Here is a 55,544-nt window from a genome sequence, read left to right on the forward strand (position 1 = left end):
GTGTAGCGCTTTCCCCGCAGACGGATTTTCTGCTGATCGCCGAAACTGGCCGTGCGCGGGTGCACAAGCTCTGGCTAACTGGGCCGAGTGCTGGGCAGCGCGAGGTGTTGATGGAAAACCTGCCGGGATACCCCGATAACCTAACGGCGCAGGGCGACGGCACTTATTGGATGGCCTTCGCCAGCCCGCGGGTGCCGAGTGAAGCTTTGATGCCCTATCCCTTTTTGCGCAAGGTGATTTGGCGGCTGGGTCCTTTGGTGCGACCGGCCCCGATTCATCGCGGCATGATCGTCCAATTCGACGGGGATGGCACAATCCTGCAAACCTTGCAGGACCCCGGCGGGCGGCTGGGCATCACCACGGCGGGTCAGGTCGTTGGTGACCTGTTCTATGTCATGACGCTGGATTCGCCGTGGTATGGCCGAATGCCCGTCGCTGATTTGCCCTGACGTCGTGGTGGCACTGTCCTCATCTTGCTGGCATGGTTGACGCAACACTGATTTCCGGAGGGACCAATGTCTCGCGTTTCCATCGAATACAAAGACCATATCGCCCATGTCACGCTAACCCGTGGCGACAAGATGAACGCGCTGGACGAAGCCATGATCAAGGCGATCCTGTCTGCCGGGCAAGAGGTGGCGGTTTCCGACGCCCGCGCCGTGGTGCTGTCGGGTGAGGGTAAAAGCTTCTGCGCCGGTCTCGACATGGCCAGTTTCGCCAGCATGGCCCACAAGGACCCAACCGAATGGCTGATGAACCGCAGCCATGACGACGCCAACGAAATGCAGGAGCTTGCCTTGATCTGGCGCCGTGTCCCCGTTCCAGTCATCTGTGCCATTCAGGGTGTGGCCTATGGTGGTGGTCTGCAAATCGCACTGGGCGCGGATATCCGCATTGCCCACCCCGAGGCGAAATTGGCGGTGATGGAGATGAAATGGGGTATCATTCCCGACATGGGCGGCATGGTTCTGCTGCCCGAGCTTGTGCGCTCGGACGTGCTGCGCTTGCTGACGTATACTGCACGTCCAATAGGCGCGCCGCAGGCGGCTGATTGGGGGCTGGTCACGAAACTCTCGGACGATCCTCTGACCGAGGCGCTGGCTCTGGCTGAAGACATCGCAGGCCAAAGCCCTTCAGCCATCCGTGCCGCCAAGCGCCTGATCGACGTGGCCGAAACCCGTACGCGAGCCGACGTTCTGCTGGCCGAATCTGCCGAACAGGTGGAGCTGATCGGCAAACCCGATCAGATGGAGGTTGTCATGGCGCAGATGCAGGGCCGTAAGCCCAAGTTCAAGTAGTCACCACATGAATCCCGATGGGCATCGCGGACCTGCGTGTCAGGCAGTGGGGTGTAGGCTTTGCGCATCTGATCCAGCGTTACTTGAAACGAATTCTCTGGGTTGGACTTAGGTCTGTGCTTTCTTGATCCGGCGTTCCACCAGAGTTCCCAATGATCCAAATTTAAGCCGGTTTTGCTTTGGCTGTGGCCTCTGGGCAAAGCGGCTATCGCAGCCGGTTAGTCACCAGATAGGCAATGCCACCAGCCAGCAAACCCCAGACCGCGGCCCCCAGCCCGAAGACTGTGATACCGGACGCAGTGATAGCAAAAGTCAGGATCGCCGCCTCACGCTCGGCCACAACCTCCAGCGCAGCGTGGATCGCATTTGCCAGCACGCCGATCAGTGCGACCCCGGCCAGCGTCCCCATCAGCAACGGATCGGCATGGGCGGCAAATCCGGTGATGGCCACGGCAAAAATACCAAACAGGCAATAGAATACGCCACCCATGATGGCCGACCAATAGCGCAGCGCAGGATCGGGATGACTATCCTGATTTGAACACATCGCGGCAGTGATGGCGGCAAGGCAGGTGGCGGGGGCTCCGAACGGGGCGGACAGCAGGCTGGCCCCTCCGACGGCCGAGAACAATTTGCCCGGCACGGGCGCAAAGCCAAAGCTGCGCATCACCGCGATGCCGGGGATGTTCTGTGTCGCCATAGTGACGATGAACAGCGGCATTCCGATCCCTATGGCCGAGGCCAGCGAGAATGTAGGCATGGCCCAGATCGGTGCCGCAACCAGACGCTCGGGCATGATCGTTGTATCCCCGGCGTTCAGGATGACTACAACGGCTGCTGCGATCACTGCCGCGGGAACCGCAAAAAGCCGGTTGAACCGCCCCGCGATGAACCATGTCAGGATTACGGGTAGCGCCTGCGACGGAATCTCGACGGCCGCTTTGAACGGGAGGATACATAGCGGCATCAGAACCCCGGCAAGCATTGCCTGCGCTAACGTGGTCGGGATTGCAGCTGCCAACCTTCCCAGCGGCTTCCACAACCCAGCCACAATAGTCAAAGCGCCAGCGCACAGGAACGCACCGATAGCTCCTGAGAATCCCTCGACAGGTGTAGCGGATACAGCCAACAGCGCGACACCCGGCGTGGACCAGGCGACACTGATCGGCAACTTGTAGCGCAAGCTCAGCACGATGGCGGCCAGCCCCATGGCGATGGCGGCGGTCATCAGGCCCGATGCGGCCTCCTCCGGTGACGCACCCATCGCATCCAGCCCCTGCAGTACAATGGGGAATGAGCTGAAAAAGCCGACGATGGCCACAACCAATCCGGTTGAGATGGTCTGCATTGGTGGAAATGCGCGTGTCATCCTGCCCTCAGCGTTATCAACCCGCACTTGCTAGCAATCGTAAGCGGAGGTGAACAGGGCGAAATCCGGGCCGGGGAACGAAAACCCCGCCAACGCGGGCGTGGCGGGGTCTGGTATCTAGAACGGCTTGGAGTAGACGAAGATCAGGCGATTTCGGCCAGACGTGCTAGCGCCTCGTTCAGTTTCACCTCTTCCTCTTCACGGGCGGCGAGGTTGGCTTTGGCTTCGGCAACAACCTCTTCCGGGGCCGAGGCCACAAATTTCGGATTGTTCAGACGACCGCGCAAACCACCCAGTTCCTTGGCAAGTTTGCCCTTTGCCTTTTCCAGTCGTTCCTTTTCGGCGCCGATATCGATGATATCTGCCAGCGGCAAACCGAACGTCGCACCCGGCGCGGCAATCGAGATCGTTCCCTTGGGAAATGCATCCACTTTGGTCAGGCTGTCGATCCGCGCCAGCCGCTTGATCAGCGCCTCGTTACGGTCCCATGCAGCTTGGCCATGCGCGTCAATCTCTGTCACCAGCATCGGTACATAAAGGCCCGCCGGAACCCGCATCTGCGCACGAGCTGAGCGCGTGTTCTCGATCACCGAGATCACCCAGTTCATTTCGCGGTCCGCCTCTGGGTCGACCAGTTCGGTGCCGTAAGTCGGCCAGTCGGCGTGCACGACCATCTTGGCGCGCGTGCCTGTCAGGCCCCACAGTTCCTCGGTAACGAAGGGCATGATTGGGTGCAGCAAGACCATGCACTGGTCCAGAACCCAGCGCATGGTGGCGCGGGTCTCGGCCTGTGCCTCGGCGTCGTCACCCTGCAGCAGGGGTTTGGACAGTTCCACATACCAGTCGCAGACCTTACCCCAGACAAAGGCGTAAAGCCCGTTCGCCGCATCGTTGAAGCGATAGCTTTCCAACGCCGCGTCGACCTCTTCCCGCACGCGGGCAGTTTCGCCTATGATCCAACGGTTTACGGCGGCCTTGGGTTTCAGATCGGCGACGTCTTGTTGCGGTACGGCGTCGGTGAAGACCTCGTTCATCTCGGCAAAGCGAACAGCGTTCCAAAGTTTTGTACCAAAGTTGCGATAGCCGGTGATGCGTTCGCGAGACAGTTTCAACACGCCGCCAATCGCCGCCATCGAGGCATTGGTAAAGCGCAGCGCGTCGGCGCCGAATTCGTCCACGATCTCCAGCGGGTCGATGACGTTGCCGGTGGTCTTGGACATCTTCTTGCCCTTCTCGTCGCGGACGAGCTGGTGCAGGTAGACGGTGTGGAACGGGATCTGATCGACCACCGCCAGTTGCATCATCATCATCCGGGCGACCCAGAAGAACAGGATGTCAAAGCCGGTGATCAGAACGTCCGTGGGGAAGTAGCGTTCCAGCTCCTCGGTCTGCTCGGGCCAGCCCAGCGTGCCGATGGGCCAGAGGCCGGAGGAAAACCAGGTGTCGAGAACGTCGGGGTCACGCCAAACCGGATAAACCAGCTTCGTCGGGTCTTGTTCAACTGCATACTGAGCAAGGCTTTCGGCGAATTGATGGATCGCTTCTTGCTTATCGGCAACTTCGATTACAGTTGCGTGGCTTAGCGGGCTGGGAATGTTTGCATTATCGTCCAGGAATTTTTCAGTCACTGCCTCCAGACTCGACGCGCATTCCATGACATTGCCACGATGCAACATACCACCTTCGTTCAGCAAACGACCCAATTCGACCAGATCAAGGTTGCCGTCGTTTTCGTCATCTTTGAAGTTTTCGGCCGACAGGTCGAGACCATACCAAACCGGAATCTGATGCCCCCACCACAACTGGCGCGAGATGCACCAGGGCTCGATGTTTTCCAGCCAGTGGTAATAGGTCTTCTCGCCCGATTCCGGGATGATCTTGACCGTGCCGTCCTTGACCGCGTCCAGCGCGGGGCCGACGACTTTTTCGGCATCCACGAACCACTGGTCGGTGAACATCGGCTCGATCACAACTTTCGAGCGGTCGCCAAAGGGCTGCATGATCGGTTTGCTCTCGACCAGCGGGACGAGTGCAGCCGGGTCGTCGTCCTCACCCAGCTTTGTGCCCAGAACCGGATTGTCGGCGCGGGTCATTACGGCCAGGCCGTCGGCGGCGATCTCTTCGACCACCTTAGCGCGCGCTTCGAACCGGTCCAGTCCCCGCAGGTGATCGGGGATCAGGTTGATTGCGTCGATCTCATTCTCGGTGAACTCCTTGCCGCGCGCGTATTCCTGCGCCTTGCCGGCCTCTTCGGCATAGGGCGCGCCATCGGCTCGCATTGCGCCACGCGTGTCCATCAGACGGTACATCGGAATACCGCCACGCTTGGCGACCATGTTGTCGTTGAAATCATGCGCGCCGGTGATCTTCACCGCGCCCGAGCCGAAATCGGGATCGGGATAGTCATCAGTAATGATCGGAATCTGGCGACGATGCTCTTTCGGTCCAACGGGAATTTCACAGAGTTTGCCGATGATTGGCGCGTAGCGCTCATCTGACGGATGAACCGCAACCGCGCCATCGCCCAGCATGGTTTCAGGCCTTGTCGTGGCGATTGAGATATAGTCGCGCTGTTCCTCAAGCACGATATTCCCGTCCTCATCCTTTTCGACATACGTATAGGTCTCACCACCCGCCAGCGGGTACTTGAAGTGCCACATATGGCCCGCGACTTCGATATTCTCGACCTCAAGATCCGAGATTGCGGTCTCAAAATGCGGGTCCCAGTTGACCAGACGCTTGCCGCGATAGATCAGGCCCTTTTCGTACATTTCTACGAAGACCTTGATGACGGCATCGTGGAAATTTGCAGAATTCTCATGCCCTGTGCGCGGGTCACCCGGTGCACCTGCCATGGTAAACGCGTTGCGCGACCAATCGCAGCTGGCGCCAAGACGCTTGAGCTGTTCAATGATCGTGCCGCCGTATTCACCCTTCCATTCCCAGACTTTCTCGAGGAACTTCTCGCGCCCGAGTTCACGCCGCCCTTCGTTGCCCTGCGCCGCCAGCATCTTTTCAACCTGCATCTGCGTGGCGATGCCTGCGTGGTCCTGACCGGGTTGCCAAAGCGTGTCGAAGCCGCGCATCCGGTGCCAGCGGGTCAGGATATCCTGCAGCGTGTTATTGAACGCGTGTCCCACATGCAGCGCCCCCGTCACGTTGGGCGGCGGGATCATGATGGTAAAGCTTTCATCGCGCGATCTGTTCGCGCCCGCCTTGAAGGCTCCGACCTGTTCCCAAGCCTCGTAAATGCGGGCCTCGGCCTCGGCCGCGTTGAATGTCTTTTCCATCGCCATTGGATGCGTCCTGCGTCAACAAATTCGGGTTAGCGCTTGCAATATCGAAAGGATAGCAAAAGGGAAAGGGCCAAGCGCCGGGGCTATGGACAATGATGCATCGCAGCCTAATGTCGCCTAGAGGCACAGACAGGAGTGCGCGGTGGAAAAGTTTGGCAAAAGCCAGCCCGTCAAACGGACCGAGGACCAGCGGTTTCTGACCGGGCAGGGGCATTTTATGGACGATGTCCTACCGCACGGGGCTTTGCATGCGGTATTCGTGCGATCCCAGGTGGCGCATGGGGTGATTGGGGCGCTGGTTCTGGATGACGCGCGCGCGGCCGAAGGGGTGCGGCTGATCATGACGCTGGACGACCTGAAGGCCGCCGGGATCGACACGTGTATGAATGCGGCCATCCTGAATAACCGAGACGGTTCGAAAGCCGTTGCGCCGGACCGGCATATGCTGGCCGCGGATCGCATACGGTTTGTCGGAGAACCCGTCGCTGTAGTCATTGCCGACACCGCCTTACAGGCCCGCGATGCGGCCGAGCTGATCTGGGTCGAAACCTCAGACTTGCCCGTAAAACTGGACGTGTGTGCGGGCGGAGAAACGCTGCACGCGGAAACTCCGGATAATCGGGCATTTGACTGGGCGCTGGGCGATGAGGCGGCAACTATTGCTGCGTTTCAGCAGGCGGCTCATACCGTTGCACTGAATGTGGAAGACAATCGAGTGATCATCACGTCGATTGAACCGCGGGGCTGTCAGGCGCATTGGGTTGATGGGCGGTTGCACTTTTCCTATGGCGGGCAGGGGGTTTGGGCCATGCGTGGTCAGCTGGCGCAAAAGTTGCGACTCAACCCCGAAGATATCCGCGTCACGACCCCGGATGTCGGTGGCGGGTTCGGCATGAAGGTCATGCCCTATCCCGAATATTTCTGCGTGGCCGTTGCTGCGATGAAGTTGGGTCAGCCTGTTCACTGGATGTCTGACCGGTCCGAGGCGATGTTGTCCGATCACCATGGCCGCGATCTGTCGTCGCTGGCCGAGCTGGCCTTTGACAGCGATCACCGGATCACCGCCTATCGGGTGCACAGCAAGGTAAATCTCGGGGCCTATAACAGCCATTTCGGCCAGGCGATACAAACCAATCTTTTCAGCAAAGTGTTGATGGGCGCCTATGATGTACAAACCACCTATCTGCGGGTCGAGGGGTTCTTTACCAATACAACGCAGGTTGACGCCTATCGCGGCGCAGGGCGACCCGAGGCCATATATGTCCTTGAACGCGCTATCGACCGCGCGGCCCGAGAACTGGGCGTGGATCCCTGGGAGTTGAGGCGCAAGAATTTCATCCGGCCTGAGGCATTTCCTTACAAGACCGCGACCGGCGAAACGTATGATGTCGGCGATTTCGACATGGTTCTGTCCCAAAGCCAAAGACAGTCCAGCGGATTTGCCGCCCGCAAGATCGCCGATGCTGAACGCGGTTTGTTCCGGGGGCAGGGGAATTGTTACTATATCGAAAGTATTTTGGGCGACCCTTCCGAGAACGCAAAGATCGAGTTCGTTGAGGATGGCACCTTGAAACTTTTTGTCGGAACCCAATCCAACGGGCAGGGGCACGAAACGGTCTATGCTCAGTTCCTGTCTGACCAAACCGGGGTTCCCCTGGATTGCATCACCGTAGTTCAAGGTGACAGCGACCAGCTTCCGAATGGTGGGGGAACCGGGGGATCGCGATCAGTTACGGTGCAAAGTACAGCGACGCTTGCCACGATCGACGTCATGGTTGCCGCATTCACGCCCTATCTCGCAGATAAGATGGGGGTGGAGGAAAGCGACGTGCGCTTTGATTTTGAAACCTTCCGCGCGCCGGGATCAAACCTGACGCCCACTTTGACCGAGGCCGCGGATATGGCCCGTGCCGACGGGCGCGTTGATTTGTTGCAGCATCAGGCAAGCATCACGCTGGACGACCGTAGCTATCCCAACGGGGCACATGTTGCCGAAATCGTGATTGACCCTTGTACCGGCGAAACATGGGTAGACCGCTATACTGTGGTCGATGATTTCGGTAATCTTATCAATCCGATGCTGGCCGAGGGGCAAGTTCATGGTGGTGTCGCACAAGGCATCGGTCAGGCGCTGTCCGAACATGTTGTCCATGATGCGCAGGGGCAACTGCTCACGGCATCGTTGATGGATTACGCCTTGCCCCGCGCAGCCGAGATACCCATGATTAAGTTTACCTCGGCGCCGGTACCGTCAACCTCTAACCCTTTGGGAATGAAAGGATGCGGAGAGGCCGGCACCGTGGGCGCGCTGGCTGCAGTGGCAAATGCGGTTCAGGATGCGCTCTGGGATCACGGGGTGCGGCAGGCCGATATGCCTTTTACGCCGCACAAAGTATGGGAACTGCTGAACGATGCAACTGTCGCGGCTGAGTAGAAAGGTACTGGGGTGGCTTGGACGGCCGCTGCGTTCCGAGCATTCGGCCGAAACGCGCCATCGTGAACCTGTCAGCCATGTCATCATTCTAGACGGCACCATGTCGACGCTTGAGCCCGGATATGAAACTCATGCGGGGCAGGCGCTGCGGCTGTGCTGCGAGATGGGAAGCAAGGTATCCGTCTTCTATGAGGCCGGCGTGCAATGGGAAAGCTGGAAGTCCTCGTTGGATGTGATGATGGGGCGGGGGATCAATCGCCAGATACGCCGGGCCTATGGCTATCTGGCCTCGCGGTATAAGCCCGGCGACCGTATCTATTTCATCGGCTACTCACGTGGGGCCTACGGTGTGCGCAGCCTTGCGGGTGTGATCGACATGATTGGTCTGCTCAAGGCCGAGCATGCGACCGTTAGGAATATCAAACAGGCCTACCGCCACTATGAATGCAATGCCAATGGTAGCGCCGCCGCTGCGTTTCGCCGGCAGTTCTGCCATGAAGATGTTGCAATCGAAATGATCGGCGTGTGGGATACAGTAAAAGCACTGGGCTTGCGTCTTCCGCTGCTTTGGCGTTGGGCCGAGGATCGCCACGCCTTCCACAACCATCAGCTTGGTCCCGCTACGCGCCACGGCTACCACGCAATGGCGCTGGATGAAACGCGCGAGGTATTCGAGCCGGTCCTGTGGAAATGTACCCCCGATTTTAAAGGCCATATCGAGCAAGTCTGGTTCCGAGGCACCCATGGCGATGTGGGTGGCCAGTTGAACGGGTTTGAAGAAGCCCGCCCCCTTAGCAACATCTCGCTGGTTTGGATGCTGGACAAGGCAGAGCTGCACGGCCTGCCATTGCCGGAGGGATGGAGAGACCGCTTTGTGATCGACCCTCATGCGCGTTCGGTCGGCACATGGCGCGGTTGGGGTAAGATTTTCCTACTGCGCAAGCACCGCAAAGTAGGCCGCGACCGATCCGAGCGGCTGCATGTCTCGGTTTCGCCAAACGAACTGCCCGGTTGGGTGCCGATGTTGGATTTGCCATCGCATCCAGCGCAGTAATTCGGTTCCAGCTGCGAACAAAAACCACTGGGAACATTTACTGGTTAGTGAGACCCTAGTACTCATATATTGAAACAAGTATCGGATCATCATACTCACGCCGAACACAAAGGCGAATTGACATATGGCAGACCCATATTTTTCCGAACTCAAGTACCTTGGAGGCCCACCACAGGACTTTATCGAGGTCGCTGTTGACGCGGGTGCAGATGTTTCTGGGCTTGTTGTTACGATCTACAACTCTGACGGATCTATCCGCAGCACTAACACGCTTGATGGGATCACCCCGACGACAGTCGCAGGCCGGGACGTCTATGTAATTGATTCAGCCAGTTCCGCCACCTTTACCGGGCTCGGTAAAACGAATGGTATCTCTTTATCCGACGGGTCAACGGTTTATCAGTTCAGCTCTTTCAGCGATCCCCCCAGCCCCGGCCCGATAACGGCGACAGCTGGCCCCGCCAATGGGATGAGCTCGACGGTTATCGGCGAGGCCGGGGCGGGAGATTCACTTATTTCCACCGACGATGGTGGAACCTATTCGGTGAACACCACTCCGACACCGGGCACCATACCGTGCCTTACGGCAGGAACGTTGATTGCGACCGATCAGGGCCCTGTCCTGATCGAGAGTTTGAAGCAAGGTGATCGTGCCTTGACGGATCATGGTTGCACGCAGCCTTTGTCACAAATCATTCGGCGACATGTCAGTGTACGGGATTTGCGCCGCAATCCCAAGCTTTACCCAGTACGCATTTGCGCTGGCGCGCTAGGGCAGGGCCTGCCCAGACGCGACCTGCTCGTGTCCCGTCAGCACCGGATGCTGATATCCTCGGCGATCGTTAAGCGCATGTTTGAGTGCCCCGAGGTTCTGGTCTCAGCTATAAAGTTGGTCGAGCTTCCGGGGATATACGTCGACGACAGAATTACAGAAGTTACTTATTTCCACCTGGTGTTTTCTGAACATGAGGTAATTTATGCAGATGGCGCCCCGACCGAGAGCCTTTTGCTTGGCGATGAAGCACTGAAATCTCTACCGGCAGCAGCCATGGAAGAGCTTTTTTCGCTGTTCCCCGATCTTGTCGAAACCCCGATGCAAAAGACCAACTACAAAATCCCAGAGGGGGGGCGGCAAAAGCGATTGATCGCTCGGCATGCACGGAACCGGCGGCCGCTTTTGGCAGATTACGACTCTTCTTCGATTCCAGTGTGATCGCTCTTAGATGACGCAGAGCCAAAACAGGTGTATTGCCTGCATTCCGGCCTGCTGCGGGCACCGCGCTCTTTTGCTAGGTGCCTGCCTTCGTCAAAGCCTTACCGCCGCCGGTCGCGACGTGAGCTCATAGGCTGGAACGCCACACCCACATGCGCTTCGCAATAAGGTTTGCCTGCCTCAACGGGCAGACCGCAAAACCAGAAATCCTCGGTCGCGGGGTCGCCGACGGGCCATTTGCAGGTCTTCTCGGTCAGTTCCATCAGCGTCAGCTTTTTGGCTTTCTTCTCAACCTCGTTGACCTTGGCCAGCGCCTCGGGGCTGATCTCGTTCGCTGAAGGTTGCGGCGGCAGCGGTTGACCGGCCGGGATGATCTGACGGCGGGCCGGAACAGCGGGCTTGGCCTCGGCTGCCGGCGCTGCGGCTGGACGTGCCGGTTCCGTCTTGGGCGTGGGTTTGGGCTTGGCCTCGGCCTTGGGCGCGGGCGCTGGTTTTTCCTTTGGCTCAGCCTTGGCGGGGGTCGCGCCGGTTGCGCGATTCGACAGGCCCAGCCGGTGGACTTTGCCGATAACCGCATTGCGGGTCACACCGCCCAGTTCCTTGGCGATCTGGCTGGCCGACTGGCCCTCGCCCCACATCTTTTTAAGCAGCTCTACACGCTCGTCAGTCCAGGACATCATTTGCCTTTCAAAAGCGGAAAGCGGCCCCGGATTCGGGCCGCCTTGGGAATTCGTCTCAGCCCCCTATTTTAAACACTGCGGTCCGAGTTACAAGCGGTCTTCGAATCAGGTAGAGGGCAGATCATGCAGAATCTCATGGATCAGGAGGCACGCCGCTTTGGTGCGGTGAACTGGATGGGTCTCTATACGCTGGCCCGGCGGGAAACTTTGCGGTTTATGGCGGTGTGGACGCAGACACTTTTGGCACCGCTGGTGACTGCGGGGCTGTTTCTGCTGATCTTCAACATCGCTATCGGGCCCAGCCGGTCTGATGTGATGGGCGTGCCATTTTTGACCTTTCTGGCGCCGGGCATCATGATGATGACGGTGATCCAGAATGCGTTTGCCAATACTTCGTCCTCGATGGTGATCTCGAAAGTACAGGGCAACATCGTCGATACCCTTATGCCGCCGCTTTCGCCGTTAGAGATTCTGCTGGGATACCTTGCGGGCGGCATTGCCCGTGGCTTTCTGATCGCTGTTGTCGTTGCAACCGCGCTGGCGCTGGTGCTGGGTATTGTCCCGCAGAACCCACTGATCGCCATGATCTTTGTAGTGCTGGGAGGGGCCTTTATGGGCGCGCTGGGCCTTTTTGCCGGGATATTCGCCAATAAGTTCGACCAGATGGCTGCGATTACCAACTTCATCGTCACGCCTTTGGCGTTTCTTTCTGGAACCTTTTACTCGGTCGAGGCATTGCCGCCGGTTTTGTACCGGCTAAGCCACGCCAACCCGGTTTTCTATCTGATCGACGGGCTGCGCTATGGTATGATTGGGGTTTCGGACAGCTCGCCCTACCTTGGGATGTTGATCTGCACGGCTGCAACACTGGTGGTCGGTGCACTGACCTGGCAGATGCTGCGAACGGGCTATCGGCTCAAGGCCTGACGGTGCCGCGCCTCGCGCCACACAAGAATCAGCCCTCCGGCCAAGATGATGGCAGATCCAATTAGGCTGACCGCGTCGGGGACCACATCGAATATCGCAAAATCATATAGCGCAGCGAACAGCAGTGTCGCATAGCTTATCGGCGCTACGAAAGACGCATCTGCCCGCGCCATGCCGTTAACGAAACAGGCCTGTGCGCAAGCCATCAATGCGCCGATCCCCGCAAGGGCTGCCCATTGCGCTGGGTTGGGCATCTGAAACACGAAACTCACCGCGACTGATGCGATGGTCAGGCCCATCGCGTTGTTCACCAATAGAATTTGGATCGGGCTCTCTCGCCCTGACAGCTTTTTGATAAAGATCAGCTCCATCCCGATGACGACCGCCGCCGCCAGCGCCAGTAACGCCGCAGGTTGGAAGCTCGCAGGTGTCGGGCGCAGCAGAACCATTGCCCCGATCAGGGCCACCACCGCCGCCAGCCAGCGCCAGGGACCGACGCCTTCTTTCAGCAAGGGAATGGCCAGAACCATCGCAAAGACCGGGTTCAAGAACGAAATCGCCGTCGCATCCGCCATCGGTATGAACGCGACCGATGCAAACATCAGCGTGATTCCCAGCCAGCCAAAGCTTGTCCTACCGATATGCAGCCCCCAATGGGGCCGCCGCAGTTTAGGGCGCATGATGCCCACTGCCGAAACGATGACCAGGAAGGCGAATAGAAACCGCCCGTGGCTGATCTGCATTGGATGCAAAGGAGCACCTAGCGTATCTGTCCCCAAAGCTTTGGCCAGCAGGGTGGTTGCCGCAAGGAATGCACTGGCGACAAAAATCAACAGTGCCGCAAGGGGCGGGTTATGCGCTTTGGGAACGAACATGCGTAAGCGGTGATGTACGGGTGGACGAAAGGCAAGGGGTAAAACGGTCAGGGCTGTCCCGACGGTGTAGCAAGAGCCTGTTTGGCCTGTCGCAAGCTGTCCAGAAAACGATTTGCGCGCTCGATCCGCGCCTCAACCTCTTCGATCCGTTCCTGAAGAAATGCTACGCCGTCAAAGCTTTCGGGATCAGCCGCACCAAGTTGCCCCAGCAGGGTTGCAAGTTGCGCGATACTGATCCCCGCCGCCTGTGCATCGCCGATCTGTTCCAGCGTGATCAGCGTGTCATCCGGATAGTCGCGATAGCTGTTTGTCGCTTCTGGCCCGGGGCGCGAGGCAATCAATCCGTGCCGCTCGTAAAACCGCAATGTGTCGCGGGGCAGCCCGCTTCGGCGGGACAGTTCTCCGATACGCATATGTAAAACCATTGACTATACTCTATGGTTTTGATCTTATGGCTCGTGGTCAAAGCCTGCAAGGGGAAAGATGATGGGATTCAAATGTCAAAGCTGCGGCATGCCTCTTAGCAAGGATACCGAAGGGGGCGGCAGCGAAGCGGACGGAACCCGCAGCACGCGGTATTGTTCACTCTGTTATGCGGACGGTGCGTTTCGACATCCCGATGCCTCGTTCGAGGAATTTCAGTCCCATTGTCTGGATGCGCTGGTGAACAAGGGCATGCCCCGTATTCTGGCCTGGGCTTTTACGCGCGGCATGGGCAAGCTGGACCGGTGGAGCGACGCCTGAAAACCAGCCCTTCTGACCAAAGAAACAAAACGCTTTTCATCACAAAGCATCGCCGCTATACGGCACCCATGATCAAACACGCTGATATCCTGCGACTTCGACGCCGACGCTTTGCCGCGTAACCGGCCCGTTTGATCCTTTTGCGCCGCCCAAATCGGCGCATCTCCCACCAAATCAGTTGACGAACATGGCTCTCGTGTATCACTCACGGGGCTCAACATATCGAAAAGGATGATCCGATGATCCCGTCCGTTCTGCCGACCTATAATCGTGCGCCCCTGACCTTTGTGAAGGGCGAAGGCGCTTGGCTGACCGAAGCGGATGGCCGACGTTTTCTGGATATGGGCGCGGGGATTGCGGTGAATGCACTGGGCCATGCGCATCCGGAGCTGGTGAACGCGCTGACGGAACAGGCCCACGCGCTGTGGCATGTGTCGAACCTTTATAATATCCCTCAGCAGCAGGCGCTGGCTGATAAGCTGGTTGAACATACCTTTGCCGACTCGGTGTTCTTTACCAATTCAGGCACGGAAGCCTGCGAGCTGGCTGTGAAAATGGCACGCAAATATTTCTACGATAAAGATCAGCCCGATCGGGTCGACATCATTACCTTTGACGGTTCGTTTCACGGTCGGTCCTCGGCAGGCATTGCCGCTGCGGGGTCCGAGAAGATGACCAAAGGCTTTGGCCCGCTGCTGCCCGGCTTTGTACACCTGACATTTGGTGATCTTGACGGAGTCACCAATGCGATCTCGGACAAGACCGCGGCGATCTTGATCGAACCCATTCAGGGCGAGGGCGGTATTCGCCCCGTCCCTGATGCCGAGCTCAAAGCGCTGCGTCAGATCTGCGACGACAATGGCCTGTTGCTGATCCTCGACGAGGTCCAATGCGGCGTTGGGCGTACCGGTAAACTTTTTGCCCATGAATGGGCGGGCATCACGCCTGACATCATGATGGTCGCCAAGGGCATCGGTGGAGGGTTCCCTCTGGGTGCGGTGCTGGCCACCGAAGACGCGGCCAGCGGCATGACGGCAGGTACGCACGGGTCGACCTATGGCGGCAACCCTCTCGGTTGCGCGGTGGGCTGCGCGGTGATCGACCAGGTTGCAACCCACGCCTTTCTGGACGGGGTCAATCGCAAGGCGGGCATGTTGCGCCAGAAGCTCGAAGGATTGATTGCAAATCATCCGGAGGTGTTCGAAGAGGTGCGCGGCGCAGGGCTCATGCTGGGTCTGAAATGCAAGGCGACCAACTTGGACGTGGTGAATGCGGGATATGATAACGGCCTCATCACCGTTCCCGCCGCTGACAATGTGATCCGCCTATTGCCGCCTTTGACCCTGACAGAGGACGACATTGCACAGGCGGTTATTCGTCTGGAGAAAACGGCCGCGCAGGTCGAAAGCAATCTGGCGTCTGCCTGAGCCCACCCGATTAGAAAAGCGAAACGACATGAAGCACTTCCTCGACATTCACAAAACCAATGCCGCCGCTTTGCGGGGCATGATCGACCAGGCTGCTGCCATGAAGCAGGCGCGTCTGGGGCAGCCAAAGGCGGCACCGGATGACGAATTGGCACTCAAAGACCGCATGGTCGCCCTGATCTTTGAAAAACCGTCAACCCGGACGCGCGTGTCTTTTGATGTGGGCGTGCGCCAGATGGGTGGTCAGACGATGGTCCTTTCGGGCAAGGACATGCAGTTGGGCCACGGCGAAACCATCGCAGACACCGCCCGCGTGCTGTCGCGCTATGTCGATATGATCATGATCCGGACATTTGACGAAACCATCCTAACCGAAATGGCGGAATACTCGGACGTGCCGGTGATCAACGGCCTGACCGATCGCACCCATCCTTGTCAAATCATGGCCGATGTTCTGACGTTCGAAGAGCACCGTGGCCCGATCGCCGGGAAGAAAGTCGTTTGGACTGGCGATGGTAACAATGTGTGTGCCTCGTTCCTTCACGCGGCGGGCCAGTTCGGGTTTGATCTGACTTTTACGGGCCCGGCGCAATTCGACCCCGAAGAGGATTTCATGGGTTTTGCCCGTCAAAAAGGGTCCAAGATTGTTGTGGAACGGGACCCCTACAAGGCTGTAGATGGGGCCGATCTGGTTGTCGCCGATACCTGGGTTTCGATGCACGACTCTCAATCCGCGAAAGAACGGCGCCACAACCTGCTGCGTCCTTATCAGGTAAACGCCGAATTGATGGCCCATGCCAAACCCGATGCGCTGTTCATGCATTGCCTTCCTGCGCACCGCGAAGAAGAAGCGACATCCGATGTCATGGATGGGCCGAACTCGGTCATTTTTGACGAGGCCGAAAACCGACTGCACGCCCAGAAGGCCGTTATGCGTTGGTGCCTGGGTGTCTGAACACATGAAAATGGCAAGAGAGAGCCGCGTGCTCTCTCATGATTTCCGGAGTGCACAATGCCCCATATAGTCCTCGAATTCTCTCAGGGCCTTGAAGAGAAACATGATTTCCATGCGGTCTGCGAGAAGTTGTTTGCGGTGCTTTCTGAACATGCTGAGTTTGATGCACCGGCCCTTAAGATCCGTGCCAATCCGGTCACCTATTTTCGGATCGGGACCGAACCGCAGACCTTTGTCCATGCGACGCTTTTATTGATGCAGGGCCGGGATGAGGCCACGCGAGCTGAACTGAACGCTACCGTTTTGGATGTTCTGACTGTTGCCATGCCCGAGGTTGGCAGCATCACGGTGCAAGAGGTCGAACTGAACCGTGCGTCTTATGCCAAACGCCTGGCGTGATTGTGTTTGGCAATTTGTTTATCTGAAGCACGGCGACTGACACCTTCTTTAGTCGTAAGCAACATTCCTTTGCAGGGCAGCAAAAATGCCCTGCATTCCCTGTCAAACAGGTGATCGGGTAGCGAGCTGTTTGGATGGTTCTTTTCTCAGGTGGAATTTCTGTTAGAATTGTTATGTAATAACATTAATGATATGTCATAACGGACAAAATTCCACCGGAGTTGTGCAATTATTGAGGTTTCTTTCAGGTGCAGCGGCCTGCATCTTGCAGGGGCGAACCGTTGCCTGCCGAAAAAGGGAGAAACTGGAATGAGCTGGAACCCGTCTCACAACCCCGATCGTTTGACTGAGAACCCGTCTTTAGAGGCACTGATCATTCCTCGCGCACGTGATCTGGGTGGGTTCGAGGTGCGCCGCGCGCTACCCTCGGTCAAACGACAGCTTGTTGGCCCGTTCATTTTCTTTGACCAGGTCGGCCCTGCAGAATTCATCACAGAAGGCGGTATAGACGTTCGGCCACACCCTCATATCGGGTTGGGCACGGTCACCTACCTGTATAAAGGGGAATTTGAGCATCGTGATAGTTTGGGCACCCATCAGATGATCTATCCCGGTGAGGTCAACTGGATGATTGCAGGACGCGGCGTAACCCATTCTGAACGCACCAGCAAGGAAACGCGCAGCAAAAGACACAGTCTTTTTGGCATTCAGACCTGGATCGCGCTCCCAGAGGAACAGGAAGATATTGCACCGGACTTCGAACATCATAAACAATCTGCGCTACCCCATATTCAGGATGCTGGGGTCAGCGCTCGTCTAATCCTTGGCTCGGCTTATGGTGAAAGCAGCCCGGTCACGACACTGTCTGAAACCTTCTATCTGGACGTGCAGCTTGCCCCTGGGGCCTCTTTTCCTTTGCCTGATGATCAAGAAGACCGCGGTGTTTATGTGACGGAAGGAACGGTTGAGATCGCCGGGGATCAGTTCACCCAAGGTCGTATGATGGTGTTTCGGCCAAGGGATCGCCTTTCCGTTCAGGCAGGGCCGCAAGGTGCGCGGCTAATGTTGCTTGGAGGTGCGACGTTGAACGAGGATCGTTATATCTGGTGGAACTTCGTGTCGTCCTCAAAGGAAAAGATAGAAGCAGCCACCCGCGAATGGAAAACGGCGGATTGGGCCAAAGGGGCTTTTCAACTGCCTCCGGGGGACGATCAAGACTTCATCCCGATTTCAGAAGACCTTGAACGCACCCGCCCGAGGCGCGCGCGCTGACCTGGCGTCAGTTGGCCTTGTCTGACAGGCGGATCGCGGCAATCTTTGACCGAAGGGGAGGGGCGTCATGAGGATCGCAATCGCGGGGGCGGGCAGCATTGGATGTTACTGCGGGGCTTTGCTGGCCCGATCCGGTCACGATGTCACCCTGTTGGGGCGGGCACGAATCCTCGACCCGATCCGGGATAAGGGGCTGATGGTCACAGATTTTTCAGGCCTGCGGTGTCATGTGACCAACCTGTCCCTGACCGAAGATCCGGCGGAACTGAGTGATGCTGAAATGGTCATTGTCACGGTAAAGACCGGCGCGACGGAAGAGATGGCGAAGCAAATCGGGAAACACGCTCCAGACGCTGTGATCCTCTCCTGGCAAAATGGACTGGAAAACGCAGGCACCTTACGTACGATGCTTCCGCACCACGATGTCCGCGCCGGTATGGTGCCGTTCAACGTCGTACCGACAGATACCGGCGGATTTCATCGCGCGACTTCTGGTGAAATCGTTATCCAATCCGGCCTCGGCGATTTGGGCGCAAAGCTGACTGGCCCCGACCTACCGGTGTCAGAGAGTGACCAGATCGAAGCCGTCCAATGGGGCAAGCTGGTGATCAATCTCAATAACGCGCTGAATGCGCTGTCCGGGTTGACGTTGAAACAGCAGTTGCTGGACCGCAACTGGCGCCAACTGATGGCAGATCAGATGTCCGAGGCTCTGACCGTGTTGCGATCCGCAGGACAACCGATTGTGTCAATGACGCCGCTGCCCGCATGGATGACACCGTATATCCTGCGTCTGCCTACGCCTTTGTTTTCGCGGGTCGCATCCCGGATGCTGATCATTGACCCTTCGGCGCGCACCTCTATGGCCTATGACCTGATGGCAGGGCGCCCAACGGAAATCGACAGTCTGCAAGGCGAGATCATCCGTTTGGGCGAGCAGCAAGGCATTGCGACCCCAATCTGCGCGCAGGTTCGCGAAAAGATTGCACAGAACCCAAAATCCCCGCTTACTCCCGAGCAAATCCGAAGCTGATGGGTTAGAGAAAAGCCGTCAGTGTCCAGAAGATAGCGGCTGATAACACTGCGGTAGCGGGGACCGTTATGATCCAGGCAGCCACGATCGTCATGAAATGCGAGCGACGGACGAGTTTCCGGCGTTTTTTCTCTTCCTGTGCCTGGCGCCGCTCGGGCAGTCGTTGGTGGTTCGCGTTCTTTCTGCGCCGCTCGGCATGCCATTCGCGATAGAAGCCCACTCCGAAGACCGCGCCCACTGCGATATGGGTGGAACTGACGGGCAGGCCCAGCCAACTGGCCAGGATCACAGTGATCGCCGCAGAAAGGGCGACACAGAATGCGCGCATTGGGTTGAGCTTGGTGATCTGACTGCCGACCATCCTGATCAATTTTGGGCCAAACAGGAACAGCCCAAAGGAAATTCCCAGCGCTCCGATCACCATCACCCAGATTGGAATTGCGACTTGTGCAGCGAAATCCCCGAACTGCGCCGTATGCACGATTGCCGCCAACGGACCAACCGCATTTGCCACGTCATTGGCGCCGTGGGCAAAGCTAAGAAATGTTGCTGAAATAATAAGTGGTAGCCCAAACAGCGTTTTCAGAGACTTCGTTCTGTTTTCTAGTCCTTCTGATCTGCGATGCACCCAAGGGACTGTCACCAGCCATGTCAGAAATCCGGTGGCCAGACCGAACAGCAAAGCGACTTCAAGCTCAACTTTGACCAGCTTGTTCAGGCCTTTGACGGCCAAATAGGTGGTAAAGGCACCAGCCATGACAGCAACGAGTATCGGCACCCAACGGCGGGCAGCGGCGATCTTGTCGTCCTGATACTGAATTTTGGCATTGATCAAAGCCAGAAAGCCAGCGGCAATAGTTCCACCTAACACAGGAGAGATGATCCAACTGGCGGCAATGGCGCTCATCGTGGTCCAACTGACCGCGCTTAGGCCAGCTGCTGCGATGCCCGCCCCCATGACGCCCCCTACCACCGAATGTGTGGTCGAAACAGGCGCGCCGACCCAGGTGGCCAAGTTGACCCACATGGCTGAAGAAATCAGAGCCGCCATCATCGCCCAGATAAAGACGGTGCTGTCGTGAACCGATGCCGGGTCTATAATCCCTTTCGAAATCGTCGAGACGACATCCCCACCTGCCAGCAAGGCCCCCGCGCTTTCTGCGATGGCTGCGATGACGATTGCGCCGGTCATGGTCAGCGCGTTGGCCCCGACAGCGGGGCCCATGTTATTGGCAACATCATTTGCGCCGATATTGATGGCCATATAGGCCCCAAAACCGGCTGCCGCGACAACGATCAACCCGCCATCAGCCCGCCCAAAAACCACTGCGGCCGTCAGCCCGGCCAGCGCAATAAAGGCGAAGGCGATACCCGGCGCCAGCATGGGGCGTGCCACATGGGCATTGGCATACTCAACGCGTGAGATGCGCGCCAGATCGCTGTCCAGCGATTGCCAACGGGGTTTGGAGCTTGGGTTCGACATCAGGCTATTGCGGGCGGTTTCCAAAAGAACACCCGCGGCTATACGGTTTCGCTCAGACGAGCAACCGTGGCGTCATCACTTTTTGTGGAGGTGTCACAGCTGCAGCAGCAAAGCGCGCAGTTCGGGCTCCTGAACACGTCCGGCCGCTATCACGGGCGAAACCCACTCGCGGGTCCTTTCCTCGGCCTCGGGGTAGATATCGGCCAGTTCCTGCACTTCGATCCGATAGACATTGGTCACCACAGTCTGGCTGGCCCCGTCTTTCAGGATCTTGTCATAAGTATATTGCCCAACTGGGTCTTTGGATAGGGATTGGGCGCGCACGCCGGCTTCTTCCCAGGCCTCTTGCCGGGCAGCCTCGGCGCCATCCAGGCCATCAATCGGCCAACCTTTGGGGATGATCCAGCGTCCGGTGTCCCGGCTGGTGATCAAAAGAACCTGCAGCCCGTCCTGTGTTTCGCGGGTGCACAAGGCGCCAAACTGCACCCGATGGGGGCGCAGGAACAGAGGCCGGGCGACCTCTTCCCAAATATTTCGCAGCCATTTTGTCATGTTTGTCGTTCGCGAACCCGGGTTTTACCTGAGCAGCCCACATAGCAATGAAACAGATAATCTTCAATGAACGCCCGGAATCACCATGCTTTCCGCATCTTCATGCCAAGAATTTTCGACGAAAATTCCCGACGGCCGCCTAATTACGACGTTTTGCGCGCAAGGTGGGGCCGGCCATGGTCGGATCTTCGGGCCAAGGGTGTCTGGGATATTGCGCGCGCATGTCTTTGCGCACATCCGCGTATGATCCAGCCCAGAAACCGGGCAAGTCGCGCGTGATCTGGATGGGTCGTTGGGCCGGGGAAAGAAGCGTGATCTTAAGGGCCTCGCCGCCGATGACCGGATGGCGCGTGACGCCAAACAGTTCCTGCAGCCGCACCGAGATTTCCGGTACTGCACCGCCATAATCTATCGGCACCTTTCGCCCGAGAGGAGTTTCAAACGACCCTGGAGCGCGCCGGTCCAGTTCCTGCGTTTGGGCCCAGTCCAGTCGGGCGCGCAACGCTGGCAAAAGGTCGAAACGTTTCCAGTCTTCAGCATTGCGGACGCCGGAAAGCATCGGCAACAGCCAGTCTTGCAGCGTGTCGGTCAACCCCTCGATCGAGAAATCAGGCAGCTCTGCGCCTTCGGTCCGGACCAGTTCCACCCGTGCCGTCAATCGCGCAGCGGCCCCGTTCAATCGCAGGCCAAGATCACGGACGCCATCCAGCATCGCCAATGCAACTGCTTCGTCCGGAACCTCTTTCCAAACACGATCACTCAACGTGATTGCGCCTAGCCGTTCTTGTTTGCGCGCAACGACACGGCGGTCACGTTTTGACCAGTCGCAGACCTCGATCCAGGTGATCTGATCCTCGAACAGGTCACGAATTTCCTTTTCCGAGATCTGTGCGGCCATGCGCACCTTTGCTTCGCGGGGGTTGCCATCGGTATCGGTCACAACCAGATAAGGCGCGGCAGCCAGCGTATCGCTGCCATCCAGCACAACACCCTTCCCTCCTGACAACACATAACGCGGCTCATCCCCTTTGCGCCGTTGTCCAATGCGATCGGGATAGGCGAGTGCGGCTGTTGCCGCTGGGCTGAAGTCGGACAGGTTGCCTTTGGTTTGCAGCCGCTTGGTCTCGGTTTTTATCCGTTCTAACGCACCAATGTTGACCTGCCAGACACGGTTACGCTGAAAGGCGCGCACATCCCGCATGGCTTCGAGCCGGAGCAGCATATCCACCGGCGCACCGCGCATGGGGTCGCGTTCGGCCATCAGGGCGGCCAAGGGCGCAGCGCCGGGGCCTGCCTGTTCCAGCATATGCCCCAGTCGCGGGTGCAGAGGTAACGCAGCCAGTGACCGCCCGTGGTCGGTGATCCGCCCCTTTCCATCCAGCGCGCCCAGCATCATCAGCAACGTGCGTGCCTCTGTCATCGTGCCCTCTGGTGGAGGGGTCAGGAAAGACAGTTCTTCGGGGTCCGCCCCCCAAAGTGCCAGTTCCAGCGCCAGCCCGGTCAGGTCGGTTGCCTCGATCTCGGCCGGGGGATAGGCGGCCAGCGCGCCTTCTTCGCCCTTCGACCATAAGCGATAGCACTTGCCTTCGGCGACACGACCAGCGCGGCCAGCGCGCTGCGTTGCCTCGGCGCGCGTCACCCGCTCGGTTACTAGTCTGGACATACCCGAACCCGGATCGAAACGCGCCCGCCGAGCCTGTCCCATGTCCAAGACCACGCGAATGTCTGGAATGGTCAACGAGGTTTCGGCAATGGACGTAGCCAAAACCACTTTGCGACCGGTTTCGACCGGTGCAATCGCTTGGCGCTGGGCAGCGAAAGGCATCGCGCCGAATAGTGGTCGCACCGTAGCTTTGCTGGATAGCCGGCCAGCCAAGGCGGCCTCTGCGCGGCGGATTTCGCCTTCTCCGGGCAGGAACACCAACATCCCACCTTCTGTTTCGCGCTCGGCCTGAACCACAAGATCGACCAATGCGTCCAGCTTTCGCGCCCGTTGTCCTAGCGGTCGGTCCAGCCAACGTGTTTCGACCGGGTAGCTGCGCCCTTGGGACGTCACAACGGGGGCCTCCATCAACCGTCCCACAGGCTCAGCGTCTAGCGTTGCCGACATTGCCAGCAGGATCAGATCGTCCCGCAATGCCCCGGCGACCTCAAGGCACAAAGCCAGGCCGAGATCCGCGTTCAGGGACCGTTCATGGAATTCATCGAAAATCACCGCACTAATGCCGGGCAGATCGGGTTTGACTTGCAGCATCCGGGTCAGGATGCCTTCTGTGACGACCTCGATCCGGGTCGATTTCGATACCTTCGCCTCGCCCCGCACGCGATAACCAACTGTGTCGCCCACGCGCTGTCCCAGCGTATCGGCCATGCGCTCAGCAGCAGCCCGGGCCGCCAAGCGGCGGGGTTCCAGCATCACGATCTTGCCATCGCATAGCCCCGCCTCGAATATCGCCAGCGGCACTCGTGTTGTTTTCCCCGCGCCCGGAGGTGCCTGCAGCACTGCGCGGCCCGAAGCCTTTAGGGCGGCAAGAAGGTCAGGAATGGCGTCGTCGATGGGCAGGCGTATCATGCGGGCTTTATCCGCCAACGGTACGGCAAGGTCCAGTTCCGTCTCTTATGCCCGGAGAGCGCATATCCCAGAGGTAAATTCTTGTGCGCTCTGGTCTGGACAAACCCCTCATTGGGACGGCAACTAGAACTGCCGCAACTGATTGGGGGCGAAATGGAACTGGACAGCCTGAGTGACAGGATTTTGAACGGAGACCGGCGCGCGCTGGCCCGTGGTATCACGCTGGTGGAAAGCGGTCGCGCCGATCATCGTGCGCAGGCGACGGAACTGCTGACCAGATTGACCAAAGAGGGCCGCCAGGCCCTGCGGATCGGATTGTCAGGAACGCCCGGCGTCGGCAAGTCCACGTTCATCGAAAGCTTTGGCATGATGCTGACAGGGCAGGGGCTGCGCGTTGCGGTTCTTGCAGTTGATCCCAGTTCGACTCGGTCGGGCGGGTCCATTCTGGGGGACAAGACCCGGATGGAACGCCTGAGCCGCGAGAAAAACGCCTTTATCCGTCCATCACCCAGCCAGTCGCACTTGGGCGGTGTTGCCCGCCGCACACGTGAAGCCATCGCTTTATGTGAGGCCGCTGGGTTCGATGTTGTTTTGATCGAAACGGTTGGTGTCGGGCAATCGGAGACGGTTGTCTCCGAGTTGTCGGATCTGTTTATGCTGTTGCTTGCCCCAGCGGGCGGTGACGAACTGCAGGGCGTCAAGCGCGGTATCATGGAAATGGCCGACATGATCTTGGTCAACAAGGCGGATGGTGACCTGAAATCTGCTGCCACTCGCACCTGCGCCGACTATTCCGGGGCGCTGCGTCTTTTGCGTAAACGGCCCCAGGACCCGGAAGGATTTCCCAAGGCGATGACTGTCTCAGCGGTCGAGGAACATGGGCTGGCTCAAGCCTGGGAGGAGATGCAGTCCCTCAGTAAATGGCGCCGTGAAAATGGCCACTGGGAGGTCAACCGCGCCACGCAAGCACAATATTGGTTCGAACAAGAGGTTCGGTCTGCCCTTCTGGCACGCCTGGCGACTCCACAAGCGCGCTCGGAAATGGAGCGTCTGGGCTCGCAGGTCAGCACTGGTCAGCTCAGTCCGTCGGTTGCGGCGGAACATATGTTGTCTGCTATAGTCGCTGGCTAAGGCCTTATTCAAGCCTTTGATCTCATTCCCTTTCTGATTTCGGATCGGTGGGTTATCGCCCATAGGTTGCAAGTTGACCCAAACTTGATGCAAACTCAGGTTAAGGCCGCGCATCTGTCGCCAGGCCGGATATGCGGGAACCGTCAGCTATGCCCGATATTACTGGGACCAACGGCAACGACGATATCGACGTTAACAATGACACGGGGACCCTGAACGGTTCACCGGCTGGAACTCCGATTGATAATATCCGCGGCCGGGGTGGCGACGACGACGTCGATATCAATAACAGCACGATTACCGGGAATGTCATCGGCAATGCCGGCTCCGACACGATCACCGTCACCAGCAGCACCATTGGTGGCAGGATTGCCAGCGGGTCGGATGACGACACTGTCGATATCAGTGGCTCGAGTATTGGAAACATCCGGCTGGGGAGCGGCAACGATACCCTGAATTTCACCAGCACCAGCGTTAGTGGCGATTTGCGGGGTGGTGGCGGGACCGACACGTTGAACTTGCCGGTGGGTACCGTCATCACCGATACCAATTTTGGCGTCATTAATGTCGTAGATGGCGTAGGCTATACCCTGTCCAGCGGGACGTTCACCCTACCATCCGGTATCACGGTCACATATTCTGCCTTTGAGAACGGAAGTGGCGTTCCTTGTTTTACCCGTGACACGCACATCCTGACGCAGGACGGCATGAAAGCAATCCAAGCGCTGCGGATCGGGGACATGGTCCCGACCATGGGGTGCGACCCTCAGCCTATACGCTGGATCGGTCGTCGACAGTTTGACCGCACCGCCTTGCTGGAAAATCCCCGGCTCTTGCCGGTACGAATCCTTGCAGGTGCGCTGGGCGAGGGTTTGCCGCATCGCGATCTTCTGGTCTCACGCCAGCACAGGATGCTGGTGCAGTCCAGAATCGCGGAACGCATGTTCGGCACCACCGAAGTTTTGATTCCGGCGATCAAACTGACCGCACTGCCGGGAATCTATATCGATGAGGCCGTGCAATCGGTTGAGTATTTTCACCTGCTATTTGATCGCCATCATGTCATCTTTGCCGAAGATGCCCCAACCGAAAGCCTGTTCACCGGAGTCGAGGCCCTGAAATCCCTCGGGTCGGAGGCGCGGCGAGAAATTTTCGAAATCTTTCCGGAACTGATCGAAAATCATGGTGAAAACCCGGCCCGGTTCATTCCATGTGGACGCCAACAGTCCCATCTGATCCAGCGGCATTTGAAGAACAACAAACCCTTGCTTCAACGCAATGGCGCCTAGGTCTTATAGAGTTTAAGATGGGTGCAAAGATTTCGCACGGCCCGTCTTGACCCTTCCTGTGATTCCCACTAAACGCATCCAACCAGTTTTCGGGCGCGACTTCGGGTTGCGCCCCTTGTGATTTGGCCACGGGTCCTGTACCCAGCCCGCAGATACAAAGGAAGAAACCATGTCGCGCCGTTGCGAACTGACCGGAAAAGGCCCGATGACTGGCAACAATGTCAGCCACGCCAAAAACAGAACTCGTCGTCGTTTTCTGCCCAACCTGAACGACGTAACCCTGCAGTCGGAAACCCTGGGTCGTGGCGTCAAGCTGCGTATCTCGGCCGCTGCCCTGCGTTCAGTTGACCACCGTGGTGGTCTGGATGCGTTCCTGGCCAAAGCCAAGGATGACGAGCTGTCCACCAACGCACTGAAAGTGAAAAAAGAAATCGCCAAGGCTCAAGCTGCGGTCTAAACGTTCTTTTTCATCAAAGATTTCGACCCTGTACCCGAACGGTGCAGGGTCTTTTCTTTTGTCTGATTGAGTTTAGACGATTTCGCCGTCAGAGCGTGATCTTGTTCACATACAGTGTTCTGATGTTTGAATATGTTTGTTCATATTCTATTGGCGGAGTTCGATCTCATGTCTTTCAAATCCTTTGATTCCCTCTCCCTTTTGGCGGCCTTTTTTGGCAAGACGTTTGGGACATGTGTGCGGATGCAGCGTCAGGTGAACAGGTTGCATACCAGCCTGACCAAAGGGTCTGTCAAACGTCCTGGATTGGACAACTGACCTCGTACTGACCAAAATGACCCGAGGGCTTCTGGCGCATTCGATTGTGCTTGAAGCCCTTTTTGTCTCGGGCGTATACCGAAGGCAGGATGAAACACTTTCGGAACAGATTTCTATCATTTGCCCTGTCTCTGCTGGTCATTCTGACCGGTCAAGGGGTGGCTGCGTCGCGTGGCGTTGATACCGCAGTCGGGCAGATGGTGCTGTGTACTGGTGTTGGTCCTGTTGTGATCTATATGGATGCCGAGGGGCAACCGGCAAAGCCCCCGCATTTCTGCCCCGACTATGCGCTGACGTTGCTGGGTGCTATTGCTGTCGTTTCACATGTGCTGCCCGATGCACCAAGTTATGCCGGGCCATTTTTAGAGCGCGGCGACAGGAGCCTAATAGCAGCGCCCGTTCCGTTTCAGCCCGCCCGCGCGCCACCTGCAAGAGCCTGATTAAATTTAACTTTTTCAGACACTTGACATAGGAGAGGCGCAATGTCCCTCACTTCCAAACTTTTGGCAACCCTGGCTGCGGCCGCATTTGCCACCACTGCAATGGCGCAGGAAACCATCACACTAGAAGATGCCTATGCGCGCTCCGCCGGCAAAACGGCGAAAGCGGGCGCGGCCTTTATGGTGATTCAGAACACGGGCGAGGCGGATGACCGTCTTGTTCGCGCGGAATCGGAGGCGGCTGCACGGGTTGAGCTGCACACGCATCTGATCGATGCCAACGGCGTGGCGCAGATGACCCATGTCGAAGAGGGGTTCGTCATCCCAGCCGGTGGTGCGCATGCGCTCAAGCGCGGGGGCGATCACGTGATGTTCATGGGATTGGTTGCTCCGTTTGAACATGGTGCAACTGTGCCTGTAACGCTGGTTTTTGAAAAAGCCGGTGAGGTTGAGATCGACGTGCCGGTTGATCTGGAACGAAAAGACATGGGCGCCCACTCGAACTAAGGTCACGTCATCCTTCAAGCCGCTATGCGGCCGTCATCCACGCGTCAGGCCGGGCTTTGCCCGGCCTGTTTGCCTATCGCTTCAACGGTTAACAACCCGCATCGAAACGCGGTCATGCGCCCGTTTGAAGCGCGCTGCCAGAAAGAACATCACGGCGGCGAAAGCCAGAGCGGAAAAGGCAATGGCCCACCCCAGTGCGACCATGCCACTGCCGGGCCAGAACAACAGCACCAACCCAATGATCAGCGCAATGATCCCCGAGTTTCGCACCATCACGGCATCCGGGTTGTTGCTGGGTATCTGCCGCCATGCCAGCAACGAACCGATGCCGACGATCAGCGCCCAAGCACCCAGCAGGAAAAATGTCAGCCGCGCAACACCCTCGGGCCAGATCAGCAGGACAAGACCGATCAACAGTGCCCCGATGCCGACGCCGCCGATCAATCCGCGCCGTCCAAAGCCTAGTAGGGTCAGGCCGCCATCTAGAACCAAAAGCAGGCCGACCAGTCGCAACAGCAATGAGATACTGCCCGTTGGCCAAAACAGCGCGGCGATCCCCAATGCTCCGGCCAGACATCCGCGCAACAGGAAGGTCCACCACAGATTTGCCAGTTGGTCGCCAAATGTATCGCGGCCCTCCATACTGGAATCGTCCAGGATTTCTTCGCGCGTGTGGTGGGGGTCGGTCATGGGAGCCTCTTATTTCGATTGTCGTATCAATAATTTTGGTGCCGGTCTGGCGGGCTAAGATTCGCGCAGCAGCTTTTGAACCCAGCGTGGCACGGTTTCGGATGCAGGGCCAAGTATCACCTGATCGAAACTCGAGGCGCCGGATGACGGATCTAGGTTCAACTCGACGGTTCGTGCGCCTGACATTGTCGCCTCGTGCACAAATGCTGCGGCGGGGTAGACCTGACCCGAGGTGCCGATTGAAGCGAAGATTGCAGCATTGGCCAGGTGATCGTAGATCAGGTCCATAAAATAGGGCATCTCACCGAACCATACAACATCGGGTCGGGCGGTTGGGCCACCGCAGGCGGGGCAGGGTTCACCCACCGACATCTCGGGCGGGGCGACCCAGCGGTGATCGCAGGTGGTGCATAAGGCCCCAGCGAGGGTGCCGTGCATATGGATCACATTCTCGGATCCTGCGGCTTCGTGGAGGCCGTCGACATTCTGGGTCACGATGATAACCTCGCCGGGCCAGTTGCGTTGCAGATGGGTCAGCGCGGTATGGGCCGGATTGGGTTGCGCCTGTGCAGCCTGCACGCGGCGCGCGTTGTAGAACTTTTGCACCACCGCCGGATTGCGGGCAAAGCCATCGGGCGTGGCGACATCCTCGATCCTGTGCTGCGCCCACAGACCTCCTTCGTCGCGGAATGTGCCCAGCCCGCTTTCGGCGGAAATCCCGGCACCGGTCAGAATGACGATCTTTTCCATTTCCGCCTCACGCGTTACACCCGGTTGTATGACACACCGTATCCTTTTCGTCTGTTTGGGCAATATCTGCCGGTCTCCGGCCGCCGAAGGTGCCTTTCGCGCCCGTGCGCCGCATCATGCCACCGACAGCGCCGGAACCTCTGGCTGGCACATCGGAGACCCGCCTTATGGCCCAATGCAGCAGGCTGCTCATGACCGTAGTATCGACATCAGCGATCTGCGCGCGCGCAAATTCGTGGCCGAAGATTTTGACCACTTTGACCTGATCATCGGAATGGATGCAGAGAACCTTATCAATATCGAAAACTTGCGCCCCCGTGGCAACGAAACTCCGGTTCGCTTGCTGACTGATTTCGCTACTGAGACAGGCGCGGATCATGTGCCCGATCCGTATTACACCCGTGATTTCGAGGGCACGCTGGATTTGATCGAAAAGGCCGTCGCAGGTCTTGACGCACATCTGAGGGCTTAGTTGTAGACGCTCTGATGTCTTCGACATTCAGGTGTAAAATCAATCGACGCCTGCATCGGGGCCAAGCTCACCTGTTTGGTTCTTTCGAAATCACAGTGGATAAGGTGCGTGTCGTCCGGCTTCTGGTGATCGCAATCGCACCCAAAACCAAAGCGCAGGCTACGGCCTGTGGTGTTGTGATTGCTTCGCCAAAGGCAAGAAAGCCCACAGCAAACATTGTCGGCAATTCAATGCTGCCGACGACCGCAGTTTGAGAAGCGCCGATCAACGGCGAGCAGATCGTATAAATGAGCTGTGGCACAAGCGCTGTGACCAGGCCAATTCCGACGATCAAAATCCAGTCGGATTGCCCTTGCGGGAGCAACTTGGCAACATCGGCGTTCAACATCAGCGGCAACAGCCCGAGAACCGATCCCAAGGAAACCGAAGCAATGCGCGCAAGCGGTGCGATGCGGGACAACCTGTGAACCAAGACACATATGCCGAAGCCGAACCCGATTGGGGCTGCTAGCGACATCAGAAGCGTTGGTATGTGCTGTATCGGAACAGATGCGGGCGATCCTGCAATGAGTGCCGCCAAGGTAATGAGGCCCGAGGCGAACAATGCGCGCCTTGTGGGTGTATCGGCGAACAAAGCCCAGGCAATGATCAGCGTGAAAACCGGATAGGTCATATAGAGAACGCCCACAGTCGATGCGGGCAATGTCTCCAGCGCCGTCACATATCCAATCCATCCTAGGCCCATTACCGCGCCTGCCGAAAGCCCCCAAGCAATCTCGCGCCAAGCGTTTCGGTGTATAATAAGAACAGGCAGCAGCAGAATTGCCGTAACGATGTAGCGATAGAACGCGACGGCATAAGGCGCGACGCCTTGCTCGGTCAGCCCTCGGCTAAAAAAGGGAACCAACCCGAAACAAATTGAGGCGAAAAGAACGCCGGCAACCGCAATCGGATAGGGAATAGTTGGTCTCGTCTGTGTTGATATCGTTGCCATTCCAATTTGCTATCACAGGTTTGCGACTGCTGTAGCAGAGATTCGTCGAGCGGTTGCTTCGGTTCGCAAAGCTAACCCTAGTTCGGTTCTGTATGAAGATGGTGGCAGAAACACACGGCGCGTTGGTAATTATGCTTCCAATTTCTGCGGTGCCCTACACTAACTCATCACCTTCAACTGCCCGCCCAGCCACGGCACCTGCGCGACTGCCGGATCAACAATCTGGCTCCGCATCAGCCGTCGGATCATGTCTGCAACCTCTTTGGGTACTTGGTCCGACCAGTCAGAGCGGGTGAACAGCGAAATTGTGCGGGCGAAGTCACCGAACGGGACCGGGTGCGCCTCCATCCCGTCATGAAACCGCGTCGCACGCATATATCCCAGTGGTGTTGTGATCGCCCAGCCAAGCCCCTGTGCGACCATTGCCATCAGCGCCAGGTGCGAGCCGATTTCAAACCGTTCCTCGAACTCCATTTGCTGGCGCGCCAGATGCGCCTCGATCTGGCGACTGATCAGCTGATCTCGGGCGTATCGCAGAAAGGGCAGGTCCTGTATTGAATTCCCCATACCCTTTGGGGTCACCAGAATGAAAGGGTCCTGAACCAGAGGGTATTCAATCACACCCTTCAGGACCTCTCCGGAATGCGCGGATACAGCCATATGCAGCCTCTGCGCCTCCAGCTCGGCGAACAGGTTTAGACTGGGCAACGTGATCAGTTTGAATTTCGACCGGGTCAGGCTGTCGGCCAGCAAGGTCGCCAGCCGCGGGGTCAGATCGTTGTCGAAATCGTCTATCAAACCGATGGAGAGGGTGGTCAGATGCCCCAGATCCATCACGGTCAGTTCGCTTTGGGCCATTTGCAGTTCGGCCAGCACGACCTCGGCCCGCGCCAGAAAGCTGCGGCCGGCTTGCGTTAAACGCATTGGTCGTCGCCCGTGATCGACCAGATCAGTGCCCAATGCCTTTTCCAGATTGCGCAACTGCTGAGAAACTGAAGGCTGGCTGAGCCCCGTGATCTCGGCGGCCTGTGCCACCGATCCTGTCCGCGCCAAAGCCTCGAACACCTCAAGGCCCCGCAGGGTCAGCCCTTTCATTACCATCTGATACACCTTTCGCTGCGCCATATCTGAGGTGCAGTGCGCATCAGGTCAAGCAGCGTGACCAGCTTAGTTGCAGATTGCCTGCGCCATCTGGCCAAAGTTCTTGTACCGATCCCACAGCGCATCATCGCGCGAAGTCTGCGACATCTTCAACTCCTGCGCCTGATGGGGGTCGGTAAACCACTTGGCGACGGTCTTCTGATCGCCCCGCGTCAACGCCTGATCCGCGACGCGCTGAATGCAGCTGCACCGCGCCCGCGTCGCCGCCGACCGGTCCGACGCCAGACACGCCCGTTTGATCTGCGCAGCCTCGCTCGGTGCCGGAGCCATCGCCGTCAGCGATGCCGCACAAAATGCGATTAGGAGGAACTGTTTCATGCTCTTGCCTCGTTTTTGCCTGCCCGGACGGGTCTGATGCCCCTCTCGGTCTGTGGCGGAGTATGAATCAAAGTGGATTTCGGATCAATCATGTGCTGCGAAAAAGTGAATACACGAGTCAGAAACACTCCCTCGTAGGACGGGCTTCAGCCTGGCATCGGTCAAGGTAGGAACGGCAACCAGTCTTCAATAGCTTTGATCAGCTTGTCGAGTGCATAGTAACCACCTACAAGCGGGCCACCCTGCTTTATCGCTGTTACAATAGCCGTATCCACCGCAAGATCAGCTTTCCGGCCAAACCATTTGGTGATTGCTAAAAAACCGGCCTTCAATTTCTTAAGTATTCTCTCAATCCATTCGCGGGCAGGATTCTCCTTTTCCAGTGCGGTCGAGAGCTCTTCCTCGGCTTCCCAAATAAGTGTAACCGCGCCGTCCAAACGCTCATCTTGAAGGCTTTCGGGAGGGTTATTGCCTCCAATGCCATGGCGAGCATTGGTCTGGGTTTTCAAGCCATCTTTTAGATCAGTAAGTGCGGATTCAACTGCCCAACGCGAACGAATACGTTCAATTTCGGATGCGACGGCATCTGGGCCTGCTGTCCAAATGCCTTCTTCGATGTTTGCAATTAGTTGCAGTAGCGCAAAGTTTGGAGACGCGCCTTGAAGTATAGCGTCGTAGAATTCGCTCCAAAATCTCCATTTCCTGCCAGACTGGTGGAGGCCTTCAACCAAACCAACCACTGAAAAAGGTGCTTGCCAGCCTGACTCTGATTGATAGTCACCGTGGCGAAAGAGAAATGGATCGAAATCCACTCCGTTATCCCTACTAACATTTGTTCTGGAGTCAGCTGAAATTTCCCAAAGCAGCTGCATCATAGGTTCTAGCTCGACAGCGTCGACCAGACATCGTTGGGCAATTTCTCTTGTCAGGTAAGGCGAGGCGCCTTCTGCAAACCAAAGTGCGTTTTCCAATATCCACATTGCCGTTGACAGGTTGCTTAGTCTTATCTCCTCAAACTGAGCAATGTGGCATTGGATGGCATCTTCAATCGTCTGGTCGTCGAGAGCGTTTCTATCGTTCAGAAGAACCATCGTTGTAACTACAGTGCGAAATGCGATTAAAACGTTTTGTTCTTCGCCTTCAGAAATGCGCCACGCGTCTAGCACCACTCCGCCAAATTCTGGAAAGTCTGGGTGAAACGCTGGTAATGCCCTTAGTGCAGCGCGAAAAATAAGCCCTCCAGTTTCAATCTGGTTTGCTCTCGCGATGATTTCGGCGATGATTTCTGCCCGATCTTCAAAATCGAGGTTTGAGGTAGTAATACCTGCTTCGGCCTTCTCATTGTCCATTGACCAACCCACGATTCCTCTACATATCCCCAATCCATGACAGACCTCGCTCATATCCGCAATTTCTCCATCGTCGCGCATATCGACCATGGCAAATCCACCCTTGCTGACCGGCTCATCCAAGAGACCGGTACGGTCAAGGATCGTGACATGAAGGAACAGCTGCTCGACAGCATGGATATCGAGCGCGAGCGCGGCATCACCATCAAGGCCAACACGGTCCGCATCGACTATACCGCCGACAATGGCGAGAAATACGTGCTGAACCTGATCGACACCCCCGGCCACGTGGACTTTGCCTATGAGGTTTCGCGGTCGATGCGTGCCGTCGAAGGCTCTCTGCTGGTTGTGGACTCGACCCAAGGGGTCGAGGCGCAGACGCTGGCCAACGTGTACCAAGCCATCGACGCCGATCATGACATCGTGCCGGTGTTGAACAAGATCGACCTGCCTGCGTCCGATTGTGACCGCGTGGCCGAACAGATCGAGGATGTGATCGGCATCGACGCGTCCGAGGCGATTCAGGTCAGCGCCAAGACCGGGCAGGGCATCCATGAGACGTTGGAGGCCATCGTCACCCATCTGCCGGCCCCCAAGGGTAATCTGGATGCACCGCTCAAGGCGATGCTGGTCGATAGCTGGTACGACGCCTATCTCGGCGTCATCGTTCTGGTCCGCATCATGGACGGCACCCTGAAAAAGGGCATGCGGGTCAAGTTCATGTCGAACAACACCCTGCACCATGTCGACCGCGTCGGCGTTTTCCGGCCTGAGATGGAGATGGTCGACAGCCTCGGCCCCGGTGAGATCGGCTTTCTCACCGCCTCGATCAAACAGGTCCGCGACACCCGCGTCGGTGACACAATCACCAATGACCGCAATGGCGCAGAAATCGCGCTGGACGGCTTTAAACCCGCGCAACCGGTGGTGTTCTGTGGCCTCTTCCCCGTCGACAGTTCCGAATTCGAAGACCTGCGCGACGCGATCGACAAACTGGCGCTGAATGACGCCAGCTTCAGCTTTGAAATGGAAACCTCGGCCGCCCTTGGCTTTGGCTTCCGCTGCGGCTTCCTTGGCCTGCTGCACCTTGAGGTCATTCGCGACCGGATTGAGCGCGAATATGATATCGAGCTGATCACCACCGCGCCCTCGGTGATCTATCACGTCTTCATGAAAGACGGCGAGATGATCGAACTGCACAACCCCGCCGACATGCCCGACCCGTCAAAGGTCGACCATATCGAGGAACCACGCATCAAGGCGACCATCCTTGTGCCGGACGAATTCCTGGGCGACGTGCTGAAACTGTGTCAGGACCGCCGCGGCATCCAGATGGACCTGACCTATGCGGGCTCGCGCGCGATGGTCGTCTATGACCTGCCGCTGAATGAGGTCGTCTTTGACTTCTACGACCGCCTGAAATCGGTGACCAAGGGCTATGCCTCGTTTGACTATCAGATGACCGGCTATACCGAGGACGCGCTGGTCAAGATGTCGGTGCTGGTGAATGACGAGCCGGTCGATGCGCTGTCGACCATGGTTCACCGCGACCGGGCCGAGATGCGGGGCCGGGCGATGTGCGAAAAGCTGAAGGACTTGATCCCGCGCCACATGTTCAAAATCCCGATTCAGGCCGCCATCGGGGGCAAGGTCATCGCGCGCGAGACCCTCTCGGCGCTGCGCAAGGACGTGACCGCCAAATGCTACGGCGGCGACGCCACGCGGAAACGCAAATTGCTGGACAAGCAGAAGGCGGGTAAAAAGAAGATGCGTCAGTTCGGGAAGGTTGATATTCCGCAGGAGGCGTTTATTTCAGCGTTGAAGATGGACAGCTAAGATCGTCACATCTCCTTTTGCTCGATGAACAGTCTCGGGCGCTTTTCTGTGCTTTATTGCCGTATTGCGTGCGATTGTTGCGCTTCCTGAGCATGAAGGTCAGCTGCCTCTTCAAAAATTACTCATCTAGCAGTTGAATTTTGCGCAAGATAGTGTGTTATGTTCTCAAGGCGCTTCTACATTAAGAGCTCTAGCCAATTGTAACTGTAACGTTCTTTTGAAAGTGACGTTGTCAATACTTAAGTAGTAACTTAACTATACGAAGAGAATCACTAAGGTGACGGATGACTACGAACATATCTGTGCAGGAGAGTTTTGCAGAGTTATCGGCTCCCCCAATGTGAGGCAAGAATTAGCCGAACACGCAAAGAAAAGAAATAGCAAAGACGTAAAGAAGATTGGACTTATCTTAGAAAGATTGGCTTGCTTTGGGCTTCAGGCCTTGAACAACAAGGAACAGTTCAGAAGAGAAGGCAAGTATTCCTCAGGTCGAAAAGACGGATCCAGTGTTGTTGTATATGCGGCCAAGTCTTTTCAGTTGAGAGTATATGGGGGTTTTGTCGGTGATGACGTATTCGCTTGCGTCGAGGCGACAGTGAAGAAAACAGATAAAGCTGATCCGGCGGTGTTAAACCGGGTCGCTCGTGTCCTAGGAGAAATGCAATGACCACTTTTAGCGATCTGTTTGGAGCACAAACTGACGAGGAACGGATTGAGCTTCGTATGGAGAGAATTGCTCTTTCATTCCAGATTGCAATCCAGAACGAAATGGATTCTCGCGGTTTGTCCAAGGCGGACCTTGCGAAGCTTATGGGGGTTAGTGCTGCTCGAGTATCTCAGATTCTCGGCGGCCACGCGAATAATCTGACGTTGAAAAGTGTAGCTCGAATGGCTGAGGCCTTGGGTTGTGATTTTGAGGCTGTCGAGAAATCCGCCTATTTGGATTTGATCAGGTCCAAAAAAGTAGCGCGCAAGGGGAGTTCGGATTTCCAGCCTGCTAAAGGAAGTTTGATCCGTTCTAACGCTTTCTGGCATGATACGACTGCGAACAAGAACAAGTTCCCGGAAGCTCTGGCCGCATAAGATGGGTAAAGTAGCAAAAGTCGAAGAAACTGAACTTTCATTTAGTAGTTCAAGGTTCGATGCGGAGGAGTATTCCTCCGTAGCGAGCCGGGCTCGGCTCGTACAAATTCACCTAACTAAGTCGACCTATGAAGCTAAAGTACCCGACATTCTGATGAGTCAGGACGAAGAGGAGGTCTTGGCTCCTAGTTTCCAAGGGGGGCCTGTCAGTTGCCACTTTGACGATGACTCAGGTTGGTTGTTTGGTGAATACGAATGGCAGGCTGATGTACGGCATGGACGAAGAAAGGTTCTCAAGCAACGCTGCAGATACGTCGTAGTTTATGAGAATCTCAAAGATTGCGACGCTGAATACACGCGGCTTTACTTTTCTAAGATTGGAAGATTTACGACATATCCATATTTTAGAGCTCAGTTCTCGAACAATGTTAGTAGTTCTGGACTGTCGATTCCGCCTCTTCCATCGCTGACAGACCGCGTTGATTAATAAAAGAGGACGCGTTTGAACTTCTGGTATGTTCTGCCGCGGCCTCTACTTCATCGCACTACCCACGTGTGACCCACCTCACAGCCCCAACCGCGCCCTCCTGCTACACTTGACCAAACGGAATCCTCGGCAGGAGGCGCAGATGTCCACATCCATGATCCCCATCATCGCGCTCGGGTCGGCGGGTCTCTATTCCGTGGCTATGATCGCGATGAAGTTCTGGTGGAAACTCCCCGGCGTGGGTCTCGGCCTGCTGATCGTTGCGACCCTGCTGGCCGGGGCAACGCTCGAACTCGCCGCGCTGCGCGACGAACGGTTGGGCATAATCTATACTGGCATTCTGGGGGCCGAGGTCGTTCTGATCGCCATCGCCTCATTCTTTCTGTTTGGCGAAAACTTCTCGCATCGCGAAGTGTTTGGCATTTCCCTGGTCGTGATCGGCACCGCGCTGGCCTGGGCCTAAGCGCGACAATCTGGTTAGGCTTTTTTAAAGCCTTCATGAAGCTTCCTTCAGGTAAGTTGCAACCGGCCCTCAGCCACCCAATCTGTATAAAAGGCCAGCGAAAGGCCCAGTGCAGGAGGTGAGCCAGTGACAGCAAATTCAACTATCGAAGCGGTAAATGCCCCTTCATTTAGGTTGGCTGCGTGGGCTGGCGCAAGATCCTTGGGCTGTATGTAATCTTGAATTTGCGTAGCCTGCGCGATCGAACGAGTTCCGGGCTCGTCTCTGGTCTCCAGGTGAACTGAAGCGTCTCTGGTCCGGTTGGAATTTAGGGGGTACTGGCTGCGAATTGCCGCAGCGCTTAGTAGGTAACCCAACCGGGTCGGAGCGCTTCTCAAATTCAGAACAGGCTTTCAGCGCAAAATGCGGGCAGGTGGCCCTGATTGGTCAGAAAATGCCTCGGTCCTCGGAGGCCGTGGCCAAAGAGCGACCCGTTCAAGGCGGGTTTGATTCGAAATATCAGGGATCGGATCGGCGCAATCGCTCACCAAAACCCCCAGAAGGGTCGTGCAGCCCGTTTGCGCCTGCAGAAAGAGTCCAAAATCCCGGGCCGAGCACGTAATTTCACTTGTCCAATGGCAACTCTGCGCAGGAACGTAAAATCTAGAGTTATCCACATCACTCTCCAGCGAGATATCAACAGTTTATCCCCGACTATTTTTTATGCTGCAGTGCTATTTTCTTGCCCGATTATGACCGCGATGTAACAGTCAGGTTACCGCAGAGGTTCTTAGGATCCTGGGTGGGACGCAAAGGCCAAGGGGGTCGCTGCGGTGAAGGGAAATCTTAGGATTTTGTTCTACTGCAAAGACTTACCGGTGCGTGATCCGCTGATTTGGGCGTCAAGTTTGAAACAGGTGATCAAGCTCTCAGAAGGTTAATGCGTGCTGTGCGGGGCCCTCGGGCTCTGTTCAGCGGCTGTGGCCCCTTAGGGGGACAAAGCAACTGGATCGGGACGTCCCTCGGGCGTGTCGAACCGGTAAGGCGTCAGGGGTGTCCTTTGGGCACGTGCAAAGACCGCGTCTGCGCACCTGACGCCTTTTCCTTTTTCCGGGCCCCGGATTCATACAGGCAGCGATTTAATTCCCCCTTAAACGGGAACGGGGTTCTTGCGTTTAAGCAAGAACCCCGTGATCGTGTCAGAAATGCAATGCCGCGTCTATGCACCTGTGTCCGCAAGGATAGCGGGTCCGGGTGCAGAGGGCAACTATATCTTGTATGCCGCCCGATCTTGACCGCTACATTCCGAAAGGAATCAGATGTTTTCCTGAACCTCGGTGGCTGCGCCCTGAATTGCGTCACCTGCTTTTTCAATATCTTTACCGGCGCCTTTAGCGGTTTCACATGCGGCGAGTGTGCAAAGGGCCAGTCCAATAAGTGCGGCTCGGATCATAGGTCTCTCCTTTTGTATAAGTCCCGATTTTCGTAGCAGTTTTGCTAATGGTGAACCAGAGTTTTGAACCGGCAATCTATTCTTTACGAAAAAGCGGCCCGATGGCGGCGGTTACCAGAAAGATCACAGCTGCGGCGCAGACGATGCTGGGCCCGGCCGGAGTGTCGGCAAGATACGCACCGCACAGCCCGACAAGGGCGGCAGCTGATCCGATGATGGCGGCCCCGAACGCCATATTTTCAGGTGTTTTCACCAAAGACCGCGCGCCGGCTGCCGGGATGACGAGCAGGGCGGCAATCAACAGAACCCCTACCACTTTGATTGCTACGGCAACGGCCAGCGCCATGGTCAGCGTCAACCACACCTCCTCGCGCTTTGGGTCAATGCCGGATGCATAGGCCATGTCCGGGTTCAGCGTGGCGACAAGTAGGGCTGACCAGCGCCAGATCATGACTGCCAGGATCAACGCGCCGCCGCCCCAAATGGTTGCCAAATCGCCTTTGGTGACAGCCAGGATATCACCAAACAGAAAGGCATTTAAATCCAGCCGGACGTCGGACAGCAAGGCGACGGTGACTAGTCCTGCGGCTAGGGCTGTATGCGCTATTACGCCTAGTAATGTGTCCATCGCCAACCCCTTGCCACGCAAAAGCGTGACGGTAAGCCCCATGGCAAGCGCTGACGCCACAATCGACGGCAGCATCGGAAGCGAAAACGCCAGAGACAGTGCCACACCCAGAACAGCCGCGTGCGCTGTGGCTTCGCCCAGATAGGCCATCCTGCGCCATACCACAAAGCACCCCAAAGGGGCCGCCGCGAGTGCAACACCAATACCCGCCAGCGCCGCACGAACCATAAAATCGTCTAACATCAGTTGGTTGTTTCCTGGTCGTGGTGGTGGTCATGGTCGTGCGAATGGCTGTGTTGATGTTGGTAAAGGGCCATCATGCCCTTGGTTCCGCTGCCAAATAGGGCCCGGTATTCGGGTGCGTCCGCGACGGTATGAGGCGACCCCTCGCAGCATATATGTCCGTTCAGACATAGCACACGGTCTGAGGCCGCCATGACAACGTGCAGATCGTGACTGACCATCACGATCGCGCAACCAAGGTCGCGTCTGACCTGCTCAATGCGTTGATAAAAGGCAGCTGCACCCGGTTGATCCAGGCCTTGCGTCGCTTCATCCAAAAGCAAGACCTGAGGATCATCAAGGAGTGCGCGCGCCAGCAGAACTCGTTGAAATTGACCGCCCGAAAGTTGGGTCATTTGCCGGTTGCGCAGATCCGGGACGCCCGCTCGTTCTAGTGCATCCAGCGCTTTGCGGGCCGAGATCCGTTTGGGTAAGCCCAGGAAACGTTGCACGGTCATCGGTAAAGCGGCGTCCAAAGCCAGTTTTTGCGGGACATAACCGATGCGCAGGCCGGGTGCGCGGCTTACCTGGCCTTCTGATGGGGTAATGGCCCCAATGATCGCCCGTAAAAGAGTCGACTTACCAGATCCGTTGGGCCCCACAATGGTTACGATCTCTGCTTCGGAAACTGCCGCATTCACATGTTCAAGGATCGTGCGGCCGTCGATCCGAATGGACATGTTTTTCAATGAAATAAGGGGGGTATTCATGCCGCCGACCCTACGCATTCGGGACATAGGCCCTCGGCCTCGACCACTACTCGTTCGATTTGAAACCCCGAGGTGTTCGCCGCAGCGCCCAATCGACCCTGTGTCAGCTCGGTTTCCGTTTCAGCCACTGCTTTGCAGGACCTGCAGATCAGAAACGCGGGGACATGGTCATGGGTCGGGTGGGCGCAGGCTGTATAGGCATTCAGTTGCTCGATACGATGCACGAACCCGTTTTGCACAAGGAAATCCAGTGCACGATACGCGACCGGAGGTTGCGACCCGAGCCCTTCTGCAGCTAGCACAGCCAGGATATCATATGCGCCCATTGCCCGGTGCTTTTCCAACAGGATCTCAAGAACACGGCGTCGGACAGTGGTGAACTGCAGGCGCTTTGTTCTGCACTTGTTTTCGGCCTGAGACAGCGCAGTGTGAACGCAGTGGGCGTGATCGTGTTGTCTGAATCCAACGGTGCTCATGACGGGGCTCCAATGATTTTGAACTTGATATGTAATAACGTCCGGATTAACAAGCGCTCAACGAATGTAATAACATATCAATTTGGAGGGAAAATGTTCCGATCTACACTATATGTGTGCTCACTTGCGTTTGCGGGCCAGGCAATCGCCGAGGCGCCAAGCGTGGCCGTCGATATTGCGCCTGTCCATTCGCTGGTCGCCCGGGTGATGGACGGCGTGGGTGAGCCCAGCTTGATCATTCCACCCGGCGCGTCTCCGCATGATCACGCGATGCGGCCTTCTGAGGCGCGGTCTTTACAATCCGCCGAGATCGTATTCTGGACTGGAGAAGAGCTGACCCCTTGGCTGGTTAAACCCTTGGGCGCGCTGTCGCCGGATGCGCTGCATGTCTCTTTGTTGGATGCGGATGGAACAATTCTCTATGAATTCCGGGATGCGACCGATCATGATGACCATGATGACCATGATGACCATGCGGATCATGATGGCCACGACGATCACGCGGATCACGACGATCATGCGGGTCATGACGATCACGACGACCATGCGGGCCATGCAGACGACCATGGCCATCATCACGAAGGGGTTGACCCCCACGCCTGGCTGGATCCCGAAAATGCACGTATCTGGGTTCAGGTAATTGCCGCAACGCTCTCAGAGGCGGACCCTGAAAACGCCGATGCTTATCAGCAGAACGCGGCGACCGCTGATCGGGAACTGGTTGAACTGAAAGAAAAAATTATGACAGATCTGACAGATATGCAGACGCTGTCATTCATAACGTTTCATGATGCCTATCAGTATTTCGAAAAGCGATTTGGGCTGGAGTCATCCGGCGCAGTCAGTCTTGGCGATGCGTCCTCTCCCGGGCCGGCGCGATTGGCGGCTTTGCGTGAAAAGGTTGAGCATGAAGGAATTGTTTGTGCCTTTTCCGAGCCGCAATTTGACACAAGGCTGGTGCGGACAGCGATCGAAGGAACCGGGGCCACGATCTTTGAATTGGACCCTGTAGGCGTGAGTTTTGACACGGGAATTTCGCACTATGACAGTTTGCTAATGGCCATGTCCGCCGGCTATCAAGACTGTTCCAAAAGTAAGTCGTAAGTAGCCGGGATAGCGGATTGCTCTTATTCTTCGTTGCAAAAGAGTTCGTAGACAACCTCTAACATCCGGCGTGGCCGTTCATCGGCCAGTCTATAAAAGATCGCCTTGCCTTCGCGGCGAGGCGTCACCAACCCTTCAAGTCGCAACCGCGACAGTTGTTGCGAAACAGCCGCTTGCCGCGCCGAAAGCAGCTCTTCCAGTTCTGTTACTGACTTTTCTCCCGATACCAGGTGGCACAGGATCATGAGACGCCCTTCGTGGCTGATGGCCTTGAGGAAATTTGCAGCATGCGTTGCGTTCTCAACCATTTTGTCGAAATTTTCCGGAGATGTTTCCTGTGAAAGTTGTGGAAGGGCCATCCTCTGTTTCCTTACCAGCCCACACTTTGGGCGCCTGTTTGTGTTGCTGCCTGGAGAAGGTCGCAAGTCAGCTAGTTATGAACATTTACTCTCATATGCATGAATCAAAATGAGGTGAGGGGAAAAGGGGAACTTGTGAGAGTTCGACGCAGATTTCGACTTAGAAGAGCGTATCGCTTTAGTCACCGCTGAATATCTATTTGCATTTGCAGGGCATGAAGTTTCCTGCACCCCTTGCAGCCCCACTGTGGCGATACTAAGACTCAGGTAACAGATTTTCGGGTAGTGTCCCGATCCATAGCAAAGCAGGCAGGTTTCTTATGTTCGATCCCGTTGACACATACATGAACACGCTTGTCCCAATGGTCGTTGAGCAGACCAGCAGGGGTGAGCGCGCATACGATATCTTCTCGCGCCTTCTGAAAGAGCGGATCATCTTTATCAACGGCCCGATCCACGACGGGATGAGCCATCTTGTGGTTGCTCAGCTGCTGCACCTTGAGGCGGAAAACCCGAACAAGGAAATCTCGATCTACATCAACTCGCCGGGTGGCGTGGTCACCAGCGGTTTGTCGATTTACGACACAATGCAGTATATCAAACCGAAATGTTCCACATTGGTGATCGGTCAAGCGGCCTCGATGGGGTCGGTTCTGCTGGCCGGTGGTGAGAAGGGCATGCGCTTTTCCCTGCCGAACAGCCGCATCATGGTGCACCAGCCCAGTGGCGGATATCAGGGACAGGCAAGCGATATCATGATCCACGCAGCTGAGACGCAAAAGCTGAAGGATCGCCTGTATGATATCTATGTACGCCATACTGGACAGACCAAAAAGGCCGTTGAAAAGGCGCTGGACCGTGACAACTTCATGAGCCCGGAAGAGGCTAAGGAATGGGGTCACATCGACGAGATCGTTGAAAACCGCGCCAAGATGAGCGGCGAAGAGGGCTAAGCCCAGACCCCTCGTGTCGCCGATACGGGGGGTATTTTGAGATTGTAGCCGCCACAGTGCTGGCCTAAGCTGCACGAACAGGCGCAAGCGCGGCCCCGCAAGGGGCATAGGATGGAGCCCGAAAGGTAGATCATGGCGACGAATTCAGGCGGTGACGGCAAAAACACGCTCTACTGCAGCTTCTGTGGCAAAAGCCAGCATGAGGTGCGTAAGCTGATTGCAGGTCCGACCGTGTTCATCTGTGATGAATGCGTCGAGCTGTGTATGGACATCATCCGCGAAGAGACGAAAGCCAACGGGCTGAAATCTTCTGACGGAGTGCCGACGCCGAAAGACATCTGCGAAGTTCTGGACGATTATGTGATCGGTCAGGCTACGGCCAAGCGGGTTCTGTCAGTGGCGGTTCACAACCACTATAAACGATTGAATCACGCTCAGAAGGCCGGCAGCGATATCGAGCTGGCCAAATCCAACATCCTGTTGATCGGCCCGACAGGCTGCGGCAAGACGTTGTTGGCGCAAACTCTGGCGCGCATTCTGGATGTGCCCTTTACCATGGCCGATGCGACCACGCTGACCGAAGCCGGTTATGTGGGAGAGGATGTGGAAAATATCATCCTCAAGCTGTTGCAGGCTAGCGAATACAATGTCGAACGCGCGCAGCGCGGCATCGTTTACATCGATGAGGTCGACAAGATCACGCGCAAATCCGAGAATCCCTCGATTACGCGCGACGTGTCGGGCGAGGGCGTGCAGCAGGCGCTGCTGAAGCTGATGGAAGGCACCGTCGCCAGTGTTCCGCCGCAGGGTGGACGCAAGCATCCGCAGCAGGAATTCCTGCAAGTGGACACGACGAATATCCTGTTCATCTGCGGTGGTGCCTTTGCGGGTCTGGATAGAATTATCGCACAGCGCGGCAAAGGCTCGGCCATGGGCTTTGGTGCCGATGTGCGGGACAATGATGACCGCGGCGTGGGTGAGATTTTCAAAGAGCTGGAGCCTGAAGACCTGCTGAAATTCGGTCTGATCCCGGAATTTGTCGGACGTCTGCCAGTTCTGGCCACGCTTGAGGATCTCGACGAGGATGCGCTGGTCACCATTCTGACAAAACCCAAGAACGCGCTGGTCAAACAGTATCAGCGTCTGTTCGAACTGGAAGATGCCGAGCTGGGCTTTACCGACGATGCGCTCAAGGCAATCGCCAAACGCGCCATTGAACGCAAGACCGGTGCTCGCGGGCTGCGCTCGATCCTTGAAGACATCCTTCTGGACACGATGTTCGAATTGCCTGGCATGAAGAACGTGACCGAAGTTGTCGTCAATGAAGAGGCTGTATCCTCGGACAAGCAGCCGCTGATCATCTATGCGGATGCGGCGGAATCAGCTTCGGCCGGGTAATCACTGAATTTGAATTGCAACAGATGGCGCGGTGATCCCGCGCCATTTTGTGTTTGGGAGGGCAGGATGACGATAAGGCGAATTTCCTCGGGCGGCCAATATGAGGCCAAAGTCGGCTATTGCCGGGCAGTGGTTGCAAACGGTTTTGTCTTTGTTGCCGGGACCTGCGCACAAGGCGAAATCATTCCCAAAGATATCGTCGGACAGTGCAAATCCGCGCTGCAGGCGATTGAAAAGGCCTTGGATGAGGCTGGATCAAATTTGGCGCATGTGGTTCGGGTAAACTACTACCTTCCGGACATGTCAGAATTTGAACTGTGCTGGCCCTTGCTGGTTGAGGCATTTGGTGAAAACCCGCCGGCGGCGACAGTGACCGAATGCAACCTGATCACGTCAGAGGACCGCATCGAGATTGAAGTGACCGCAGTTTTGCCGGATTGATGCGCAACGTTACCCTAGCACTGGACCTTGGCGGACCTTTGGTCCATATCTGCAGAGACAAAAATGCCGGAGGCAGCCGATGGGAATCCTGAACAGTCTTTTGCGCGCCGTGACCTGGTGGAACGGGGCCACCCTGAACACCCAGATTTACACTTCGCGCAAAGGCGTGAAAGTCGGTGAAGATAATGAAGGCAATATGTTTTATCGTACCGCGGATGACAGCAGGCGTTGGGTGATCTTCAACGGCGAGGCCGAGGCCAGCAGGGTTGATCCCGATTGGCACGGTTGGTTGCACCGCACCTGGGACGAACCTCCAACCGACAAACCTCTGGCACATAAATCCTGGGAAAAACCGCATCAGGAAAACTTGACAGGAACCGCGCTTGCTTATGCACCGGCGGGGTCTTTGCGCCGCCCGGATCCGGTCGAGCGTTCGGATTATGAGGCCTGGAACCCGGAATAAGACGAGGCGAGCAATGTCATCTTACAAAGTTTCAGAAGTTTTGGTCGGAGGCGCCGTCCTGGCCGGGGCAATAGCGTTTGGCGTCTATGCGAGCCAGTCGACAGGCCTGTCCCAGGGCGGTTCTGGTTATGAGCTTAACGCCTCTTTCCGCTCGCTCGAAGGCGTCGGCGTCGGAACGGACGTGCGGCTTGCCGGGGTCAAAATCGGCACCGTGACAGGGGTGACCCTGAACCCGGAAACCTACCGGGCGGACACGACTTTTGCGATTTCTGATGGAATTCTGGTCCCCGATGACAGTGCTATCGTGATCTCATCCGAAGGGTTGCTGGGTGGTAACTTTGTAGAAGTCATGCCAGGCGGATCGCTCTTTAACTTTGAGCCGGGCGATCAGGTCGAGGATACACAGGGCGCAGTCAGCCTGATTTCGCTTTTGGTTAAGTTCGTCGCCGGAGATGGCGGCGAATGAAGCGATATGCTCTGATCGCGGCAATACTGGCAGCCTCTGGGGTAGTGGCACAGCAAAAGGTTCAATCCGGACCGGGTGCAATGCTCAGAGGGCTGGATAAGGTCAATGGCCAGACCGTTGATGTCGAACTGCAAAACGGCCAATCCAAGACAGTCTTTGGGCTGGATGTCGCACTGGGTGATTGCCGCTATCCTGCAGATAACCCAACAGGGGACGCGTTTGCCTACCTGACCATTTGGGAACAAGGCGGAACGGATCAGCTGTTTGATGGGTGGATGATTGCCACCTCGCCAGCCCTGAATGCGCTTGATCATTCGCGCTATGACGTCTGGGTGATCCGCTGTATCACGCCATCCGGCGATTGATCGAGATCAGCAGAGAAATCTGCTGCAACAGTCACTGCCTCTTCCAGCGCGTTCCGATACTGTGCCCGTGGCACCTCAATCGCGCCGAGCGAGGCGAGATGCGCGGTTAAAAACTGTGTATCGAACAGTTTGAACCCGCAGGACCGCAACCGGTCGACCAGATAAGCAAGCGCAATTTTTGAGGCATCCTTGCGTCGGGAAAACATGCTCTCACCAAAGAAGGCAGCGCCAAGAGTAACGCCATAAACGCCCCCAACCAAATTCGGGCCGTCCCAGATTTCCAGTGAATGGGCGTGACCGGATTGGTTCAGCTTTTGGTAAAGGGTGCGAAGTTCCTGATTGATCCAGGTATCCGTGCGATCAGCGCAGCCATCAACAACGCCGGCAAAATCCCTGTTGATTGACACCGTGTACCGACAGTTCCGAATCCTGCGGGCCAAGCTGCGTGAGATGTGAAATCCGTCCAGAGGGAAGATGCCGCGAAACTTAGGATCAACCCAAAACAGGTCCGGATCATCGCGATGTTCAGCCATCGGGAAGATACCGATGGAATATCCATGGAGCAGTAATTCCGGGGAAAGGCTCATGCCAGGCGCCTCAGGGTCGGAAAGCGGTAACCTTCCGACCCAGCAGAGTTAGTCGGCCATATTCTCCGCAAGCCAGTGCTCCAGCCAGTGGATGTTATAATCACCGCTTTGGACGTCACTTTCTTGCAGCAGCGCGTGGAACAAGGGAACCGTCGTGTCGATTCCGTCCACGATCAACTCTCCCAATGCGCGTTCCAGACGGGCTAGTGCTTCGGGTCGGTCGCGGCCCTGCACGATCAGTTTGGCGATCAGTGAGTCGTAGTAGGGCGGGATCGTGTACCCGTCATACAACGCTGAATCCATCCGCACACCCAGACCGCCCGGCGCATGGTAGGCCGAGATTTTTCCGGGGCAGGGTGAGAAGTTTGGCAATTTCTCGGCGTTGATCCGAACCTCGATAGCGTGACCATTGATTTTCAGATCATCCTGACCGAATGACATTGGCTGACCAGCCGCAACGCGGATTTGTTCGCGCACCAGATCTACGCCAAAGATGCCCTCAGTGACCGGGTGTTCGACCTGTAGGCGGGTGTTCATCTCGATGAAAAAGAAGTCGCCATTTTCGTACAGAAATTCGATCGTACCTGCACCGATATAGTTGATCTTGGCAACCGCATCGGCACAGACCTTACCGATCCTTGCGCGCTCTTCGGGGGTGATGCAGGGGCCGGGTGCCTCTTCGAATACCTTTTGGTGGCGGCGCTGCAGGGAACAGTCGCGCTCGCCCAGATGAACCGCTTGGCCCTTGCCATCGCCAAAGACCTGAATCTCGATGTGGCGCGGTGTGGTCAGGTATTTCTCAATATAGACCTCGTCATTACCAAATGCGGCTTTGCCTTCGGCGCGCGCGGTCATAAAGGCGCTTTCCATCTCATCCGCACTCATCGCGACTTTCATGCCGCGTCCGCCGCCACCGGCGGTGGCCTTGATGATGACAGGATAGCCGAATTCTTCACCGATCCGCTTGGCTGCGGCCAGATCCGGCACGCCACCATCTGAACCAGGCACACAGGGAACGCCCAAGGCCTTCATCGTGTCCTTGGCGGTAATCTTGTCCCCCATCACGCGGATATGTTCAGCGGTGGGGCCAATGAAGGTGATGTCGTGATCTTCGACGATCTGCACAAACTCGGCATTTTCAGACAAAAAGCCGTAGCCCGGGTGGATCGCCTGAGCGCCAGTGATCTCGCAGGCTGAGATGATCGCAGGCACCGACAGATAGCTTTGAGGGCTGGGCGGGGGGCCGATGCAGACCGATTCGTCCGCCATGCGTACATGCATCGCGTCACTGTCTGCGGTTGAATGGACGGCGACTGTCTTAATCCCCATCTCGCGTGCGGCGCGGATGACGCGCAGGGCGATCTCGCCTCGGTTGGCAATCAGGATCTTGTCGAACATGGGGCCGCCTTACTCAACAATGACCAGAGGAGTGCCGAATTCCACAGCATCGCCATCACCCACCAAAATACGCTTGATAGTGCCGGATTTAGGCGCGTGGATGTGGTTCATGGTTTTCATCGCTTCGACGATCAGCAGCGTGTCGCCTTCGGAAACACTGGCACCGACGGAGATGAAGGACGGCGCACCCGGCTCGGGCTGCATGTACACGGTGCCGACCATGGGCGAAGTCACAGCGCCCGGATGGCTGGCTGGATCGTCACTTGCTGTGGGTGTTTCAGCTGCTGCTGGTGCGGCTGCCGGGGCTGCGGCTGGCGCGGCCGCCGGGACCGCAACCTGGACCGGAGCGGCGACGGGTGACATGCGGCTAACGCGTACGTTCAAGCTGTCATCTTCGCCATAATCACGCTTTACCTGCAACTCGGTCAGGTCGTTTTCCCGCAGCAGTTCGGCCAGTGCCTTGATAAACGCCACATCCGCTTCGTGTTTGGTATCTGTCATGAGTGTCCTCGACGGTTCCCCTTTGGCCCGTCTGTTTCGCGCGGGCTTTGGTCTGATTACGCAGCGTTATAAGCTAAGCGTACGGCCATGAAAAGCACAGTCTCGGCCTGTCAGATGGGGGTTTTGCTGAAGATTACCAGTGGTAAACAGCGTTACAGCGGCATTCCGGAGAGTTTCGCAACCAGTTCAGGCAGTTTACGTGCCCCGAATTTTTCAAGCAGCCGCGCACGGTAGGCTTCGATTGTACGATAGCTCAGGTTTAGTTCCGCACCGATTTCCTTGGCCGACAAGCCCTTGCAGGACAGAATGGCAACCTCGCGCTCACGGCTGGTTAGCTCGACCAAAGGGCGTTCCTCGGAAATATCCGAAAAACTCCAGATGCCATGGCGGAATGGATCTTCAGGCGTTAGCGAACGTCCACGCGCGCGGCACCAGAATAAGTCGCTATCGCGGCGACGCATGACCCTCTCATCCGTATAATATCCGGTGTCGCGCATGATTTGCAGGCTCCGTGCGCCGATACGTTCCCAATCTGCGACAGAAGGGTAGAGGTGTAGCAGGGGCATGTTGCGGTAATCGGCCTCTTCACCGCCGAAAGTGCGTGCGAACTGCAGATTGCACCGGCGGATCACGCGGTTCTCCAACTCGACCAATCCGATCGGCGCATATTCAAAGGCTGGGTCGCTCATATGTCCATGGTGCAGGTGTTTTTCCGAAAATAGAAGGGGAAGGCCTGTGATTTTCGAAATATGCAAATGGGTTACACCGTGGTCCGGGTGTTTGGAACTGCGGGATGCGTTTGTGAAGAAAGTAAATTGCTCAAGAAAACTAATTGCTAAAGACTTATATTTAAATAATAGTTTTGAAAATGCTTCTGAGGTTGACCAAAGGAGGCAGCGGAAAAAGAGGAAATTTTGCGGGACACGTTAACAGGCAGCCGTATTCGCGAAAGGCGGCAGATCGCAGGATTGCGTCAGGCCCAGCTTGCACGGCAGGTTGGAATCTCGGCATCCTATCTGAACCTGATCGAGCATAACCGCCGCAGGATCGGAGGAAAGCTGCTGGTGGATATCGCTGCGGCCCTGACCGTTGAGCCTTCGGTGCTAACCCAGGGGATCGAGGCGACGCTGATTTCTGCGCTGCGCGAGGCTGCGGCAGATGCAGTTGGCCAGAAAGCCGAAGTGGACGGGCTTGAGGAATTCGCAAGTAGGTTTCCAGGGTGGGCGGGCGTTTTGGCGCAAATGCACAGCCGAGTGGTGTCGTTAGAGCGAACGATTGAAACCCTGTCGGATCGTTTGACCCACGATCCGCATCTGGCGGCATCCATGCACGAGGTCCTTTCGACAGCCGCCGCGATTCGTTCCACCGCTGCCATTCTTGCTGAAACGCAAGAGATTGAACCCGAGTGGCAAGACCGATTCCACCGGAACCTGCACCAGGATGCCGAACGCCTGGCCGATAGCTCCAAATCGCTGGTGGCCTATCTGGATGATTCCGAGGGGGCCGAGGATCGTCGCGGGGTCCCTCTGGAAGATGTCGAAGCATTTTTTGACAGGCATGATCACCATTTCCCGGAAATCGAATCCGGAGGCGGAAGCGCAGATGTTAATCTGAATGAGATTGATTCCTCTGCCGCGCGAAAAGTGGCGCGGGATATTCTGGACGTTTACGAATCCGACGCTCGGCTTTTGCCTCTGGATGCGCTCAAAGGGGCTTTGGATCGGGGAGTTACAGATCCTTTGCTTTTGGCAACAGAGTATTCAGTCGACATCGCCACCGTGCTGAGGCGGCTGGCCGCCTTGCCCAAAGGGTATTTGTCGCGCCCGACCGGGCTGGTGATATGTGATGCCTCAGGCAGCATTTTGTTCAGCAAATCGGTGCCCGGTTTTGCCATGCCCAGGTTCGGCGAGGCGTGTCCTCTGTGGCCGCTGTTTCAGGCGCTGAACCGGCCGCTGGTTCCGATCCGAAAACGGATCGTTCAGTTGGGGCGAACGGCCGCGGAATTCGATTGTTATGCCTATGCCTGGCCGCAATCCATTTCCGGCTATGAAGATGCGCCGGTTTATCGTTCGGTCATGCTGGTTCGATCCGTCGAAGAAAGCCCTCAGGGCAGTCAGGCGGTTGCCCATGTTGGCCCAAGTTGCCGGGTCTGCCCCAATAAGGACTGTGAATCGCGCCGAGAGCCCTCGATTTTGAGCGAAGGTTTTTGACAGTTTCGTGACACTGCGCATAAGCTGTTTCGGACAGGTTGACAGTGGTGCAGCCCGTCTCGGGGAGGAATGAAATATATGAGCCGAAAGGTTCTGTTGATCGAGGATGAGCCGAACATTGCTGAAGCCATTCGGTTTTTGCTGACCCGCGAGGGATGGCAGGTTGAAACGCATGCTGAAGGGACGGATGCGCTGCTGGTGATACAGGGCGCGAAGCCGGATCTTGTGATTCTGGATGTGATGCTGCCGGGCAAAAGCGGGATGGAGATTTTGCGCGACTTGCGCGAACTCGAAGAGCTGCGAAATCTTCCGGTTCTGATGCTAACGGCTCGTGGCCAATCGAAAGATCGTGAGATGGCCGAGAATGCAGGGGTCAGCCGGTTCATGACAAAGCCGTTTTCCAATGCAGAAGTTCTGACCGCCGTCCGCGATTTGCATGCGCAGGCCTCGCGGTCATGAGCATGCAGGACGACCGCCAACCATCTGGTGCGCGGCCGTCGCTGTTTCTTGAGCGTCAAAGTTACCGCCGACGCAGGCTAACCGACGCCGCCCGTTTATTGCCCATATTGGGGGCCGCGCTGATTGCGATTCCGTTGCTGTGGCCGCGTGGGGGCGATGCAGCGGACGGAGTGCCGCTGTCTTCTGCGATTCTCTATATCTTCACATGCTGGGCGGTTTTGATCGTTGCCAGCGTCCTCTTTGGGTTCGCCGCAAGACGCATATCAACCGGCGATGATTCCGAGCCAGGTCAAGACTGATGGCAACGCTGAACGTGCTGATCCTGGTTTGTTTGGGCTATGTGGTGCTGTTGTTCAGCGTCGCATTCGCCGCCGACAGAATGGCCGCGGCGGGCAGGGGGGCGTGGCTGCGATCTCCGTTGATCTACACGCTGTCGCTGTCGATCTATTGTACCGCCTGGACCTTTTATGGCGCGGTAGGGAACGCCGCCCGGTCGGGGCTGGAGTTCGTAACGATCTATCTGGGACCCACGTTGGTCATGATCTGTTGGTGGTGGGGATTGCGCAAGCTGGTTCGGGTTGGCCGCAGCCAGAGGGTGACCTCAATCGCCGACCTGATTTCGTCTCGCTATGGCAAGTCGAACACTCTGGCGATTTGCGTCACAATTCTGGCCGTGTTGGGCGGGACGCCCTATATTGCGCTGCAACTTCAATCCATTACGCTGTCATTCTCAATCTTTGCCGAGGCCGACTCAAGCGGTCTTTACCGCGAAGGGTCCAGTGTGTTCTGGGTTGCGGCGGGGCTGGCGGTGTTCGCCATTCTGTTCGGTACCCGCAATCTGGATGCCAACGAACGCCATCATGGCGTTGTCACGGCCATCGCATTGGAATCTGTCGTTAAACTTTTTGCGCTGCTGGCCGTGGGCATTTTCGTTGTCTGGGGTATAGCCGGAGGAGTCGGTCCGATGATGGACCGCATCGATGCCTCTGAGATCGGGCAGTGGAATGTGAATGCCGGACGCTGGACCACGTTTATATTTCTATCGGCTGCGGCCTTTGTGTGTCTGCCGAGGATGTTTCAGGTGATGGTGGTCGAGAACGCCGATGAAGGGCATCTGAGGACAGCCGCATGGGCCTTCCCCCTGTATCTGCTGTTGATGAGCCTCTTTGTCGTGCCAATCGCGGTCGTAGGATTGGACCTTTTGCCCGAAGGATCGAATCCCGATCTGTTCGTGCTGACGGTGCCCCTGTCGCAGGGCAATGAATGGCTGGCGATGCTGTCCTTTATTGGCGGCTTTTCATCCGCCACATCGATGGTGATTGTCACGGCAATGGCCCTATCGACCATGGTGTCAAATCACGTCGTGATGCCGATCTGGTTTAGCCGGCAGGAGGGCGCTGGCGCCGTATCCGGTGATGTCCGCAATGTGGTTTTGCTGTCGCGGCGGATTTCAATCGCCGTGATCATGGTGCTTGGGTTCTCGTATTACCGCATTTCCGGCGGCGGGGCCGCGCTGGCTTCGATTGGTCTGGTGGCCTTTGCCGGGATTTCCCAGATTTTGCCTTCGCTGGTTGGCGGGCTGTTCTGGCGCGGGGCGACGCGAACAGGCGCTTTGGTCGGGCTGACGGTCGGGTTCTTGTTGTGGATCTACACGCTGTTGTTGCCCGGCATGGGCAGCGCGATTATGTCGGATAGTGTCCTGCAGAACGGACCGTTCGGATGGGGCTGGCTGCGCCCGCAGGCCTTGTTCGGGATCGACGGAATGGACCCGATGGTGCACGCTGTGTTGTGGTCGCTGTCGCTGAACACGCTGGCATTTTGCGCGGCCTCTTTGCTGAGCTTCCCAAGCCCGCTTGAACGGTTGCAGGGCGCGCAATTCGTCAACGTATTCGACCATTCGGTCGCGCTGCGCGGTTGGACCGGATCGGTGGCACAAAGCGAAGACCTGATGATCATGACCCAGCGCATTTTGGGCGCAGGTCCGGCGCAAGAGTTCTTTCAGGCACAGGCCGAACAGCAGGGTGGGCGGTCCAGCCTGCCCGAACCTACGCCAGGGTTTTTGGAGCGGTTGGAACGTGAACTCAGCGGCTCGGTCGGGGCGGCGACAGCGCATGCGATGATCGGGCAGATTGTTGGTGGTTCCTCCGTTTCGGTCGAGGATTTGCTCGCTGTGGCTGACGAATCCGCGCAGATGTTGGAATACTCCAGCCAACTGGAAGCGAAATCCGCTGAACTCAGCCGTACGGCGCGTCAGTTGCGTGAGGCGAACACCAAGCTGACGCAAATTTCCGAACAGAAGGACGGGTTCCTCAGCCAAGTCAGCCACGAATTGCGAACCCCCATGACCTCGATCCGAGCATTTTCCGAGATCATGCGGGATACCGAAGGTCTGACCAGCGAAGAAAGAACGCGTTACGCTGCCATCATCCATGACGAGGCGCTTCGGTTGACACGGCTGCTGGATGACTTGCTGGACCTGAGCGTTCTGGAAAGTGGGCGAGTCAATTTGAACAAGAGCGGTGACACCCTGCGGTCGGTTTTGGATCGTGCTGTGTCCAGTGCCTTGGCTGGAACCAGCCAGAAACTAACCGTCCGGCGGTCGAAAACCTCCGAACGCGTTCTCCTGCATACGGATTTGGACCGTCTGGGGCAGGTGTTTATCAACCTGATTTCGAACGCTCAGAAATATTGTGATGCCAAAGAACCGGTTCTGACCATTTCCGCGCATGATGTCGGGGGGCAGGTCGTCATTGATTTTGCTGATAACGGCACTGGCATTCCTCCAGATGCCCGGCAGATGGTTTTTGAGAAATTTGCCCGCGTCGGAGGCGACAAGGCAGGTGGTGCGGGGCTGGGATTAGCGATCTGCCGTGAGATTATGCAAAGACTGGGGGGCGATATCAGCTACTTGCCCGGCCATGGTGGGGCTGCGTTCCGGGTCAGGCTGCCACAGGCCTACCGACAGGCTGCGCAGTGACGGCTGTATAAACAGGTTGGTAACTATCGCCGGGTTAGACCTGAAAGAGAATGCAGGAACAATCAGCGGTTTTAGGCATGACGCAATCTGTCAGCGCGGCTCTGGCGCGCAAGCTTTCGATCAGTCAGGAGGAAAAGGGTGACAAGCCTCGCTCGATCCTACGTGCGCTGCGTCTGGCTTTTGCCCGCGCGGCAGAGGATCGTTTGCAGATGCCGTTGTCGGTTATCGGCGCCAAACAATCCTGTCGGCCACCAGGTGGGCTGATACAGTCTTTGGATGAGGATTGGATATTGCTGCTCTTTTCAGGCTCTGACAACAGCTTGGCTGCGATCTGCATGGATATAGGGTTAGTGTCGGCTGTCGTGCAGGCTCAGACAATAGGCGAGGTGATGCCCGAAGCGCCTTCTGCGCGGGGGTTCACCGATACGGACGCGGCCATGGTGTCCCCTTGGATCGAAGAGGGGCTGTCCCGCGCGGCATCACTTGTCGAAACGGCGAGTGACCGCATGTGCCTGATCGGTTTTGAGTATGCTTCGCGCCTTGCAGATCTGCGAACTTTGACCCTAGCGATGGTGGAAGAGGAATACCGAGTTTTTGAACTGACGGTCGAACTTGGCGGTGGGCTGAGACAAGGTCAGCTTTTAGTACTGTTGCCCATCCGACCGGCTGAAACGGCCGAGACGGAGGTGATTCATGATGAGCCAGAGGGCAGGCTTGATCAGGCATCGGGCGTGTTGAGGGCAGATTTGAATACGGTGGTCTGCCGGATGCCCTTGTCTCTGGCGACGCTTACAGAACTGGCGGTGGGGGATGTGTTGCCATTGATCGGGGCGCGGCTGGATCGTACCGAGATTGTGGCGATCGACCGCAGCCGGGCCGCGATCGGACGACTCGGCCAATGCGGAGGGCTGCGTGCGGTGCGCCTGAACGAAACCTACCAAACTCAGACATTTTTCCAGCCCGAAGCAAATGAGTTCCTTGAGGCGAGTTCAGCCAGTATACACGAA

The 55,544-nt window shown here is 57.0% G+C and carries 57 protein-coding genes (2 of these 57 running past the window's edge); 34 read left to right on the top strand and 23 right to left on the bottom strand.

The features are described 5' to 3' along the window. Together AC2FIC_RS19045 and AC2FIC_RS19050 are read left to right on the top strand one after the other, a co-directional pair. Positions 1 to 449: the final stretch of an SMP-30/gluconolactonase/LRE family protein gene (locus tag AC2FIC_RS19045; RefSeq protein WP_496692871.1), read on the top strand. It extends 622 nt beyond the left edge of the window; 449 of the gene's 1,071 nt are visible here — the last part of the coding sequence; the start codon falls outside the window, past its left edge; its stop codon occupies positions 447 to 449. Positions 450 to 515: 66 nt separating this feature from the next. Next, positions 516 to 1,298: a crotonase/enoyl-CoA hydratase family protein gene (locus AC2FIC_RS19050; RefSeq protein WP_496692870.1), complete on the top strand. Its 783-nt coding sequence runs from the start codon at positions 516 to 518 to the stop codon at positions 1,296 to 1,298. Positions 1,299 to 1,503: 205 nt separating this feature from the next. Here AC2FIC_RS19050 and AC2FIC_RS19055 read toward each other — a convergent pair whose 3' ends face one another. Beyond that, entirely contained in the window at positions 1,504 to 2,667 is a 1,164-nt protein-coding gene (locus tag AC2FIC_RS19055; RefSeq protein ID WP_496692869.1) for a benzoate/H(+) symporter BenE family transporter, read from the bottom strand. A gap of 143 nt (positions 2,668 to 2,810) precedes the next feature. Further along, positions 2,811 to 5,963, bottom strand: a complete 3,153-nt coding sequence (locus tag AC2FIC_RS19060) for a valine--tRNA ligase (RefSeq protein ID WP_496692868.1) — start codon at positions 5,961 to 5,963, stop codon at positions 2,811 to 2,813. Between the two features lie 142 nt (positions 5,964 to 6,105). Between AC2FIC_RS19060 and AC2FIC_RS19065 the strand changes: the two genes are divergently transcribed. From AC2FIC_RS19065 to AC2FIC_RS19075, 3 genes are all read left to right on the top strand, one after another. Beyond that, positions 6,106 to 8,397, top strand: coding sequence for a xanthine dehydrogenase family protein molybdopterin-binding subunit (locus AC2FIC_RS19065; protein ID WP_496692867.1), 2,292 nt, complete (start codon positions 6,106 to 6,108; stop codon positions 8,395 to 8,397). Beyond that, positions 8,375 to 9,451: a T6SS phospholipase effector Tle1-like catalytic domain-containing protein gene (locus AC2FIC_RS19070; RefSeq protein WP_142638056.1), complete on the top strand. Its 1,077-nt coding sequence runs from the start codon at positions 8,375 to 8,377 to the stop codon at positions 9,449 to 9,451. The genes AC2FIC_RS19065 and AC2FIC_RS19070 overlap by 23 nt, the downstream gene beginning before the upstream one ends. A 124-nt stretch (positions 9,452 to 9,575) precedes the next feature. Continuing rightward, positions 9,576 to 10,664, top strand: a complete 1,089-nt coding sequence (locus AC2FIC_RS19075) for a Hint domain-containing protein (protein ID WP_496692866.1) — start codon at positions 9,576 to 9,578, stop codon at positions 10,662 to 10,664. A 101-nt stretch (positions 10,665 to 10,765) separates the two neighbouring features. Here the strand turns inward: AC2FIC_RS19075 and AC2FIC_RS19080 are convergent, their stop codons facing one another. Then, positions 10,766 to 11,341 (bottom strand): GcrA family cell cycle regulator, encoded by a 576-nt coding sequence (locus AC2FIC_RS19080; RefSeq protein WP_142638060.1) that lies wholly within the window; start codon positions 11,339 to 11,341, stop codon positions 10,766 to 10,768. A 126-nt stretch (positions 11,342 to 11,467) separates the two neighbouring features. Between AC2FIC_RS19080 and AC2FIC_RS19085 the strand changes: the two genes are divergently transcribed. Beyond that, on the top strand, positions 11,468 to 12,271 hold the full coding sequence (locus AC2FIC_RS19085; protein WP_142638062.1) for an ABC transporter permease: 804 nt from the start codon (positions 11,468 to 11,470) through the stop codon (positions 12,269 to 12,271). Here the strand turns inward: AC2FIC_RS19085 and AC2FIC_RS19090 are convergent. Together AC2FIC_RS19090 and AC2FIC_RS19095 are read right to left on the bottom strand one after the other, a co-directional pair. Further along, entirely contained in the window at positions 12,253 to 13,146 is an 894-nt protein-coding gene (locus tag AC2FIC_RS19090; RefSeq protein ID WP_496692865.1) for a DMT family transporter, read from the bottom strand. The genes AC2FIC_RS19085 and AC2FIC_RS19090 overlap by 19 nt on opposite strands. Positions 13,147 to 13,193: 47 nt before the next feature. Continuing rightward, positions 13,194 to 13,571, bottom strand: coding sequence for a MerR family transcriptional regulator (locus AC2FIC_RS19095; protein WP_496692864.1), 378 nt, complete (start codon positions 13,569 to 13,571; stop codon positions 13,194 to 13,196). Between the two features lie 61 nt (positions 13,572 to 13,632). Here AC2FIC_RS19095 and AC2FIC_RS19100 point away from each other — a divergent pair, with 61 nt between their 5' ends. The 6 genes from AC2FIC_RS19100 to AC2FIC_RS19125 all read left to right on the top strand — a co-directional run bounded on the left by AC2FIC_RS19100 (position 13,633) and on the right by AC2FIC_RS19125 (position 18,976). Next, positions 13,633 to 13,890 (top strand): zinc ribbon domain-containing protein, encoded by a 258-nt coding sequence (locus AC2FIC_RS19100; protein ID WP_496692863.1) that lies wholly within the window; start codon positions 13,633 to 13,635, stop codon positions 13,888 to 13,890. A 239-nt stretch (positions 13,891 to 14,129) separates the two neighbouring features. Then, complete coding sequence (locus AC2FIC_RS19105) at positions 14,130 to 15,317, top strand: aspartate aminotransferase family protein (protein WP_496692862.1); 1,188 nt, start codon at positions 14,130 to 14,132, stop codon at positions 15,315 to 15,317. Positions 15,318 to 15,345: 28 nt separating this feature from the next. Next, complete coding sequence (gene argF, locus AC2FIC_RS19110) at positions 15,346 to 16,272, top strand: ornithine carbamoyltransferase (RefSeq protein ID WP_271950442.1); 927 nt, start codon at positions 15,346 to 15,348, stop codon at positions 16,270 to 16,272. Positions 16,273 to 16,329: 57 nt separating this feature from the next. Continuing rightward, the gene (locus AC2FIC_RS19115) at positions 16,330 to 16,671 is read left to right on the top strand and encodes a 5-carboxymethyl-2-hydroxymuconate Delta-isomerase (protein ID WP_496692861.1); all 342 of its coding nucleotides are present in this window, start codon (positions 16,330 to 16,332) and stop codon (positions 16,669 to 16,671) included. A 309-nt stretch (positions 16,672 to 16,980) separates the two neighbouring features. Further along, on the top strand, positions 16,981 to 17,943 hold the full coding sequence (locus AC2FIC_RS19120; protein ID WP_496692860.1) for a pirin family protein: 963 nt from the start codon (positions 16,981 to 16,983) through the stop codon (positions 17,941 to 17,943). A 67-nt stretch (positions 17,944 to 18,010) separates the two neighbouring features. Then, complete coding sequence (locus tag AC2FIC_RS19125; protein ID WP_496692859.1) at positions 18,011 to 18,976, top strand: 2-dehydropantoate 2-reductase; 966 nt, start codon at positions 18,011 to 18,013, stop codon at positions 18,974 to 18,976. 4 nt (positions 18,977 to 18,980) lie between these two features. On the opposite strand, the gene AC2FIC_RS19130 is transcribed toward AC2FIC_RS19125, so the two are convergent. The 3 genes from AC2FIC_RS19130 to hrpB all read right to left on the bottom strand — a co-directional run bounded on the left by AC2FIC_RS19130 (position 18,981) and on the right by hrpB (position 23,583). After that, entirely contained in the window at positions 18,981 to 20,459 is a 1,479-nt protein-coding gene (locus AC2FIC_RS19130; RefSeq protein ID WP_496692858.1) for an inorganic phosphate transporter, read from the bottom strand. A 93-nt stretch (positions 20,460 to 20,552) separates the two neighbouring features. Then, positions 20,553 to 21,011 carry an NUDIX hydrolase gene (locus tag AC2FIC_RS19135; protein ID WP_282027762.1) on the bottom strand — a complete coding sequence of 153 codons (459 nt, stop codon included), beginning with the start codon at positions 21,009 to 21,011 and terminating at the stop codon, positions 20,553 to 20,555. Positions 21,012 to 21,150: 139 nt separating this feature from the next. Further along, positions 21,151 to 23,583: an ATP-dependent helicase HrpB gene (hrpB, locus tag AC2FIC_RS19140; RefSeq protein WP_496692857.1), complete on the bottom strand. Its 2,433-nt coding sequence runs from the start codon at positions 23,581 to 23,583 to the stop codon at positions 21,151 to 21,153. A gap of 153 nt (positions 23,584 to 23,736) precedes the next feature. On the opposite strand from hrpB, the gene meaB reads away from it, so the two are divergent. From meaB to AC2FIC_RS19165, 5 genes are all read left to right on the top strand, one after another. Continuing rightward, positions 23,737 to 24,714: a methylmalonyl Co-A mutase-associated GTPase MeaB gene (meaB, locus tag AC2FIC_RS19145; protein WP_496692903.1), complete on the top strand. Its 978-nt coding sequence runs from the start codon at positions 23,737 to 23,739 to the stop codon at positions 24,712 to 24,714. Between the two features lie 149 nt (positions 24,715 to 24,863). Next, positions 24,864 to 26,003 carry a Hint domain-containing protein gene (locus AC2FIC_RS19150; protein ID WP_496692856.1) on the top strand — a complete coding sequence of 380 codons (1,140 nt, stop codon included), beginning with the start codon at positions 24,864 to 24,866 and terminating at the stop codon, positions 26,001 to 26,003. Between the two features lie 169 nt (positions 26,004 to 26,172). Continuing rightward, positions 26,173 to 26,460 carry a 50S ribosomal protein L28 gene (gene rpmB / locus AC2FIC_RS19155; protein ID WP_142638086.1) on the top strand — a complete coding sequence of 96 codons (288 nt, stop codon included), beginning with the start codon at positions 26,173 to 26,175 and terminating at the stop codon, positions 26,458 to 26,460. 407 nt (positions 26,461 to 26,867) lie between these two features. Beyond that, complete coding sequence (locus AC2FIC_RS19160) at positions 26,868 to 27,218, top strand: hypothetical protein (RefSeq protein ID WP_142638088.1); 351 nt, start codon at positions 26,868 to 26,870, stop codon at positions 27,216 to 27,218. A gap of 42 nt (positions 27,219 to 27,260) precedes the next feature. Beyond that, a complete protein-coding gene (locus AC2FIC_RS19165) occupies positions 27,261 to 27,725 on the top strand; it encodes a copper chaperone PCu(A)C (RefSeq protein WP_142638090.1) in 465 nt (154 codons plus the stop codon). Between the two features lie 81 nt (positions 27,726 to 27,806). Here AC2FIC_RS19165 and AC2FIC_RS19170 read toward each other — a convergent pair whose 3' ends face one another. Together AC2FIC_RS19170 and AC2FIC_RS19175 are read right to left on the bottom strand one after the other, a co-directional pair. Further along, positions 27,807 to 28,415 carry an HdeD family acid-resistance protein gene (locus tag AC2FIC_RS19170; RefSeq protein ID WP_496692855.1) on the bottom strand — a complete coding sequence of 203 codons (609 nt, stop codon included), beginning with the start codon at positions 28,413 to 28,415 and terminating at the stop codon, positions 27,807 to 27,809. A 54-nt stretch (positions 28,416 to 28,469) separates the two neighbouring features. Then, entirely contained in the window at positions 28,470 to 29,165 is a 696-nt protein-coding gene (locus AC2FIC_RS19175) for an NAD-dependent deacylase (RefSeq protein ID WP_271950400.1), read from the bottom strand. A gap of 28 nt (positions 29,166 to 29,193) precedes the next feature. Between AC2FIC_RS19175 and AC2FIC_RS19180 the strand changes: the two genes are divergently transcribed. Continuing rightward, the gene (locus tag AC2FIC_RS19180) at positions 29,194 to 29,637 is read left to right on the top strand and encodes a low molecular weight protein-tyrosine-phosphatase (protein ID WP_496692854.1); all 444 of its coding nucleotides are present in this window, start codon (positions 29,194 to 29,196) and stop codon (positions 29,635 to 29,637) included. A 67-nt stretch (positions 29,638 to 29,704) separates the two neighbouring features. On the opposite strand, the gene AC2FIC_RS19185 is transcribed toward AC2FIC_RS19180, so the two are convergent. From AC2FIC_RS19185 to AC2FIC_RS19200, 4 genes are all read right to left on the bottom strand, one after another. After that, positions 29,705 to 30,631: a DMT family transporter gene (locus AC2FIC_RS19185; RefSeq protein ID WP_496692853.1), complete on the bottom strand. Its 927-nt coding sequence runs from the start codon at positions 30,629 to 30,631 to the stop codon at positions 29,705 to 29,707. Between the two features lie 159 nt (positions 30,632 to 30,790). Then, on the bottom strand, positions 30,791 to 31,732 hold the full coding sequence (locus tag AC2FIC_RS19190) for a LysR family transcriptional regulator (protein ID WP_282022114.1): 942 nt from the start codon (positions 31,730 to 31,732) through the stop codon (positions 30,791 to 30,793). Positions 31,733 to 31,798: 66 nt separating this feature from the next. Continuing rightward, positions 31,799 to 32,110 (bottom strand): hypothetical protein, encoded by a 312-nt coding sequence (locus AC2FIC_RS19195; protein ID WP_142638101.1) that lies wholly within the window; start codon positions 32,108 to 32,110, stop codon positions 31,799 to 31,801. A 161-nt stretch (positions 32,111 to 32,271) separates the two neighbouring features. Beyond that, a complete protein-coding gene (locus AC2FIC_RS19200) occupies positions 32,272 to 33,459 on the bottom strand; it encodes a hypothetical protein (RefSeq protein ID WP_496692852.1) in 1,188 nt (395 codons plus the stop codon). A gap of 36 nt (positions 33,460 to 33,495) precedes the next feature. On the opposite strand from AC2FIC_RS19200, the gene lepA reads away from it, so the two are divergent. From lepA to AC2FIC_RS19220, 4 genes are all read left to right on the top strand, one after another. After that, positions 33,496 to 35,295, top strand: coding sequence for a translation elongation factor 4 (gene lepA, locus AC2FIC_RS19205; RefSeq protein ID WP_281973236.1), 1,800 nt, complete (start codon positions 33,496 to 33,498; stop codon positions 35,293 to 35,295). A gap of 277 nt (positions 35,296 to 35,572) precedes the next feature. Then, positions 35,573 to 35,962 carry a hypothetical protein gene (locus tag AC2FIC_RS19210; protein ID WP_496692851.1) on the top strand — a complete coding sequence of 130 codons (390 nt, stop codon included), beginning with the start codon at positions 35,573 to 35,575 and terminating at the stop codon, positions 35,960 to 35,962. After that, positions 35,959 to 36,378 (top strand): XRE family transcriptional regulator, encoded by a 420-nt coding sequence (locus AC2FIC_RS19215; protein WP_496692850.1) that lies wholly within the window; start codon positions 35,959 to 35,961, stop codon positions 36,376 to 36,378. Before AC2FIC_RS19210 ends, AC2FIC_RS19215 begins: the two co-directional genes overlap by 4 nt. Before the next feature lie 629 nt (positions 36,379 to 37,007). Next, positions 37,008 to 37,328: a hypothetical protein gene (locus AC2FIC_RS19220; protein ID WP_496692849.1), complete on the top strand. Its 321-nt coding sequence runs from the start codon at positions 37,008 to 37,010 to the stop codon at positions 37,326 to 37,328. A gap of 1,294 nt (positions 37,329 to 38,622) precedes the next feature. On the opposite strand, the gene AC2FIC_RS19225 is transcribed toward AC2FIC_RS19220, so the two are convergent. The 4 genes from AC2FIC_RS19225 to AC2FIC_RS19240 form a co-directional block, all read right to left on the bottom strand. Then, positions 38,623 to 38,760 carry an entericidin A/B family lipoprotein gene (locus AC2FIC_RS19225; RefSeq protein WP_142638111.1) on the bottom strand — a complete coding sequence of 46 codons (138 nt, stop codon included), beginning with the start codon at positions 38,758 to 38,760 and terminating at the stop codon, positions 38,623 to 38,625. Positions 38,761 to 38,836: 76 nt separating this feature from the next. Next, positions 38,837 to 39,631 carry a metal ABC transporter permease gene (locus AC2FIC_RS19230; protein ID WP_142638112.1) on the bottom strand — a complete coding sequence of 265 codons (795 nt, stop codon included), beginning with the start codon at positions 39,629 to 39,631 and terminating at the stop codon, positions 38,837 to 38,839. Beyond that, positions 39,631 to 40,380 carry a metal ABC transporter ATP-binding protein gene (locus AC2FIC_RS19235; protein WP_496690139.1) on the bottom strand — a complete coding sequence of 250 codons (750 nt, stop codon included), beginning with the start codon at positions 40,378 to 40,380 and terminating at the stop codon, positions 39,631 to 39,633. The genes AC2FIC_RS19230 and AC2FIC_RS19235 overlap by 1 nt, the downstream gene beginning before the upstream one ends. Next, positions 40,377 to 40,856 carry a Fur family transcriptional regulator gene (locus AC2FIC_RS19240; RefSeq protein WP_142638114.1) on the bottom strand — a complete coding sequence of 160 codons (480 nt, stop codon included), beginning with the start codon at positions 40,854 to 40,856 and terminating at the stop codon, positions 40,377 to 40,379. The genes AC2FIC_RS19235 and AC2FIC_RS19240 overlap by 4 nt, the downstream gene beginning before the upstream one ends. Before the next feature lie 93 nt (positions 40,857 to 40,949). On the opposite strand from AC2FIC_RS19240, the gene AC2FIC_RS19245 reads away from it, so the two are divergent. Next, positions 40,950 to 41,960 carry a zinc ABC transporter substrate-binding protein gene (locus AC2FIC_RS19245; protein ID WP_496692848.1) on the top strand — a complete coding sequence of 337 codons (1,011 nt, stop codon included), beginning with the start codon at positions 40,950 to 40,952 and terminating at the stop codon, positions 41,958 to 41,960. 23 nt (positions 41,961 to 41,983) lie between these two features. On the opposite strand, the gene AC2FIC_RS19250 is transcribed toward AC2FIC_RS19245, so the two are convergent. Continuing rightward, a complete protein-coding gene (locus tag AC2FIC_RS19250) occupies positions 41,984 to 42,319 on the bottom strand; it encodes an ArsR/SmtB family transcription factor (RefSeq protein ID WP_142638116.1) in 336 nt (111 codons plus the stop codon). Between the two features lie 320 nt (positions 42,320 to 42,639). On the opposite strand from AC2FIC_RS19250, the gene AC2FIC_RS19255 reads away from it, so the two are divergent. The 6 genes from AC2FIC_RS19255 (at position 42,640) to AC2FIC_RS19280 (ending at position 46,405) form a co-directional block, all read left to right on the top strand. Beyond that, positions 42,640 to 43,272, top strand: coding sequence for an ATP-dependent Clp protease proteolytic subunit (locus AC2FIC_RS19255; protein WP_142638117.1), 633 nt, complete (start codon positions 42,640 to 42,642; stop codon positions 43,270 to 43,272). 132 nt (positions 43,273 to 43,404) lie between these two features. Continuing rightward, positions 43,405 to 44,670 (top strand): ATP-dependent Clp protease ATP-binding subunit ClpX, encoded by a 1,266-nt coding sequence (gene clpX / locus AC2FIC_RS19260; protein ID WP_142638118.1) that lies wholly within the window; start codon positions 43,405 to 43,407, stop codon positions 44,668 to 44,670. 66 nt (positions 44,671 to 44,736) lie between these two features. Further along, positions 44,737 to 45,111 carry a Rid family hydrolase gene (locus tag AC2FIC_RS19265; protein WP_496692847.1) on the top strand — a complete coding sequence of 125 codons (375 nt, stop codon included), beginning with the start codon at positions 44,737 to 44,739 and terminating at the stop codon, positions 45,109 to 45,111. Positions 45,112 to 45,190: 79 nt separating this feature from the next. After that, a complete protein-coding gene (locus tag AC2FIC_RS19270; RefSeq protein ID WP_496692846.1) occupies positions 45,191 to 45,574 on the top strand; it encodes an NADH:ubiquinone oxidoreductase subunit NDUFA12 in 384 nt (127 codons plus the stop codon). A 13-nt stretch (positions 45,575 to 45,587) separates the two neighbouring features. Beyond that, entirely contained in the window at positions 45,588 to 46,040 is a 453-nt protein-coding gene (gene mlaD, locus AC2FIC_RS19275; RefSeq protein ID WP_142638125.1) for an outer membrane lipid asymmetry maintenance protein MlaD, read from the top strand. After that, complete coding sequence (locus AC2FIC_RS19280; RefSeq protein WP_496692845.1) at positions 46,037 to 46,405, top strand: DUF2155 domain-containing protein; 369 nt, start codon at positions 46,037 to 46,039, stop codon at positions 46,403 to 46,405. Before mlaD ends, AC2FIC_RS19280 begins: the two co-directional genes overlap by 4 nt. On the opposite strand, the gene aat is transcribed toward AC2FIC_RS19280, so the two are convergent. From aat to AC2FIC_RS19300, 4 genes are all read right to left on the bottom strand, one after another. Next, on the bottom strand, positions 46,360 to 46,992 hold the full coding sequence (gene aat, locus AC2FIC_RS19285) for a leucyl/phenylalanyl-tRNA--protein transferase (RefSeq protein ID WP_496692844.1): 633 nt from the start codon (positions 46,990 to 46,992) through the stop codon (positions 46,360 to 46,362). The genes AC2FIC_RS19280 and aat overlap by 46 nt on opposite strands. A 48-nt stretch (positions 46,993 to 47,040) precedes the next feature. Further along, positions 47,041 to 48,390: an acetyl-CoA carboxylase biotin carboxylase subunit gene (gene accC, locus AC2FIC_RS19290; protein ID WP_496692843.1), complete on the bottom strand. Its 1,350-nt coding sequence runs from the start codon at positions 48,388 to 48,390 to the stop codon at positions 47,041 to 47,043. A gap of 9 nt (positions 48,391 to 48,399) precedes the next feature. Further along, complete coding sequence (gene accB, locus AC2FIC_RS19295) at positions 48,400 to 48,891, bottom strand: acetyl-CoA carboxylase biotin carboxyl carrier protein (protein WP_496692842.1); 492 nt, start codon at positions 48,889 to 48,891, stop codon at positions 48,400 to 48,402. Positions 48,892 to 49,043: 152 nt separating this feature from the next. Next, positions 49,044 to 49,580 (bottom strand): helix-turn-helix domain-containing protein, encoded by a 537-nt coding sequence (locus AC2FIC_RS19300; RefSeq protein WP_142638135.1) that lies wholly within the window; start codon positions 49,578 to 49,580, stop codon positions 49,044 to 49,046. Positions 49,581 to 49,802: 222 nt separating this feature from the next. Between AC2FIC_RS19300 and AC2FIC_RS19305 the strand changes: the two genes are divergently transcribed. From AC2FIC_RS19305 to AC2FIC_RS19325, 5 genes are all read left to right on the top strand, one after another. Further along, on the top strand, positions 49,803 to 51,101 hold the full coding sequence (locus tag AC2FIC_RS19305; RefSeq protein ID WP_281973282.1) for a helix-turn-helix domain-containing protein: 1,299 nt from the start codon (positions 49,803 to 49,805) through the stop codon (positions 51,099 to 51,101). A gap of 78 nt (positions 51,102 to 51,179) precedes the next feature. Beyond that, positions 51,180 to 51,560 carry a response regulator transcription factor gene (locus AC2FIC_RS19310; protein ID WP_142638139.1) on the top strand — a complete coding sequence of 127 codons (381 nt, stop codon included), beginning with the start codon at positions 51,180 to 51,182 and terminating at the stop codon, positions 51,558 to 51,560. Next, complete coding sequence (locus AC2FIC_RS19315) at positions 51,557 to 51,859, top strand: hypothetical protein (RefSeq protein ID WP_281973229.1); 303 nt, start codon at positions 51,557 to 51,559, stop codon at positions 51,857 to 51,859. The genes AC2FIC_RS19310 and AC2FIC_RS19315 overlap by 4 nt, the downstream gene beginning before the upstream one ends. Next, the gene (locus tag AC2FIC_RS19320) at positions 51,859 to 54,537 is read left to right on the top strand and encodes an ATP-binding protein (protein WP_496692841.1); all 2,679 of its coding nucleotides are present in this window, start codon (positions 51,859 to 51,861) and stop codon (positions 54,535 to 54,537) included. Before AC2FIC_RS19315 ends, AC2FIC_RS19320 begins: the two co-directional genes overlap by 1 nt. A 50-nt stretch (positions 54,538 to 54,587) precedes the next feature. Then, positions 54,588 to 55,544, top strand: the 5' portion of a protein-coding gene (locus AC2FIC_RS19325) for a FliM/FliN family flagellar motor C-terminal domain-containing protein (protein ID WP_496692840.1). The gene runs 162 nt beyond the window's last position; only the first 957 of its 1,119 coding nucleotides appear in the window; its start codon is at positions 54,588 to 54,590; its stop codon lies off the right edge, out of view.

It is taken from the genome of Ruegeria sp. CDSC079 (assembly GCF_059610505.1).

Bases quoted from the DNA above. Each gene is read 5' to 3' on its own strand.
- AC2FIC_RS19050 (WP_496692870.1), top strand. From the start codon at position 516: ATGTCTCGCGTTTCCATCGAATACAAAGACCATATCGCCCATGTCACG.
- AC2FIC_RS19055 (WP_496692869.1), bottom strand. From the start codon at position 2,667: ATGACACGCGCATTTCCACCAATGCAGACCATCTCAACCGGATTGGTT.
- AC2FIC_RS19060 (WP_496692868.1), bottom strand. From the start codon at position 5,963: ATGGCGATGGAAAAGACATTCAACGCGGCCGAGGCCGAGGCCCGCATT.
- AC2FIC_RS19070 (WP_142638056.1), top strand. From the start codon at position 8,375: ATGCAACTGTCGCGGCTGAGTAGAAAGGTACTGGGGTGGCTTGGACGG.
- AC2FIC_RS19075 (WP_496692866.1), top strand. From the start codon at position 9,576: ATGGCAGACCCATATTTTTCCGAACTCAAGTACCTTGGAGGCCCACCA.
- AC2FIC_RS19080 (WP_142638060.1), bottom strand. From the start codon at position 11,341: ATGTCCTGGACTGACGAGCGTGTAGAGCTGCTTAAAAAGATGTGGGGC.
- AC2FIC_RS19085 (WP_142638062.1), top strand. From the start codon at position 11,468: ATGCAGAATCTCATGGATCAGGAGGCACGCCGCTTTGGTGCGGTGAAC.
- AC2FIC_RS19090 (WP_496692865.1), bottom strand. From the start codon at position 13,146: ATGTTCGTTCCCAAAGCGCATAACCCGCCCCTTGCGGCACTGTTGATT.
- AC2FIC_RS19095 (WP_496692864.1), bottom strand. From the start codon at position 13,571: ATGGTTTTACATATGCGTATCGGAGAACTGTCCCGCCGAAGCGGGCTG.
- AC2FIC_RS19100 (WP_496692863.1), top strand. From the start codon at position 13,633: ATGGGATTCAAATGTCAAAGCTGCGGCATGCCTCTTAGCAAGGATACC.
- AC2FIC_RS19105 (WP_496692862.1), top strand. From the start codon at position 14,130: ATGATCCCGTCCGTTCTGCCGACCTATAATCGTGCGCCCCTGACCTTT.
- argF (WP_271950442.1), top strand. From the start codon at position 15,346: ATGAAGCACTTCCTCGACATTCACAAAACCAATGCCGCCGCTTTGCGG.
- AC2FIC_RS19115 (WP_496692861.1), top strand. From the start codon at position 16,330: ATGCCCCATATAGTCCTCGAATTCTCTCAGGGCCTTGAAGAGAAACAT.
- AC2FIC_RS19120 (WP_496692860.1), top strand. From the start codon at position 16,981: ATGAGCTGGAACCCGTCTCACAACCCCGATCGTTTGACTGAGAACCCG.
- AC2FIC_RS19125 (WP_496692859.1), top strand. From the start codon at position 18,011: ATGAGGATCGCAATCGCGGGGGCGGGCAGCATTGGATGTTACTGCGGG.
- AC2FIC_RS19130 (WP_496692858.1), bottom strand. From the start codon at position 20,459: ATGTCGAACCCAAGCTCCAAACCCCGTTGGCAATCGCTGGACAGCGAT.
- AC2FIC_RS19135 (WP_282027762.1), bottom strand. From the start codon at position 21,011: ATGACAAAATGGCTGCGAAATATTTGGGAAGAGGTCGCCCGGCCTCTG.
- hrpB (WP_496692857.1), bottom strand. From the start codon at position 23,583: ATGATACGCCTGCCCATCGACGACGCCATTCCTGACCTTCTTGCCGCC.
- meaB (WP_496692903.1), top strand. From the start codon at position 23,737: ATGGAACTGGACAGCCTGAGTGACAGGATTTTGAACGGAGACCGGCGC.
- AC2FIC_RS19150 (WP_496692856.1), top strand. From the start codon at position 24,864: ATGCCCGATATTACTGGGACCAACGGCAACGACGATATCGACGTTAAC.
- rpmB (WP_142638086.1), top strand. From the start codon at position 26,173: ATGTCGCGCCGTTGCGAACTGACCGGAAAAGGCCCGATGACTGGCAAC.
- AC2FIC_RS19160 (WP_142638088.1), top strand. From the start codon at position 26,868: ATGAAACACTTTCGGAACAGATTTCTATCATTTGCCCTGTCTCTGCTG.
- AC2FIC_RS19165 (WP_142638090.1), top strand. From the start codon at position 27,261: ATGTCCCTCACTTCCAAACTTTTGGCAACCCTGGCTGCGGCCGCATTT.
- AC2FIC_RS19170 (WP_496692855.1), bottom strand. From the start codon at position 28,415: ATGACCGACCCCCACCACACGCGCGAAGAAATCCTGGACGATTCCAGT.
- AC2FIC_RS19175 (WP_271950400.1), bottom strand. From the start codon at position 29,165: ATGGAAAAGATCGTCATTCTGACCGGTGCCGGGATTTCCGCCGAAAGC.
- AC2FIC_RS19180 (WP_496692854.1), top strand. From the start codon at position 29,194: ATGACACACCGTATCCTTTTCGTCTGTTTGGGCAATATCTGCCGGTCT.
- AC2FIC_RS19185 (WP_496692853.1), bottom strand. From the start codon at position 30,631: ATGGCAACGATATCAACACAGACGAGACCAACTATTCCCTATCCGATT.
- AC2FIC_RS19190 (WP_282022114.1), bottom strand. From the start codon at position 31,732: ATGGTAATGAAAGGGCTGACCCTGCGGGGCCTTGAGGTGTTCGAGGCT.
- AC2FIC_RS19195 (WP_142638101.1), bottom strand. From the start codon at position 32,110: ATGAAACAGTTCCTCCTAATCGCATTTTGTGCGGCATCGCTGACGGCG.
- AC2FIC_RS19200 (WP_496692852.1), bottom strand. From the start codon at position 33,459: ATGGACAATGAGAAGGCCGAAGCAGGTATTACTACCTCAAACCTCGAT.
- lepA (WP_281973236.1), top strand. From the start codon at position 33,496: ATGACAGACCTCGCTCATATCCGCAATTTCTCCATCGTCGCGCATATC.
- AC2FIC_RS19215 (WP_496692850.1), top strand. From the start codon at position 35,959: ATGACCACTTTTAGCGATCTGTTTGGAGCACAAACTGACGAGGAACGG.
- AC2FIC_RS19220 (WP_496692849.1), top strand. From the start codon at position 37,008: ATGTCCACATCCATGATCCCCATCATCGCGCTCGGGTCGGCGGGTCTC.
- AC2FIC_RS19225 (WP_142638111.1), bottom strand. From the start codon at position 38,760: ATGATCCGAGCCGCACTTATTGGACTGGCCCTTTGCACACTCGCCGCA.
- AC2FIC_RS19230 (WP_142638112.1), bottom strand. From the start codon at position 39,631: ATGTTAGACGATTTTATGGTTCGTGCGGCGCTGGCGGGTATTGGTGTT.
- AC2FIC_RS19235 (WP_496690139.1), bottom strand. From the start codon at position 40,380: ATGAATACCCCCCTTATTTCATTGAAAAACATGTCCATTCGGATCGAC.
- AC2FIC_RS19240 (WP_142638114.1), bottom strand. From the start codon at position 40,856: ATGAGCACCGTTGGATTCAGACAACACGATCACGCCCACTGCGTTCAC.
- AC2FIC_RS19245 (WP_496692848.1), top strand. From the start codon at position 40,950: ATGTTCCGATCTACACTATATGTGTGCTCACTTGCGTTTGCGGGCCAG.
- AC2FIC_RS19250 (WP_142638116.1), bottom strand. From the start codon at position 42,319: ATGGCCCTTCCACAACTTTCACAGGAAACATCTCCGGAAAATTTCGAC.
- AC2FIC_RS19255 (WP_142638117.1), top strand. From the start codon at position 42,640: ATGTTCGATCCCGTTGACACATACATGAACACGCTTGTCCCAATGGTC.
- clpX (WP_142638118.1), top strand. From the start codon at position 43,405: ATGGCGACGAATTCAGGCGGTGACGGCAAAAACACGCTCTACTGCAGC.
- AC2FIC_RS19265 (WP_496692847.1), top strand. From the start codon at position 44,737: ATGACGATAAGGCGAATTTCCTCGGGCGGCCAATATGAGGCCAAAGTC.
- AC2FIC_RS19270 (WP_496692846.1), top strand. From the start codon at position 45,191: ATGGGAATCCTGAACAGTCTTTTGCGCGCCGTGACCTGGTGGAACGGG.
- mlaD (WP_142638125.1), top strand. From the start codon at position 45,588: ATGTCATCTTACAAAGTTTCAGAAGTTTTGGTCGGAGGCGCCGTCCTG.
- AC2FIC_RS19280 (WP_496692845.1), top strand. From the start codon at position 46,037: ATGAAGCGATATGCTCTGATCGCGGCAATACTGGCAGCCTCTGGGGTA.
- aat (WP_496692844.1), bottom strand. From the start codon at position 46,992: ATGAGCCTTTCCCCGGAATTACTGCTCCATGGATATTCCATCGGTATC.
- accC (WP_496692843.1), bottom strand. From the start codon at position 48,390: ATGTTCGACAAGATCCTGATTGCCAACCGAGGCGAGATCGCCCTGCGC.
- accB (WP_496692842.1), bottom strand. From the start codon at position 48,891: ATGACAGATACCAAACACGAAGCGGATGTGGCGTTTATCAAGGCACTG.
- AC2FIC_RS19300 (WP_142638135.1), bottom strand. From the start codon at position 49,580: ATGAGCGACCCAGCCTTTGAATATGCGCCGATCGGATTGGTCGAGTTG.
- AC2FIC_RS19310 (WP_142638139.1), top strand. From the start codon at position 51,180: ATGAGCCGAAAGGTTCTGTTGATCGAGGATGAGCCGAACATTGCTGAA.
- AC2FIC_RS19315 (WP_281973229.1), top strand. From the start codon at position 51,557: ATGAGCATGCAGGACGACCGCCAACCATCTGGTGCGCGGCCGTCGCTG.
- AC2FIC_RS19320 (WP_496692841.1), top strand. From the start codon at position 51,859: ATGGCAACGCTGAACGTGCTGATCCTGGTTTGTTTGGGCTATGTGGTG.